Here is a 57671-nt window from a genome sequence, read left to right as displayed (position 1 = left end):
TGCGTAGTCCCAGTAGCAGGATTCGGCGCCGCGTTCGGAGATCCGGCGGCGGGCGTGGTGTTCGAGGTCTATCAGGTTGACGCCGACTGCGGCGACACCGCTCAGCTCGGCGAGCAGCTCGCCGACGAACTGGCCGGTCACCGCCATCCGGCCGATCTCCTCGGCGGACTTGAGCTCGATCACGACAGCCTCCCTCTCCAAATGCGGTATTTTTATACCACGCCAGGTCGGGGATGCTCCGGAGGGATATCCTGCTGGCATGGTTCGCCAACCACTCACCGCCGAACAGATCGCAGCGGGCCAGCGCCTCGGAGCCGCCCTCCGGGCCGCGCGGGCCGGCCGCAGCCTCGTCGAGGTGGCCCTGGCAGCCGGCATCTCCCCCGAGACGCTGCGCAAGATCGAGGCGGGTCGCCTTCCCGCACCGGCGTTCGGCACTGTGGTCTGTCTCAGCCAGGCCCTCGACGTCCCCCTCAGTGACCTGGCCGATGTCTGGCTGGCCGACATGCCCATCCGCCAGGCGTCCTAGAGACCAGCCACCCTAGTACTCCGGTAGGAGATCCGTTTCAGGGTTCCGTGCCGGCTTGCCGGGTGTCATGGCTGGTCTTGACGGCGGCTTGATGCCTGCGTCGGAAGAGGGACCAGGCGATGACGTCGGCGGCAGCCACCGCCGCATCTCGGGTCCATACAACCTTCGAGACTCGGCGGGCGGTGGCTACTCGCTGTCCACGGACAAAATCACACCGCCACAGCAGGTCAAAACGAATCTCCTGCTGGAGTACGAACACGAGCACCGAACGGACGACGAATATCCTGGCGATATTCACGTTGAACTAAGCCAGAGCAGGTGACGGACGTCGGGACACTTTTTGATCAGCACCCAGAAGGGCGCCTAGCCAGCGAAGCCGTTAAGTTAATGCCGCCGTCGAGTAATTACGCCAGGATCAGAAATCGAAGACCGCGTGCGTCTGCCGGTGCAGGACGCAGGAGTTCGAGTACGTGGCGCGGAAGTACTTCTCCTCCCCCTGCCACCAGCCCCGGAGGGTGACCGTCACGGGGTCGTACATCAGGATGCAGCTACCCGAACCTTCGGACAGGGCGGCCACCTCACCGGCCACCGAGGAAAGTTCGCCGCACGCCTGGGACGCTGCCGGATGCGTACCTCCGGCAGGAGCACAGGTGAGCACTGCGGTCCGATCGACGCGGTCGCCGTCCTCGCCTCGGGCGGCCGTCAGTAACAACGTGGTCCGAGCAGCGGAAAGAGTTGCAGCGGAAGGGGCCGTCACACCAACCGACCGTGCCGCGAACGCACCGGAAGGAACGCTTACCGCCGCGGCAGCCAATCCCGTGGTCGCCAATATCGAGATCGCGGTGACGCGCGTCGGTAGACGTCGCAGTGATGGCATGCTGAACCTCCTCGTGAAAGGTTTAATGGGTCGCGACGAGTTTCTCGTGGAGCTTGCCGTCGAACTGAACCCGCAAGCTGGACGCGCCAATCTGGACACTGGCCTGTGCGCCGTCATCGAAGCTAGCGAGTGGCAACCTTAGGGTCAAGCGGAGCATGCACGTGGAAATCATCACGACACAACGAGAGCGAACTATTTAAATTTCTAAACGATTGATTGGGAAAAAAATTGTACGGCTGGCGGCAGCATCCCGCACGGGCAACCGGCAGCCAGCCGCTGACGACAACGTGCGGACCACCAACGTGAGGGCCACCAACGGGGGACGACGAGGCAGGTCCAGGACGCAGCCGAGCGCCACGTTCGCGTACAAGATCGCCTTTAATCGGTCGTCACGGGCCTGACGGGCCCGGTAACCATGCGCCCGGAAAGCGATCTCCCGGACCGCAGCCTGCACAATTCAGCAATCGGTGCCGCGAAAACGGCCCATCCGGTCACGAGCCGGTACGCCGTAAGTGGGTGTTGATCGTCCGCACGACTCTCCCGGCCGGCATGCCCGATCGTGCGGCCCGCAGGTAGGTGCGGAAGGTGGGTGCACACCCGCACCCGCCCGCGCACAATGGAGTCGGCTTGCCCTCGGTCCGCGAAGAGCGCAGCTTCGAGCAGAGCCACAGCCGCACGCAGACGGCGTCGCCACGCAGCCGATTCACCCCTTGAGCACCGGTCCGCTGACCTTCAACTCCGCTGACTTTCACCAAGGAGCACGGTGGCATGGAGCACGGTGGCATGGACGGTCCCGCCGCAGGCAGCGAAGGGACGAGCAGCAGTGAAGGGACGAGCAGCACCGACGAGGCCTCGCTCGCACCTGCCGGGCCAGGACAGGCCCGGCTCCGGGTGCTTCGGCTGTGTTCGGTGTTCGAGCCCCCCGGTGACGGTCCGGCCGCCGACGCGGTCCGCTTCGACCCGGTCGGCGGCATGCAGACCCACACCGGTGAGCTGACCCGGGCCCTGGACGGGTTCGGCGTGGCCCAGACGGTGGTGACGACGCGTCCACCCGGCACGATGCCGGTCGCACGGCTGGCAAACGCCTCCCTGGTGGTGCGCCTGGGTCTGCCGGTCGCCCGGTTCCGGCAGTTCTACGCGGTACCCGCGGCTCGCCTCGTCCCACAGTTGGCCGCGCGCGCGGACCTGGTCCATGCGCATCTCGGTGAGGATCTGGCCGTCGTACCCGTCGCGCTGGCCGCGGCACGGCGAAACCGGATACCGCTGGTACTGACAGTGCACACCAGTGTGCGGTACACAATGTCGGTCACCGGTCCCCGGTCGGCGCTACTCAAGGCGCTCGGAGGGTGGTGGGAGCGACACGGCGAACGCCGCGCCGACCAGATCATCGCCCTGACGCCCCGGCTGGCCCGGATCCTGATCTCGCACGGTGTGCCAGCCCACCGCGTGCGGGTGATTCCCTCCGGTGTCCGCCCGGCGCTGTTCGCCCCGCCGCAAGCTCATGAGCCGGACGGTCACGATCCGCTGGCCGGACTGCCGCGGCCGCGGGTGGTGTTCCTGGGCAGGTTGCATCCGCAGAAGAACGTCGACCTGCTGCTGACGGCCGCGGCCCGGCTGACGTGCCCGGATGTCCACGTGGTGCTGGTGGGCGACGGCCCGCACCGGCGGCCGCTTGAAGAGTTGCGGGACCGGTTGGGGCTGAGGGCCCGCGTCACGTTTCTCGGCTTCGTCGGCCACGATCACGTGCCGGCAATTCTGCGCGGTACCGACGTAGTGGTGATGCCGTCACGGTACGAGGAACTCGGGACAGCGCTGGTGGAGGCCATGTACTCCGGGGTGCCGGTCGTGGCGGCGCGTACCGGCGGGATACCGGATCTGGTGACCGACGGGTTGAATGGACTCCTGTTCGCCCCGGACGATGTGGCCGGACTCGCGGAAGCGATCGACCGGCTGGTCGCCGACGCGGCGCTGTGCCGGCGGCTGGGCGACCAGGGGCGGCAGGTGGCCGCCGGTTACCGCTGGGACCGGCTCGCCCGACAGGTGCTGGAGGTCTACAGCGCCGCGCTCGGCCGGCCCGGACTTGCCGCCGCTGGACCGGAGTCCGGAGCGGGGTAAAGAACACCGACCACCGCAGGGCGAGGCCCACCCGCAGGGGAGAAATGATGGTCGGTCAGTTGCGGCTGGCGATGGTGGTGGACAGCGAAGCCTTCGGCGGTGCGGAGGTGTACGTCCGGCAACTGCTGCATCGTGCGCCCCCGTGGGTCGACCCCACGCTGCTGGTCGCCGCACCCATCGCGCCGTATTTCGGCTCGCCCGCCTTCAACTCGGGCGGCTTCAACTCGGGCGCCGTAGTGGAGGCCGTCCCGTTGACCCGACATGCCGAATCGGCGCCGGCGCTCGCGTCCGCGCTGGCCGCGGTCGACCCGGAGGTGGCGCACGTCAACCTCGTCGACCCGGCCAGCAACCGCGCGGCGCTGCTCGCGGCGCAGGCCTGCGCGCCGACGGTGGCGACGCTGCACCTGCACGGTGACCTAGGCCCTGACCCGGCGCAGCTACGCACGGTGTACGCGAACCTGGACGCCGTGGTGGCGACGTCGGCGGAGGTCGCCCGGCAGTTGCGCGACGACCTGGGCGTACCCGCCACCGCGATCCACCGGGTCCGCAACGGCGTCGACCTGCCGTCCCGGGTCGCGTACCCGCCCGGTCTCCAGCCACTCGTCGCCGGCGCGGTCGGCCGGCTGACCGACCAGAAGGGATTCGACCTGCTCATCGAGGCGGTGTCCCAGGTCGACCGGCACGGCCGGCAGCTGCGGGTCGTGATCGCCGGGCAGGGACGCGACCGGGAACGACTGGAACGGCAGGCCAAGGACCTACCGGTCACATTCATCGGGCAGTGCCCGGACATACCCGCGCTGCTGCGCGGACTCGACCTGTTCTGCCTGCCGTCACGGCGCGAGGGGTTGTCGTTGGCGCTGCTGGAGGCGATGGCGCACGGTCTGCCGTGCCTGACCACGGCGGTGGGCGACACCGCGGACGCGGTGGGACCGGACGCGATGGTGATTCCTCCGGAGGACGTGGACGAACTGATCCTCGCGTTCGACCGGCTCCTTGGGGATCCCGAGCTGCGTAGGGACCTGGGCCGGCGGGCACGGCTGCGGGCGCTGCGTGAGTTCGACGCCGACCGGATGGTCACCCAGACGGTACGGGTGCTGGCCGACGCGGCGACGTATCCCCCGGTAGCAAGGCGTCGACCTGCGTCAGCACCTCACCGACCGGCAACCGGGTAGCGCACCGGAAGTCGATCGGGCAGGTCAGGTGGGGGCACGGGTTGCACTCGACCGCGGTACGGGCGACCCGATGCCGCTGGCCCGCGTGCGCCCAGCGGACCGGGTCGCTGGCGAGGAACACCGTGACGCTGGGCGTACCGACTGCGGCGGCCAGGTGGGAGGTACCGGTGTCGTTGCACACCACGAGGGCCGCGTTGCGAAGCAGCAGCGCGTACCCGCCGAGGCTGGTGGCGCCGGTCAGGTCGAGCGGGCAGGAGCGGGCCTGCCGGACCACGGCCTCGGTCAGGTCGCGCTCGGCGGCCACGCCGGTGACGACCACCCGCAGACCGCGGCCGGCGAGGGCGTCGGCCACGGCGGCGAACCGCTCGGCCTGCCATCGCCGGCTGGGTGCGGTGGCCCCGGGGTGCACGACCGCGTACTCGCCGGGACCAAGCCCGTACCGTCCGCGCACGCGGGCGTCGTCGTCCCGGTCGGCGGGCCAGGTCGGGAATTCCAGAGCGGCCGTTTCGGCCCGCTCGGCGACCGGCACGCCAAGGTGGGCGAACAGCCGCAGATGCCGCCACGCCTCATGCAGGTGGCGCGGGTAGCGCAGATGCAAAGGTGGCGGATCAGCCGGCGGGTCGGCCGGTATGCCGGTGGGCCAGAAGCCGCCGACCAGCCGGGCACCGAGCGCGCGGCACACCTCATTGGCGGCGAGGTTGTCGCCGTACGACTGGATGGCGAGGTCGAAGCCGGTGGCGGCACGCAGGAACGGTTCCCAGCCTGCGGGGTCGACGGGCCGATCGGGGATGCCCGGAAAACCGGGGAACGGCAGCAGATGGTCCACATAGGCGCGCATGCGGTCGACGAACGGCGCCACCTCGTCCCAGGTGACCACCGTGACGTCGAGATCCGGACGGGCGGCCCGCAGGGCGCGTAACGCGGGTACCGAACACATCAGATCGCCCAGCCCGACCCGTAACCGGACGACAGCCACGCGGCGGACCGCGGGATCGGCGAGTGGACGGTACGGCATCAGCGGCCGATACCCGGCGCGAACGGGGTGTATGCGGGAGTGCGGGTCCCGGCGCCGCAGGTGAGCGGCGCCGGTCAGAACGGCACCGTCAAATCCGCGCGTGCGCGAGGATCGCCGCGTGCAGCGTGGCGATGCTGCGGCCGTCGGCCAGGTCGATGCCGAGCAGTTCCTCGATGACCTCGAGTCGCTGGTAGAAGACGGACCTCGACAGGTGACACGCCTTCGCCGCGTTGGTGCGGTTGGTCGGGTTGGCGACGTACGCGCGCAGGACGTTGAGCAGATCGCCGTCGTTGTCGGCGTCGTACTTCAGGATCCGGCCGAGGGTTGATTCGACGAAGCGCTGCACCGACGGGTCGAGGCTGGGGTCACCGATCAGTACGGCGAGCGCGGCGGCCGGCGGCCGGTGTACGCGAGTCCCGCTGCCGTCGGGTGTGCTCTGCTCGCGCGGGATCGTGGCGATCACGTCGGCGGCGTCCGCGAGGGACCGGGGCAAGTCGGCCAGGTCGGCCACCACCGGGCCGGCCGCGAAGACCGGCGCCGGCGTCGCTGAGTTGAGCACGGGGCCTGAGTTGAGCACGGGGCCTGAGTTGAGCACGGGGCCTGAGTTGAGCACGGGGCCTGTGTTGAGCACGAGGCCTGAGTTGACCACGGCGCCGCAGAGCAGGTCGATGGCCGCGTCGGCGTCGGCAAGCCGAGCCGGGGACAGCGGGGCCAGGTGCGGCAGGGACAGCATGGCCAGGACGGTCGGGTACGGCCGCTCACGCGGGGTAGAGCTGATCAGGTCGTACCCCGCGGCGTGGGCGCGCTCCCGCAACCGCTCGACAATCTCCGGTACAGGCTGGCCGGCGACGTGCCCGGGGACATGGCCGGGGACGTGCCCGGGGACGTGCCCGGGGACATGGCCGGGGACGTGCCCGGGGACATGGATGGCGAGCCCGGCGAACAGGCGGTCCCGGACCCGGAAGCCGCGGGCTTCGAGGATCGCCTCGAGGGCGGCGGTGGTCGTGTACCGGCCTTCGAGGACCGTGGCCATCATCCGGGTCTGGCTGAGCCGCAGCCAGTCGTCGGCGCCGCGTTCGGCGATCCGGCCGAGCGAGACGGTGACGGCGACCCGCTCGAGTACGGTCTCCGCCAGGCTGGTACGCGCGCTGCTCGCTCGTGTGACGGTGGTGGGCGCCGCGTCCAGGAGCGCGACGAGGTTTCCCCAGTACTGGCCCCTGGCCTCCACCCGGGTGATCAGCCAGTTCTCGGCGGGCCACCAGTGGGTACCGGCCGACGCACCGGGCGTCGCCTGCTGCGCGGCCGAGCGGGACCGTTTCTCCCACCCGGCGAGCAGCTCTCCCGGTTCCCAGGTCAGCGCCTCCCACGTCACGACGTGATGGTTGAGGTCTTCGAGTACCACCGGCGCCTTGAGCAGCCGCGCGGCCTGCGAGACGACGTAGTCCGGGCTCGCCCCGCGCCGGGTGAGATCGGTGAAAAGCTCGTGCATCTCGTTGCGCTCGCGTAGCTCGGCCATCTGGCTGGAGATGATCAGTGCGTGCACGACCTCGGTGACCGCCACGAACCTGACTTCGCGATGCAGCACGATGAACGGCAGGCCGAGCCGCGCGCACGCCCGGACGACCGCCTCGGGCGCCTCGGTGTACCGCTGCCCCAGCTCCAGGACGAGTGCGGAGATGCGGGCGTCGTTCAGCTCGGAGATGTACGCGAGGAGCTGGCCTTCCTCGGCCGGCCAGCCGATTCCGGTGGAGAGCAGCAGCTCCTCGCCGGCGAGCAGGCGACCCACGCCGGCAACAGGCGCGATGTGCACCCATCGGACACTGCTGTCCAGTTTGTCCGCGCCGGCGAGCACCTCGGGCCGGCCCTCGGCGAAGACCGGGAGCCGGATAACCTCAGCGACCGTGGGCAGCATGCGCAAACCTCCCCGAGTACCGGTCGGACAATCTGTCCGGTCACTCGCCGTTTTCGAGACGTCTCGTTCCTGGGGGTTGATCGCCCACTATGCCATGCTTCCACGGCTACGAAGCTGGTCGGGCCGTCTGTGGCGCGCGAATCCGGCACCTGCGTCGGTCAGAATGTCCGAGGGACACCGGAACCATGCCGGGAATGCGCCCGCTGAGCCGTAGCGAGGAGGTTGCACGCTACGGATCCGCAGCTGCGCCACCCTAGTAGCGCGAGGAGGCTTCTCATGAAGATCGCAGGCCTGCAGACGACCGGGACGCCCGGCAACGTCGACGCGAACCTCGCCGAACTCGAACTCACGGCGCGGCTGGCCCGCGAGTCCGGGGCGCAGCTCCTGATCACTCCGGAGCTGTTCATCACCGGATACGACATCGGCGCCGCGGTCCACGAGCTGGCCAGGCGCGACCTGCTCTCCCCCGTACGGGAGATCGCCCGGACACACGAGCTCGCGATCATCCTGGGCGCGCCCGAGTACGACAACGGCACGTACTACAACACGGCGTTCTTCCTCGACCACGAGGGCACCGTGCTTCGCCGGTACCGCAAGGCCCACCTGTTCGGCGCCGCCGAACGCGAGTACTTCGCCGCCGGCGACGAACTCTTCGGGCTCGTCGAGTACGGCGGCCTGACCATCGCGATGCTGATCTGCTACGACGTGGAGTTCCCCGAGGCGGTGCGCGGGGCGTCGCTCGCCGGTGCGCACCTGGTCGCCGTGCCCACGGCGCAGATGACGCCCTTCGACTTCGTCGCCGAGCAGGTCATCCGCTCGCGCGCGTGGGAGAACCAGGTCTACGTGGCCTACATCAACCACGACGGCACCGAGAACACGCTCACGTACGTGGGGCGCAGCAGCATCGTCGACCCGTACGCCACCGTGCTGGACTCCATCGAGCACGGCAACCGTCTGCTCGTCGCCTCCGTCGACCCGGAGGTCGTCGCGCGGGCCCAGAAAGAAAATCCCTACCTGGCGGACCGCCGCCCGGAGCTGTACCACCGCCCTGCTTAGTCACCGCTCCGCCCAATAACCGCAAGGATCGAGGATTCACCATGTCTGTGGGTACCGGCGCTTCCGCGCCTAATGGAGCGCCCGGTGGAGCTGAGGCTCCACGCAGGCTCTCCGGCCGGCTCGGCACCGGAAGCATCGTGTTCATGGTCATCGCGGCCGCGGCCCCGCTCACCGTCATCGGCGGTAACGTCCCGCTCTCCGTCGGCAACGGCAACGGCGCGGGCGCCCCGATCGGCTTCGTCATCGCCGCCGCCGTGCTGCTCATCTTCTCGGTCGGCTTCGTGACGATGACGCCGTACGTTAAGGAAGCGGGCGCGTTCTACTCGTACATCACCCAGGGCCTCGGTGGCCGGCTCGGCATGGGCAGCGCGTACGTCGCGCTGGTCGCGTACACCGCCGTCCAGGTCGGCATCTACGGGTACATGGGCTGGGCGCTCGGCGACCTGGTGACGTTCTACGGCGGCCCGCACATCCAGTGGTGGATCTACAGCCTCGCCACGGTCGCGCTCGTCGCGCTCCTCGGGTACCGGCACATCGAACTGAGCTCCAAGGTACTGGGCCTGGCGCTCGTCCTCGAGATCGCCATCATGGTCGCGCTCGACCTCGCCATCTTCGTCAAGGGCGGGCCGCAGGGCATCACCGGTGAGTCGTTCACCCCGTCCGCGATCTTCTCCGGCCACCTCGGCGTCCCGGTGCTCTTCGCGCTGACCGGCTTCATCGGGTTCGAAGCGACCGCCGTGTTCCGGGACGAAGCCCGGCAGCCCGAGCGGACCATCCCGCGCGCGACGTACCTCGCGGTGCTCATCATCGGCGTCTTCTACGCCATCTCGTGCTGGGCCCTCGTCGAGGCCGCCGGACCGGACCAGGTCATCGGGGTGGCCCAGAAGACCCTCAGCGGCGAGGGCAACATGATGCTCGACGCCGCCGACTCCTACCTCGGCACTCCGCTGCGCAACGTCATGCAGGTACTGCTGTGCACCAGCCTGTTCGCCTGCGTGCTGTCGTTCCACAACGTCGTGTCCCGCTACCAGTTCGTACTGGCGCAGCACGGCTCCTTCCCGAGCGCCCTCGGCCGCGTGCACCCGCGCCACCAGTCGCCGTCGGTGTCGTCGGGGGTCCAGACGCTGACCGCCCTGGTCCTGGTGGTCGTCTTCGCGGTGGCCGGGCTCGACCCGCTCGTGGGCGTCTTCGGCTCGATGGCCGGCGTGTCGACGGTCGGCATGGTGCTGTTGATGCTGCTCACCTCGGTGGCGGTGTTCACCTTCTTCGTCCGCAACGCCCACCTCAAGGGCGGCCGGTTCTGGAAGACGACGGCGGCGCCGCTGCTCGCCGCGATCGGCCTGATCGGCAGCCTGTGGCTCGTGATCTCCAACTTCACCATGGTGACCGGCGCCAGCGCCGGGGTCAGCACGATGCTCGGCCTCATCCCGGTCCTCGCGCTCGTCGCCGGCGTCATCGTGGGCCGGCGGGGTTCGGGCACGTCCGCCGGAGCCCCCGACGAGCAGGACCCATCGGGCGGCGCGCTCGCCGGCGAGCCGGAGCTCGCCGCGAACTGATCCGGCCGGTCAAAACTGAGCTGAGGCCCACCCGTCGTGACGGGTGGGCCTCAGTACGTTCTGGGCCCCGCGACGTTCTGGGCCCCGCGGTCACGGCAGCTCGCTCGGGTCTTCCTTGGCGCGCGGGTCTTCCGAGGGCTCTGACTCGTCCGCCGGGCGCTCGGCCGCCTGCACGTACGGCAGTGACGCCACCCGGTACCACGACACGAGCAGATCCGCGAGGGCATGCGTGGCCACCAGTGCCAGCGCAATGCCCAACCACGGCGAGACGGTGCGCCAGGCGTCGACCGCCGCGGCGACGCCCACGGCGATGAGCAGGCTGTAGCCGACCATGCCACGACGGGCCCCGAGGTAGGCCGCAACGGGTCTCGCGCGCAGCTTCGATCTGACGTCGGGCAGGTCGAGGTAGTCCGCATTCCGCGCGGAGCGTTCGATCATCTGCGCCTCCGGTGTGCCAACGCGCAATCCTGCTGGCCGCTAACGGCCGTCGGGACCATGATCGCTTGTATCGCCGCGGGGAACGTCCACCCCGTGGCCGACGGGGGTTCCACCGCGCGTGTTGGTGCGGCAACCGATTTGACAGGCACAAGCCCCGTGGCGCAACCTCACCCGAAAGCGTGCCACTTTCGTCCCTTATGGGATGTCTGACGTCGACAGCCGCCGGCGCAGTGGCCGTCGACAACCTACCTGACTTCGCATTGGTTACCGGCGTGCCGGCCCGCCGGAGCGGTCGGAGTCGGCCGGGCGGGCGGGCGAGCGATTGATCCCGAAGGGCGACCGCCGCTTCATGTGCCCCCAAACCGGGACGTCCTATCTGGATTCAGACGGGGTTCTCACCGAAGAGGTGTAGGGCAGCCAGCCTGTCGGACCAGATACGGCTACCCAGCCGTGTCGACAATCGGTCAGATCCGACGGTGTCGCTTCACCGGCGTCACGCCCAATATTGGGGGCGACCCCGCCCACCCACGAAAGGGCCCCCGTTCGTGTATGTCTCGTTGCGCGACCGGCCTGGTGGGGCGGGTAACCGGACGACTGCTCAACGGGTCGCAAAAACTGTCCTGCTGCTCGGCGTCGTCAGCCTGCTCACCGATGTCTCCTCGGAGATGGTCTCCTCCGTGCTGCCGCTGTACCTGACCGCGCAGGTGGGGCTCGGCTTCATCGCGTACGGGTTCATCGACGGCATGTACCAGGGAGTCAGCGCGCTCGTACGGATCGCCGGCGGGTACGCCGGCGACCGGGGCAACAACCCCAAGTGGGTCGCGGCCGCCGGCTACGGGTTGTCGGCGTTGAGCCGACTTGCGATGCTTCCCGCGCATGGCCTCACCGCGATCACCGCGGTCATCACCGCTGACCGGCTCGGCAAGGGGTTACGCACCGCCCCACGGGACGCCCTGATCGCCGGTGCCTCCGCGCCCGGAATGGTAGGGCGCTCCTTCGGAGTGCACCGCGCACTCGACACGGCCGGCGCCGCCATCGGACCACTCGTCGCCTTCGCGCTGCTCGCGGCCGTCCCGGGAAGCTACGGATCGGTCTTCACCGCATCTTTCGCGTTCGCGGTGGTCGGCGTGGCCGTGCTCATCCTGTTCGTACCCAACCAGCGGGTGACGACCGGGCCTCACCCACGCTTGTCCCACCTGGTCCGTGCGGTCGCCGGTCCCCGGCTGCGGCGCCCGCTCGTCGCCGCCGCGCTGCTCGGCGTGCTGACCGTCGGCGACGGATTCCTCTATCTGTCCCTGCAGAAGCGCGACCTGCTCGCCTCGGCGCTGTTTCCGCTGCTGTACGTAGGGACGAACGTCGCGTACCTGTGCCTGGCCGTACCGCTGGGCCGGCTCGCCGACCGCGTCGGCCGCGCCCGGGTGCTCATCGGTGGACACCTAGCGCTCATCGCCGTGTACCTGGCCGCGGCCACCCCATTCGCCGGTCCGGCGACGACCGTCGTCGTCCTGGTACTGCTCGGTACGTTCTACGCCGCGACGGATGGCGTGCTGGCGGCGATGGTGAGCCAGCTGGTCCCGGCCGAGGCCCGGGGCAGCGGGATCGCCGCCGCGCAGACCGTGGTAGCCGTCGCCAGGTTCGCCTCGTCGGTCGCCTTCGGCGGCCTCTGGGCTGTTGCCGGACCGCAGCAGGCGCTGCTGCTCATGGCCGTCCTCCTCGCCGTCGCGGTGCCGGTGGCCGCCTGGCTGCTACACGGCGCCGACGAGCCTGCATCCGGAGAAGTCGCGTGAGTTCGCGACTGCGCCTGGTGGCGCTCCTCGCCGTCATCGTCGTCGCGGTCGCCGGTGCAACCGTCTACATCCTGCGCGCACGTGGCCAGCAGGCAGCGGCGAAAGCTGCCCCCGGGCCGGCCCGGACGGATCTCGCCTCGGTGGTTGCCCAGCCGCACCTGGTCTTCCGCAACACCGCGCTGGGCCAGGGGTACGGCAAGGTCGCCGTCGTGCCGTTGGCCGCGCCGGACGGGCCGCGCGCGCTCACGCCCACGTCGTGCGAGCGGGTGTACGCGAGTACGCGGCAGGCGCTGTGCCTCGCGGCGAACCGGGGCCTGAAGACGACGTACACGGCACGGATACTCGGGCCGGAGTGGTCGCCGACGGCGGACCTGCCGCTGCCGGGGCTGCCCAGCCGGGCCAGGCTGTCGCGCGACGGTTCGCTCGCCGCGACCACCACGTTCGTCTACGGCGACTCGTACTCCACTCCCGGACAGTTCTCCACCCGTACGCTGATCACGCGGAGCACCGGCCAGCAGGTCGCCGAACTGGAGCAGTTCCGGTTCGCGGTGGACGGGCGCACGGTTGGCGCCGCCGACCGGAACTTCTGGGGCGTCACCTTCGCCGCCACCGGAGACGGTGACACGTTCTACGCCACCGGAGCATCGGGCGGCAAGACGTGGCTGGTCAAGGGCAGCGTGTCGAAGCGTACGCTCACCGCGCTGCGCGAGGACGTCGAATGCCCGTCGCTGTCACCCGACGGCACACGTATCGCGTTCAAGAAGCACGGCGACCTGCCGGCAGGACGCTGGCGGCTCGCCGTGTACGACCTTGCGACCGGCGAGGAGACCGTGCTCTCCGAGTCGCGCAGCGTCGACGACCAGGCCGAGTGGCTCGACGACAACACCGTCCTGTATGGACTTTCGCGTACCGGTGAATCAGGGGCGGCCACCTCTGATGTGTGGGCGGTCCCCGCCGACGGCACCGGCACCCCCCGCGTGTTCGTGCGTGACGCGTGGTCACCGGCCGTGGTGCGATCATGATCATGGAGCCAACGCCTGCAGCGAAAGGATTCGCGCCGTGAGCTTCAATCGAGTTCGATGGACCCGCCGGAGGGCGACCGCCCTGACCATCAGCGGGGCTGTTGTCGGCACCACGCTCGCCGTGTTCGGCATCGTCGCCTTCATCGCAGTCCACAAAACCGATCGGGCCGGGGTGATCCTGACCCGACCGCCGCTGGACGTTCCCGCCCAACCCACCGCCACCCCTTCGTCAACGGCATCCGCCGCGCTGCCGACCGCTTCCCCCGCCCAAAGCGCGTCCGCCAGCGCGAACCCTGGACGCTCGGGTACATCCTCTGCTGCCGGGGGCCCGGTGCGGTGGCCCAATGCGGGAAACACCGGCGTGCCCACGGGGAAGGCGTTGAAAAAGACCGGTGACGTCCGGGTCATCCGGAACGGCGCCCTCGTCGACGGTCTGGACGTACGCGGCATGATCATCGTGGAAGCGAACAACGTCACCATCAAGAACACCCGGCTGACCAATGCCGACACGTCGGTCTGGGGGATCGTCCAGCAAACCAGATTCAGCGGCCTGGTCGTCCAGGACAGCGAGATCCGTGGCAACGGCAGCCAACAGATGCAACAGGGCATTCTCAACCTCGGTGGCGGCCTGACCGTGCGACGCACGGACATCTCCCAGGTCGCCGACGGCGTCGCCACCAACCAAGGGCTGATCGAGGACTGTTACCTGCACGACCCGAAGGCCTTCGACGGCGACCACGTCGACATGATCCAGGCGACAAGTGGCCCGGACGACGGCAAATCACTGGTCATCAGACACAACACGGTCATCAACGACCTCGACCAGACCTCGGCGCTCGCGCTCTTTCAGGACTTCGGGGTGGCGCACGATGTACTCGTCGTAAACAACTACCTGGCCGGCGGCGGATACACCGTCTACGGCGGTGAGGGTGACAAGGGCACGTCCCGAAACATTCGGTTCGAGCACAACACCTTCGGCCGTGACGTCTACGCGAACGGTGGCAAGTGGGGCCCGGTTGCTCATTTCGATTCCAACGGCCCCGGTAACACCTGGATAGGCAACGTCTGGGCCGGGACCGGCGCGGCGGTCACGGCATGACGACTCAACCTCACTCAACAGGAACTGTGGCCCCGACCATGCGGAAACTGATGAGCCCGCCCTCCTCCGCTCTCGACGGAGCCCGCAGTGACCTGGTCGTCTACTTCTCAGGCAGTCGGTGGGACGGCCCGCCCGGGCACGACCGGCACATGGTCGAGGCGCTCAGCCGGTTTCGGCCGGTCCTCTTCGTCGAGCCGCCGGTATCCGCGCTGACCAGGCTGAAGCGTCCCGAACTCGGCGGCCTGCTGGATCAACCACGGCTACGGGTCCTCGGCCCACGGCTGGCCCACCTGGTCACACCGGTCGTGCCCGGGTACAGCCGGCCCGGGCTGCATCGTCTGGTGCCGCTCATCGTCCGCCGCGCCACCCGCCAGGCCGTCGATCGGCTGTACGGGTCCGCTTCGCGAGAGCCGGTCGCCGCGGTCATCTCCAGTCGATTCGAAGACTCGGGGTCCGCGCTCCCCGCACGGCGCCGGCTCTTCTACGCCACCGATGACCTGGTGGCCGGGGCCGAGATGCTCGGTCTACCGCGGAATCGGCTTCTCCGGGAAGAGGCCCGTTCGCTGCACCGGGCGGACACGGTCGCGGTCGTGTCCACCGCCATTCAGGAACGGTATGCACGGAACGGCGTCGTCGCGGAACTGATTCCCAACGGTTGCCGCCCGGACGTGTACGCCGACGTCGACGAAGCACCGGTCCCGGCCGGCGTAGCGCTCACGGGACCGGTCGTCGGACTGCTCGGACACATCAACGACCGCATCGACCTGTCGTTGCTGGAGGCGGTCGCCGACACCGGCTCGTCAATGTTGATCGTGGGACCGGTAGCGCCGGGCTACCACGCCGAGCGCTTCGCGGCGTTCACCGAACGCCCGAACGTGTGTTGGGTCGGACCGAAACCCTACGTGGAGATGCCCTCGTTCCTGCGGCTCATCGACGTCGGCCTCACCCCGTACGCGGACAACGCGTTCAACCGGGCCAGCTTCCCGCTCAAGACGCTCGAGTACCTGGCCGCCGGTCGAGGGGTCGTCGCCACCCCGCTACCGGCCATCACGTGGCTGGGTACCGACCTTGTCAGTACGGCCTCCACCCCGGCGGAGTTCGCGGCGCGGGTACAGGCTGCGCTCGCCGTACCGCGTACCGAGGAGCTGGCCGCCCGTCGCCGGGCCTTCGCCCGCGAACACGGCTGGGACCGGCGCGCCGAGCGACTCGCCGAGCTACTGGAAGTCGGTGCCGCATGAAGGTCCTCGTATTCGCACACCGGCTCGAGGTCGGGGGCACCCAGGTGAACGCGATCGAGCTCGCGGCCGCGCTCCGGGACGCGCACGGGCACGAGCCGGTGTTGTTCGCCACGCCTGGCCCGATGGTCGAACTGGCCACGGACAAGGGACTTCGGTTCATTCCGGCGCCGGACGCCGGCCGGCATCCGTCACCCGCCCGGATGCGGGCACTGCGTGCGGCCGTCCGCCGCGAGAGCCCCGATCTCGTGCACGCGTGGGACTGGCCGCAGTGCCTCGACGCGTACTACGGGGTACACCTGACCCGTGCCGTCCCGTTGCTCGTCACGGTGATGTCGATGGTGGTGCCGCGGCTGATCCCGCGTGCGGTCCCGACCACCTTCGGGACCCCCGAACTGCTCGACCGGGCCCGCTCGGCCGGTCGGCATCGCCTCGGGTTGCTCCTTCCCCCGGTCGACGTGCACCAGAACGCTCCGGGCGCCGTGGACGGCAAGGAGTTCCGGGCTGCGTACGGCTTCGATGCCGACGACATCCTGCTGGTGACCGTCTCCCGCCTCGTGGAGTTCCTGAAGCTGGAAGGGCTGCGCCGTACCGTGCGTGCCATGGCGGTACTCGGCCGAGAGATACCGCCGTTGCGGTTCGCCATCGTGGGAGACGGCCCCGCACGGCGGGACCTCGAACGCCTTGCCTCGGAGACCAACGACGCACTCGGCCGACCGGCGGTGGTGCTGACCGGTGCGCTGGTGGACCCCCGTCCGGTATACGCGGCCGCCGATGTCGTCGTCGGCATGGGCGGGTCCTCCCTGCGCGCCCTGGCCTTCGCAAAACCGACCGTCGTGGTGGGTGAGCAGGGCTTCGCGTCGGCGTTCACCCCGGAGACGGCCGATCACTTCCGGTACTTCGGCATGTACGGCCTCGGGGACGGAGATGAGGACAACGCACCCCTCATCGCCGAACTGCGACGGATCGTGAGCCAGCCGGAGCGGTTCGCCCCGCTGGGCGAATTCTCGCGCGATTTCATTCTGCGCCATTACTCGCTCGAGTCCGTCACCGAGCAGTTGGACATGCTTTGCCGCGAGGCGGTCGCTGGTCGGTCGCCATTGCGGGTACGGGTCGCGGATGGCGTGCGTACCGCTACGGTCCAGGTCGCGGGCGGTGTGCTGCCGCAGGGGCTGCGCCGTCAGCTCACCCGCCTGATGACCGCGGGTCCGCCGGAGACTCCGACACGAGCCTGAGTATCGGCCGCGCGACCACGGCGAACACCGCCGCACCCGCCAGTCCGCCCACCACCAGCGTAGCCAGGTCGTCGGCGATGAGCCACTGCACGCCGACAGCGACCAGTGCGGCGGCCGCACCGGCTGCTACCGGCCGCCCGGCCGACCGCAGTACGTCCAGCGGCGAGATTCGCAGCGTGGCGAGCGCGGCCAGATGGGCTGGTACCGCGACACACAGCGCCACGGCGACGTGCGCGATGCCCGCGCCGCGGATTCCGGCGTGCGTCACGCCGATGACCAGGGCCGGCAGCAGGGCGATGATCCAGCCGCCCTGGATGACCAGGGTGAGTCGTGCCTTGCCGGCTGCGGTCAGCAGGTCGGCGGCGAACTGCATGGCCACCCGCAGCGCCCCGAGTACCGCCAGGAAGGACAACGCGGCCGCGGCGGCCGACCAGCGCGGCCCGTAGACGACGCGGGTGGCCGGGAGCGCATAGACGGCGAGCATCACGGCGACCAGCACCGTCGGCGCCATGATGAGCGTGAGCGAACGCCGGAACGCCGCTCGCAGCGCGGTCAGGTCGTGTTGCAGGCGGGCGAACGCGGGCACGGAAATGCGGGCGACAGCAACCGAGAGGATGCTCACCGGCCAGCTCGACAGGTTGAAGGCCAGCAGGTAGAGACCCAGTTCCGCGGGGTCCAGCAGCCGACCGACGACAACGTAGTCGACGTTCATGAGGCCGACCGCGAGCAGAAGAGTCCCCGCTATCGGCAGCCCGCCGGCCAAGACGTGCCGGGCCGCCGCACGAGACCACCCCGGCCGGTACCGCGCTGGCGCGAACCACCAGAGCAGAACGCTGTTGACGCCGTTGCCGGCGAAGCGCCCCCACGCCAAGCTCCAGGCGCCGAAGCCCATGACCGCCAGGACGACCGACAGGCCCAGCGTCACCACCATGCCCGTCAGATCGGCGGTGGCCCGCCTTCCCTGCATGAAGGACCTGGTCAGGATCGCCGACGGGACGGCGAACAGGCCGTTGACGACGACGGACACGGCCATCAGACGTACGATGCCGGCGGCGTCAGGCGCGTTCAACGCCGCCGCGATCGCGGGCGCACCGACGAAAACCCCGCCGGCGAGCAGGCAACTCGCGCTGAAGATGATCGTGGTCGCGGTCGGGGCAATCTCGTCGATCGCACCCGGCCAGCGCACCAGGGTCGCCTCCAGGCCAAGATCATTGATGTTCGCGAGGACGAGCAACACGACCAAGGCAACGGTGAACTGGCCGTAGTCGGCGGGCGACAACAGCCGCGCGAGCACGATGCCGCTGAGCACCGTGCCGACACGCGTAGCGATGCTGCTGATGAAGCTCCAGCCGAGTCCCCGACGGACGGACTGGGCCAACGGTTCTTCCACAGCTCCCGCTGGCGACGATGTGTCGTCCCCGACGGAGGACATCCCCGAGGTGATCACTGGCGAGGCGCGACCCGCCGCTTGCGGGAACGAAGCTGCGCCCGGAGCTTTCGCGCACCCTGCCACGCGCGGTGGTTGGCGGTGAGCCGGATCCGCTGCGGCAGCGGGGCGAACGAGTAGTCCGGGTAGCCACGGTTGAACGGCTGAAGATGCCAGTTGTCGTCAGGATCGGCCGCGGCGAGCTTGCGGAACGCCGCCGCCCGGTGGTCGGCGACCTCGATCAGCTCCCAGTCGGGCGAGCCCTGCATGAATCCGTACACGACCGCCACCGCCGGCATCGGTATGTCGTCGAGGACCAGCACCCCGCCCACCGACAGTCTCTGCTCGACATAGTGGAAGTCGATGACCGGGTGCGGGAACGAGTGCTTACCGTCGATGAACGCCACGTCCACCGGCCGATCGAGCGCCAGCGCCGGCAGCGCGACATCGCTCGTGTCAGCGATGAAGGACAGCCGGCTCGTGTCCAGACCGATCGACTCGCAGTAGGCCCGGATGCGCTTGTGCTCATCGGGGCTCGGACTGATCGTCGTGTGCTCAGCCCCCGCCGCGGTGAAGATCACCGTAGACGCACCGGCACCCGTCTCCAACGTACGATCGCCCGGCCTGACGCTGGCAGTCAGTAGCCGCAGCGTGTCTGGCAGCGCGTTCCACACCCGCGTCCCACCGGCGTGAAACACCGGTTCGTCCGCCATCAGCCGGTCGACGATCGAGGTCGTCGCGCCGTCGGTCATCTGTCCTCCTCGCTGTCGAATCAGGTGCGTCAGTCAGGATCGCCGAACGACGACCACTCGTGTTCGCCAACTGTGGTCGATGGCGTAGGTGGGAAGCTACTTTCCGGTCCAGCGTGGTGTCCGTCGTAGAGGCGGCACGCAATCGGGAAATCCGCGCCGCGCAAGCAGCTCCAGTTGGCAAGATACCGAGCCCCGTCGCGGGGCATCTTCAGTCGTTCAGCCCTTGTTTCAATCATCTGGGTCCTAAGTGAACAGCTGATAGGGCAATGTGACTCCGGGCAGGCTCTTCCACTACGGCTCGAACCACCTGGGGGTGGAGGTTCGAACCTCTCGGGACGAATGCGTGAACCGCCAGACCGCACCGCAAAGCCCGACCATCATCCCGAGCGTGAGCGAATACGTCGTGTACGTGAGCGAGTCGAACGTGTACGCGATGAAGAGCGCCACCACCTGAGTCGAGACCAGCACCAGGCACAGGTGCCGGTCCGCGGTGTCACTCACCCGGCGGAACGAGATGACCGCCAGGGCGATCGCGGTCAGGTGCACCGCGGCGAGAGCGGCCACCCCGACGTTCCCCGACTCGAGCGCCGTCCGCAACCACTGGTTGTCCAGGAACTGGTACATCGGCCACTCCCACGTGCCGGTGCCCCTACCCCACCACGGCCGCTGGCTGTAGTAGTAACCCACCATGGCGTATCGCTCCGTGCGCACCACGATGCTCGAGTCATTACTCGCGCCGGCGAAAATGTCATAGAAGGTCCGTACCGTGGACGGCTTGATCGCTGACATCCCCGCGACCGCGAGCAGTCCGAGCGCGAAGACGTTGTACCGGGCGCGCCACGTCCACAGAGGCATCAGGATCAGCAGCGCGATGAGGACGGAGATGATGCCGGTACGGGAGATGGTGACAAGGACGCCCGCCACGATGAGGAACGCGGCTATTCCGAAGCACCGTCGGCTGCGTTGGGCACTGGCGAACTTGGCGAAGTGGAGCGCGACCGGCAGCGCGAGCGACAGGGTCGCGGCGAGCTCAAGATAGTGCGTCGTCGTTCCCGCTACCCGAACGCCGCTTCCGCGCTGCTGATATCCGGGCACGCCGAGGTTCGTCAGCCCCGGCACCGTCATGTATTCCGCGATGTTGAACGGCAGTGTCTGCTGGAGCAGGCCGATGACCGACATGTAGACCGAGCACCAGACGAAAAATTGCAGGACGAAACGCATCCGGTCCCAGTTGGAGATGCCGTCCGCGGCGACCAGGATCGCACCGATGAATGCCGCGCCACCGGCCATGAGCGCCCGGTCGGCCGCGTTCGCCTCCAGCGGAGTCAATCCCCGCTGGAACCCGATCGCATAGGAGATCAGCAACGACAGGAAGTACAGGAGGACCGCCCAGCGCACCGGTTGCGGGCCGGGCATGGCCAGCTTGGGATTGCAGCGCGTCGCGACCCACCAACAGAACATCAGCATGCACATGACCGTCCCGGGGCGGCCCACATCGGCCGACGTGCCGGGCAGGATCAGCCGCGAAGGGATCAGCGTGAGCAGACAGATGGCCAATCCGAAGGCCAACGCGGCGTCCATTCGAACCGGCCTGCGCCGAGTCGCATAGGTCTGGTCCGCGAACAGCGCCGGTTCGAGATCCGTCGTATGGATCGCCGTCGTACTCAATTTCGCCTACCGCGCTGGTTGGTCCCCCCCTCACCTGCTCGGGGCATCCGCGGCAGGACGATTGTGGCGTCCGGGGGAAGCCTCGGGGCCGCCGCAGGTTTCGCGTCCCGGTCAGCTTTCCTCGCGCCGTCCAGGGCGTACTGCCCCAAGGGCCTCGTCCGCTCCGAATCTTCCGAGTACGGGGGGTCCGCGCTGACCCGCTGACGCACCACGGGGGCACCGTTGGTTGCGCCCGACGGTGCGGCCACGAAGTCCGGACCGTCCGAGGCGGAAGCGGTGGTCGTTGCGTCGCGGCGGTGCCGGCGGCGTAGCAGGGCATCGATCAGGATCGTCAAACCACCGGTCATCAGGAGGCCGATGGCGAAGACCGCGATCACCGCACGCTTGACCTTGCCGCCCGGTCGCTTGATGTTCTCACCCTTGTCGAGTCGGAAGACGGTGATCATCTCTGCGGGCTTGACGCCGTACTGCGCCTGCAGCGACCTGACCGACTCATCGTAATGACTGGTGACCAAAGCCGTGGCGGACTCCACCTCCTGCTGTGTAGGCGCGACGACCGCGATCGTGGCGACCGGGTTGCGTTCTCCGATGGTGATTTCGAAGCTCGCGCTGTCGTCCTTCTTTTTCAGCGCATCGAGGAACGTCTGGTCCTGGGTGGCCACCATGGCGGCATTGTTCAAGGAAGTCATGCCGAGAGCGAGCCAGGGATTCTGTATCCGCGTCGCCTGGTCGGGATCCGATGACGCTGCTGGTGGTATCAACTGGACATACGCTGTGATCGCATAATCGGGTTCGACCGCGATAGCGGTGTATCCCGTGCCCGCGAACGTCGCAAGCAGGAGCGGCACTGAGATGTACCAGCGGCGGACCATCAGCTTGGTGAGGTCCCAGAAATCCATGCGGTTCCCCTCTGCCGGTTGCATGCTTCGGAAGCACCGGCATATTGCGCGATTCCGGACGCGCTCGACCGACAACCTCCCCCAGGTTTCACCGGCGACGGTAGCTCCGAGCGGTGAACCCAGCCATCGGTCAATTGGCTCATTTCGATTTGATTACTACCATCCGGTTTCGTCGGACTTGACGCACACCTCCCAATTAGGACGCGTTGGGGGTGAACACCGCGTCGACCCAGAAGTTGTGGTTGGTGGTCGCCGCCGGAAATCCGGACCCGTACTTGTAGAGCCCGCCGCCGGGCGGGATGTGCAAGGGCGCGTTGTTCGCGCCGGCGGACAGCCCGTTCAGGTCCACCGCGTAGCGCCCGGCGACACTGGAGTACGACACCACGTACGTCGCGCCGGGCGTGACGGTGACCGGCGACGAGAACAACATCGTCTGCCATCCGGATTGCGTCTCCCCGACGAACGTCCCGGTCGCGAGCAACGTACCCGTCGACGACCACAGCGAGCCGGTGTGCGTACCGCCGTTGGCCGCGCCCTTGTAGAAGCGCACACCGTTGACCACGCCGGCCACGTCAGTGGTGAACTTCGCCCCGACCTCGATGGCGGCCGGGTCGTTCCAGTTCGCGTTGACAGGCGTCGCCGTGCTCGGAAACACCGTCACCGAACCCTCCGGCACCTCCGGCTGCGGCGCGGCTGGTGCGGTGATGAACAGCGGATCCACCCAGTAGTTGGAGCTTCCGAACGAACTGGTGGGGAAGGTGTCCGACCCGTACTGGTACACGCCGTTGGCGCCGGAGGCTGCGACGAGCGGGCCGTTGGTCCAGGTGCTGGCGAAGAAGCCGCCGCTCGCGGCGTAGTGCCCGCGCGGCGCGTAATACGACGCGACGTACTGGGTCCCGCCGGTCACCGAGACCGCCTGCGCGAAGTACACCGTCTGCCAGCCGGTGCTCGATTCGTCGCTGAACGTCGCGGTCGCCAGCCGGGTGCCGGTCGACGACCAGAGGCTTCCGGTGTGGATGCCACCGTTACCGGCGCCCTTGTAGTACCGGATGCCGATCACCGAGCCGTCTGCGCTGGGAGTGAACTTCACGCCGAGCGACACGGCGTCCGAGTCGTTGACAGCCGCGACCGCCGGCACCGCGTCCACCTCGAACAGCCGGTTGATGGTCGTGTTGCCCGGGTCGGTGGTGAACGTCCACGTCTTCGGCGCCTTCATCGGGTTGCCGTACGTGTCTGTGGCCTGAACGGTGGCGGTGAAGGCCCGCCCGGCCGCCAGCGCCGAGGACGGAGTGAAGGTGGCCGTCCGGGTGCTGCTGTCGTAGGACACCGAGCCGCCGACCGACGCGTTCCCGGCATCGGACAGGGTGAACTGGATCGTCGACCCGTCGACCGGCTTGTTGAACGTCACCGTCGGGCGGGTCGATACCAGTACGTACAACGCACCCGGCGTCGGAGTCACCGTGCTGACCTGCGGCGGACTCGACGTGGCCGAGTCGAACAGCACGTCGACGTAGTAGTTGGCAGCCTGGAACGTACGCGACGGGAACTGGCCCGGGTTGCCGAAGACGCCGTTGCCACCAGCCTCGTGGTTGCGCGGCGCGCTCAGCGGGGCGGCCACATGGCCGGCGTAGCTGAAGAACCACGGGTCGGCCGCGTAGTGGCCGTTGGGCGCGGTGTAGGACGCGAGATACGCGGTGCCGGCGATGACCGGTACCGGCGGCGAGAAGATCAAGGTCTGCCAGCCGGTGGCCGTCTCGCCGGTGAACGTGCCGGTGGCGAGCAGGTCGCCGTCCACCGACCACAGGCTGCCGTTGTGCGTGCCCGTGTTGCCGGCGTCCTTGTAGAACCGCACACCCTTGATGAACCCGTCGGTCTGGGGGACCACCTTCACGCCCAGTTCGACGGCGCTCGCGTCGTTGGCGGCGGGGTTGGCCGGGACCCGGTCGCCGAACAGCGAGGTCGATCCGGTCAGGGCGACCTGCCGGCTAGCCGTCGCGCCGACGTTGGCGCTGTCGTCGGTCGCGCGGGCGTTGACCGTCGAGGAGCCGTCGCCCGTGGCGTAGTAGCTGTACGACCACGATTCGGTGCCGGTAGCGGGGTGCCAGGTGGCGCCCCCGTCGGTGGAGACCTCGATGCCGGCGACGCGGCCGCCGCTGTCGGTCGCGGTACCCTGCACGGTCACCTTCGTCCCGTTGGCGAACGAGGCGCCGGCCGCGGGCGAGGTGATGGTCACGGTCGGCCCGGCAGTGTCGGTGGACTTCGTGGCGGCCACCGTCCCGCTCATCCGGGTGGCCGGCTGAACACCCATGTCGGCGAGCAGGTTGATGGTGGCCTGTTGCATGGCGGGGTCGGCCGGCGCGATCGGGTCGTACCCGCTGTCGTGGTTGTCGTCCAACCCCCACGCCCACTGGATGGTGCCCGCACCGAAGACGAGCGCCCCACTCGGCGCCCGGTAGAGGGTGAGGTGGTGGGTAGTGGTGCCCGGCGTCACCTCGCTGCCGAAGTCACGCAGGTACTCAGGGGTATCACCGGTGGTGGTGGACAGGCGGATCAGGCCGGCGGGCCGGAACCCGTTGTCCACGTCCTCGTCGGACTCGTAGCCGATCGTGTGCGGTGCGAGCGTGGCCGTCTGGCCGGCCGCCAGGTTGGCGACGCCGGTGTTACGCCAGAACCGGTACTTACCCTCGGCTGCCGGCACCTGCAGGGCCAGGTCGTCGCTGTTGCTCATGAACATGACGCCGGTCAGCGCGTTCTCCGGCCGGCCACCGTTGGACGGCGGACTGAAGCGCGGGTCCCGGTAGGTGCCGGTCCACTCCGGCGACGGGTCCGACTTGGCGTTCGCCCAGGTCTCCTTGTAGCAGACCAGGGTCCGGTGGTCGGTGTTGTGGCCGTCCTGGCTGTTCTCCCAGCGGGTCTTCCAGTACACCTCGTTGCCGCTGAAGAAAGCCAGGCTGGTGCCGGCGTCCCGGGCGGCCTCGACCGCGGCGCGCTGGGGCCCGGACCAGTACTCGTCATGGCCGACGGAGAGGAACACGTTGTGGTTTCGGATCTGGTCACCGCGCCGGTCGGCGTCCACGTCGGTGATGTAGCTGACGTCGTACCCGTTGCGCTCGAGGAAGCGGATCATCGGGTACTCGTTGCTGAACAGGTAGTCGCGGCCGTCGAACAGGTCGCGGGTGGCGAACGGCCGGTTGTAGCTGAGCTTGGTTGCCCTGCCGTTGGGGCCCGAGTAGAAGTTGGCGCCGCCGTAGGTGTTGTACGCCTGCCAGGTGGCGTCCGAGGTCTTGAAGACGACCTGGGAGGTGCTGGCGTCGTCACGGACCACGAACGGGATGTGGCTGGCGTTGCCGTTGTCCGTACGGGTCAGCACGGCGAGATACACGCCGGACACCGCGGTCGCCGGCACCGCCCAGGTGGCGGACACCGCCCAGGTGCCGCAGTCGAAGATCTGCGTCGCGTTGTCGGTCACGCACTCCGTGGTCTGGTTCTGCGCCGGGAACGTGCCGGGCAACCGCGTGATCTTTCGGGCGCCGTTCCCGCCGTACCAGCCGAGGCGGTAGATGTCGATGGTGTACGCCTGCTGCGCCTGGATCTTGAAGCTGATCGAGCCGCCGACGTTGACGCTCATGTCAGCGGCGAATCCCTGCAGCGTCTCGTCCCCCGCGCCGCTGATGTCCCACTCGCTGGCCGGCGTCCCGGGCTGACTGTTCTCACAGACGACGAGGTTCGGCGAGCAGGTGGCCGCCGAGGCGGGCGCAGCGCCGGCGACGAGCCCGGCGGCCGCCATCGCGACGGCGGCGGTCAGGGCGGCGACGGCGCGACCGGCCCGGCGCCGGATGCACCACCCGCGATTTGCCGCGCGCACCACATTCATCGCCGCCATCCTCCCTACTGAGAGCCATCCAACTCTCTCGCGAGAGCAGCCAGGGTCCGGATCGACCCAGCGCGAAACCTACCAGTGCCGCGGACGTTACCAACCCGCCTCCGAATTGGATTCAGACCACTGAGCGGACGGTACGCCCTAGCCGTTTAGGCAAAATCCATATGGGACACAGGTCAGCTGAGAACAAATACGCGATGTCCGCGCTTTCCACAATTGGGAACTCAGCTTCCCGACACCGTAGCGTCATTGTTTCGTAGCGTCACAAATGGCAAATCCGGTCATATCGCGATTGATCATGGCCTGTCACGTCTACTTGCGACAGTACGGAGGCATTGACGGCGCCCTTGCTCCGCCATTCGTTCATCGACGCCTCACCCGACCGCTGCGGAGTGTGCCGGATTGTTGACCGCAGCACCGGTGCATCACCGGTAAATTTCCCAACGGACGCGCACCTGAGGTAGCGATGAATGTCCAGAATCCACGGTAGGTGCCGTCGCCGCGTAGCGAACGCAGCAGGCAGACACCCCTTCGGCGTAAGGATTTCAACCGATGACGGCGCCCCGACGCGCACGACTTACGGCAACTGATCCGGTCTCTGGTGAACTCGTCTCGCGCCTTCTCGACGTAGCAGTACGTGGCCTGCCGACGATGTACCGTCCGGAAACCGACGAATTCGCCTTCACCCGCGCGGCGGCCAGCACGGACCGCGACGGCACGATCACCGAGCTGCGCGGGGTCAGCATTCGTTACGCAGCCATCGTCGCCCTCGGTGCACAGTGGTTGGACAACGCAACACAGCGACAGGTCCTTTCAGGACGGAACGCCGCTGATTTCACCGCAATGCTGATCGGGCGGCTACCTGGCGTCACCAACCTCGGCGACGCCGCCCTGATCTGCTGGGCGGCCGCGCAGGGCCGCCACCCGCTGCTGCCCCAGGCCCTGGCCCGGCTGCGCGCGCTCGACGAGAACCCCGGTCCCCGGTACGTCGTCGAGGCGGCCTGGGTGGTGGCGGCGCTGGCAGCGGGCCGGTCCCAGGCGGACGTCGAGGACATCCTCAAGCGTTTCCGGGACACCTTGCTGACCAGCCGCCACCGTGGCAGCCCCCTGTTCCCGCACGCGACGGGCACCGGCCTGTTGCCGTGGTACCGCACACACGTCGCCTGCTTCGCCGATCAGGTCTATCCGATCCAGGCGCTGGCCCGGCTGCACCACTCCGGTGACGACGCGGCGGCGCTGGCCGCCGCCGAGGAGTGCGCGGGGCGCATCTGCGAACTGCAGGGTGAGGGCGGCCAGTGGTGGTGGCACCACGACGCGCGTACCGGGGCCCTCGTGGAGGGCTACCCGGTGTACAGCGTGCACCAGCACGCGATGGCGCCGATGGCACTGCTCGACCTGGCCGAGGCCGGTGGGTCCGATCGCCTGCCCGAGATCGTCCGAGGTCTGGAGTGGATGACCGGACCGGTGGAGCTGGGTGACGACGGCCCGTCGATGATCCTCGACGATGCCGGGCTGACGTGGCGAAAGGTCTACCGGGGCGATCCGCGCAAGCTGGTCCGGGCCGCACACGGGCTGACCACCAGAGCGGTGCCCGGCGCCCGGGTCCGCCCGCTCGAACGGATCTTCCGGCCGGCCGCCGTCGACCGCGAGTGCCGCCCGTATGAGTTCGGCTGGCTGCTGTTCACCTGGCTCGGCGGACTCGGCCTTCCGTCCGACACGCCCGGGTCGGCCGGGTGAGCGGCGCGATGGACGCGATGGACGCGATGGACGCGATGGACGCCAAGCCCGAGTTCGCCCTGCCCCGCCCGCGGCGCCCGCTCGACGACCAGCCGCAGCTCAACCTGCCCCGCCCGCGGCGCCCCCTCGACGACGAGCTGCCCGATCGGCGCCGCACGCTGTTCGGCATCGGGATAGACGCGCTGACTCTCGACGAGACCGTGCAGCGCTGCGTCGCGGCGGTGGACTCCGGTGACCAGCTGGAGATCGGCGTCGTCAACGCCGCCAAGGTCGTGAAGATGCGCCGCGACCCCCAACTGCACGCAGCCGTCACCGGCTGCGATCTCGTGGTGGCCGACGGCCAGTCGGTGGTGTGGGCCAGCCGAGTCCTGCGTACCCGGCTTCCCGAACGGGTCACCGGCATCGACCTGTTCATCCGGCTGCTGGGGGAAGCCGAGCAGCGCCGGCTGTCGGTTTACTTCCTGGGCGCCAGGCCGGCCGTACTCGCCACCATGATCGAGCGGGTCCGCGAGCGGTTCCCCGCCCTGATCGTCGCCGGCAGCCACGACGGGTACTTCGCCGACGCCGATGCGCCGGCCATCGCCGATGCGATCGCCGGTAGCGGCGCCCACCTGCTCTTCCTCGGCATGACCTCGCCGAAGAAGGAGAACTTCGTGGCCGAGTACGGCGAGCGCACCGGCGCCGCCGTGGTGCACGGCGTCGGCGGCTCGTTCGACGTCTTGGCCGGCGTGGTGAAGCGGGCGCCCCGGGCGTGGCAGCGACTGGGCATGGAGTGGCTCTACCGGGCACTGCAGGAGCCGCGGCGGCTCGGCGGTCGCTATCTCACCACCAACGCCGCATTCGTCGCGCTCGTCGCGCGGGAGCTGGTGCGACCGAAGGAAACGATCATCTCGAAGCAGGGGGAACGCTGATGCGCGTCGTCGTCGTCGGCCAGGGGTACGTCGGACTGCCGCTCGCGGTGCGCGCCGCCGAGGTCGGCCATCAGGTGATCGGGTACGACGTCGACACCCGCCGGGTGGAGCGCCTCGCCGCTGGCGAGTCCTATGTAGAGGACATACCGGCTGCGCGGCTCCGGGTGGCGCTCGACTCCGGGCACTACCGGCCATCCGCGGTCGCCAAGCACTGCGCCGGCTTCGACATCGCGATCGTCACCGTGCCCACCCCGCTGCGCGACGGCGTACCGGACGTGTCGTACATCGAGGAGGCCGCGCGCACGCTAGCCCGCTACCTCACTCCCGGCTCGACCGTGGTCCTCGAGTCGACCACCTACCCGGGCACCACGGAGGAGCTGTTCGGCCCGATCCTCGAGGAGGGCTCGGGGCTGACCGTCGGCAGCGACTTCCACCTCGGTTTCAGCCCCGAACGGATCGACCCTGGCAACCAGACCTGGACCTTCGAGACGACGCCGAAGATCGTCTCGGGCGTCGACGAGGTGTCCCTGAAGGTCGTCAAGGAGTTCTACGACGGGATCGTGGAGACCACCGTGCCGGTCACCTCGCCGAAGGAGGCGGAGCTGGCGAAGCTGATCGAGAACACGTTCCGGCACGTCAACATCGCCCTTGTCAACGAGGTCGCGATGCTCGCACACGACCTCGACATCGACGTCTGGCAGGCGATCGACGCGGCCGGCAGCAAGCCCTTCGGCTTCATGCGGTTCACCCCCGGCCCGGGAGTCGGCGGCCACTGCCTGCCGATCGACCCCTCGTACCTGTCGTGGCGGGTGCAGCGGGCGCTGGGACAGAGCTTCCGCTTCGTGGAGCTGGCCAACGACATCAACAACCACATGCCCGACTACGTGGTCCGGCGGTTGACCGACGCGCTCAACCAGAAGCGCCGCGCGGTCAATGGATCGAAGATCCTCCTCCTCGGGCTGGCGTACAAGAAGAACACCGGCGACGCCCGGGAGTCTCCGGCGGTTCGCGTCGCGCAGCTCCTCGTCCAGCTCGGCGCCGAGGTGAGCGCGGTCGATCCGCACGTGGTCGAGGAGATCCACGGGTTGGACGAGCGGGTACGCCGGGTCGCCCTCAGCGCGGACGAGGTCGCCGCGGCGGACGCCGTCGTGCTGCTGTCCGACCACGACGAGTTCGACTACGAGCTGGTGCGCACGAACGCCACGTACGTCCTGGACACCCGCCGCCGGCTGGGGGGAGCCAATGTCGACATCATCTGACCTGCCCACGGTCATCTGCGTGGCCGGTGCCCGGCCCAACTACATGAAGATCAAGCCGGTCCTCGACGGCCTGGAGGAGCGCGGCGCGCGGACCGTGCTGGTACACACCGGCCAGCACTACGACGAGTCGATGAACGACGTCTTCTTCCGCGACCTGGGCCTGCGCCAGCCGGATCACCGCCTGGGCGCCGGCTCGGGCAGTCACGCCGTCCAGACCGCGCGGGTGATGACCGCCTTCGAGCCGCTGGTCGAGACGGTGGCGCCGCACGCCGTGGTGGTCGTCGGCGACGTCAACTCGACGCTCGCCTGCGCCCTCGTCGGCGCGAAGGCCGGGTGTGTGGTCGCGCACGTCGAGGCGGGACTGCGCAGCCGCGACTGGTCGATGCCGGAGGAGATCAACCGGGTCGTGACGGACCGTGTCAGCGACCTGCTCTTCGCGCCGTCGTCGGACGCGGTCACCAACCTCACGGCGGAGGGGTACCGCGACGACCAGATCCACCTCGTCGGCAACGTCATGATCGACACCTTGTACGCCAACCTGGACCGCGCCCTGAGCTCGGACGCACTGGACCGGTACGGCGTCACCGCCGGCGGGTTCGGTCTCGTCACCCTGCACCGGCCGGCCAACGTCGACTCCCCTGACACGCTCGCGGCCCTGCTCGACGCGCTGCGCCAGGTGGCCACCCGGATACCGCTCATCCTGCCGGTGCATCCGCGCACGGCCTCCCGGCTGGAGAGCGCCGGCGTGCCGGCCGGGCTCCGGCTCGTACCGCCGGCCGGATATCTCGACTTCCTCGCGCTGCAGGCGTCGGCGCGGCTGGTCCTCACCGACTCCGGGGGCGTACAGGAGGAGACCACCGCCCTCGGTACGCCGTGCCTGACGCTGCGGGACAACACCGAGCGGCCCGTCACCGTCGACGAGGGCACCAACCAGGTGGTGGGCCGGGACCCGGCCCGGATCGTCGCCGCGGCCACCACGGTGCTGCGTGACCCACCCGCCAAGCGTCGCCCCGCTCTGTGGGACGGCAAGGCGGGTGCGCGCATCGCGGACGTGCTGCTCGACCGGCTGCGGACGCAGGGAGCGGCCCGGCCAACCGATCTGGCTCCGGCGAATCGGTTGCACTAGCGAATCGGTTGCACCCGAATCGGTTGCACTGACGCCGGGCCGGCGGCGCGACGCGCCGCCGGCCCGGCCCCGTCTACGCCGCCAGTGCGCTCGCCAGCGCCTCGACCACGCGCTCCTGCTGGTCGGCGGTGATGTGAGGGTGCAGCGGCAACGACAGGATCTCCCCCGCCGTGGCTTCGGCGTGCGGGAAGGACCCGCGCCCGTAGCGCAGGTACGCGAAGGCCTGCGTCAGGTGCACCGGCACCGGGTAGTGGATGCCCGCCCCGATGCCCTCCGCGTTCAAGCGGGCGAGCACCTCGTCCCGGCGGCCGCCCGGCACCCGGATCACGTACAGATGCCACACGTGCTCGTTGCCGGCCAGCGTCACCGGGCGCACGACATCCAGTCCGGCCAGCAGGTCGTCATAGCGCGCCGCGGCCACCCGGCGCGCGGAGTTCCACGCCGCGAGCCGGGCGAGCTTGGTCCGCAGCACCGCCGCCTGCAATCCGTCGAGACGGCTGTTGAACCCGACCACCTCGTGCTCGTACTTGCGCACACCGCCGTGGTTGGCGAGCATCCGCACCGCGGCGGCCACCTCCCGGTCGACCGTCACGACCGCGCCGGCGTCCCCATACGCACCGAGGTTCTTACCCGGGTAGAAGCTGGTCGCGGCGATACCGTGCGATCCCGCCTGCACGCCGTACCTGGTGGCGCCCTGGCACTGGGCCGCGTCCTCGACGATGCGCACGCTGGCGCCGTCGACCCCCGCCACCAGCAGCTCCACCGGAGCGAGTTGGCCGTACAGGTGCACCGGGACGATGGCCGACGTGGTGGGCGTCATCGCCGCGAGCGCGGCGTCGGTGTCGATGAGGTAGGTATCCGGATCGCAGTCGACGAGCACTGGGCGAGCACCGGCGCGGGCCACCGCCTCCGCCGTCGCGATGAACGTGTTGGCCGGCAGGATGACCTCACTGCCGGGGCCCACCCCGGCCGCCCGCAGCGCCAGTTCGAGCGCGTCGGTGCCGTTGGCGACCCCGACGCAGTGCGGCACGCCGGTGAACGCCGCGTACTCTTCCTCGAACGCGGCGACCTCCGCTCCCCCGACGAACGCGGTGTCGGCGATGACGCGCTTGAAGCCGGTCTCGACCTCCTCGGCGACCTCGGCATGTGCGGCCTTGAGGTCGACGAGCGGAATTGTGGTCATCGGTTGTTGCTCCCCAGTGGTAGATCGGAAGATGTCGCCGGGCGCAGGTACCGGGCCGGGTTGCCCGCCCACACCTGCCCGGCCGGTACGTCCCGCAGGACGACGGTGCCGAGGCCGATCTGCGACCACGCCCCGATCGTCACGCTCTCGCGGACGAGGGCGCCGGCGCCGAGGTACGCGCCGCGCGCGACCCGGACCGCCCCGCCCAGCCGCACCCCCGACGCGACCGTCGCGTACTCCTCGACGACGTCGTTGTGGGTCAGCACCACCTGCGGCATGACCGACACGTGCGCCCCGACGCGCACCTGCGCGGTGAGGACGACCTGCGCCAGCAGCACCGAGCCGTGACCGACGACGCAGCCGGCCGGCACGTGGGCGGACGGGTGGACGATGGTCGCGTACCGGTCGGGCGGCAGCGCGAGCCGTCGCACGATGCGCATCCGGGCGGCGTAGTCGTGCGGGTTGCCGACGCAGACGACCACCTCGGCCTGCATCTCACCCGCTGCCTCCACGCAGTCCAGTACGGGCACGTCCAGGTACGGGCATCGGCCGTGCAGCGCCTCGTTGTCGTCGAGGAACCCGCGCAGCCGCCAGGTCGGGGTGACCTCGTTGATCGCCGCGACCGCCGCGGCGGTCTCCCGGGCGAACCCACCGGCCCCCACGATGACGAGATCCCTCATGCGCACGCCGCCCGGAGCACGTCGACCACGTACTCCTGTTCGCTGTCGGTCATGTCGTGGTACAGCGGCAGGATCAGCGAGTCCCGGGTGAGCCGTTCGGTGTTCGGCAGGCGTGTCGACGCGACGCCGCGGTACGCCGGCTCCAGATGCGCGGCCATGATGCCGCGGCGCGCCGAGATCCTCGCCGAGGCGAGCGCGGCGAGGGCTTCGTCGCGATTGGCACGCTCCAGCAGAACCCAGAACGACTGGAAGTTGCTCGTGCCGTAGGACGGGTCCCGGACCGGATGCACGCCCGGCAGATCGGCGAGCAGCCGGTGGTAGTTGGCCGCGAGTTCGCGACGCCGGGCCACCAACGCAGCCAGCTTGCGCAGCTGCACGAGGCCGACGGCGGCCTGGATGTCCGTCATCCGGTAGTTGAAGCCGGTCTCCAGGTAGCTCTCCAGTACCGGCTGGGCGCTGGCGTGCCGTTCGGCGGCTGACACGCTCATCCCGTGCTCGCGCAGCCGGCGCAGCCGGGTGGCGAAGTCCGGGTCGTCGGTGGTGACCATGCCGCCCTCGCCGGTCGTGATGACCTTCCGGGGATGGAACGACCAGGCGGCCAGCAGCGCGCCGGCCGACGCGGGCCGGCCGCGTACCGTCGATCCGGCCGCGCAGGCCGCATCCTCGACGAGCGCCATGCCCCACCCGGCGCACACCGCGCGTAGCGCGTCCACGTCCGCGGGCACTCCGCCCTGGTGCACGGCGATGACCGCCTTCGTGCGCCGGGTGCGGACCACGTCGATCGTCTCCGGCGTCAGGTTGCCGCTCAGCAGGTCGACGTCGGCGAAGACCGGCGTCGCTCCCACGTACCGCACGGCGTTGGCGGTGGCGATGAACGACAGCGAGGGTACGACCACCTCGTCGCCGGGCCCGACGCCGAGGACGACGAGCGCCAGGTGGAGCGCTGTTGTACAGGAAGTGACCGCCACTCCGTGCCCGGCCCCCGCGTCCGCCGCGAAGGCGCGTTCGAACTCCGCGACCCGCGGCCCCTGCGCGACCCAGCCGGAGCGGACCGCGGCCGCCGCCGCCTGGGCCTCCTCCTCGCCGAGCGCCGGCACGATGACCGGAATACTGCGTCCGGCCACGGCCGTCATCGGGTCGCCTCCTGCTTCTCCGACCGCCACCACTCCACCAGGCCGCGCAGGCCTTCGTGCAGGTCGATCTCGGTCTTGAAGCCCAGTCGCGACGCCGCGGCGCCGGTGTCGGCCAGCCGCCGGGTGACGCCGTTCACGGCCCGCGCCGGCCCGTGCTCCGGCCGAAGGCTCGAGCCCATCACCTCGAGCAGCGCCACCGCCAGTTCGTTCAGACTGGTCTCCGTACCGCTGGCGACATTGAACACCTCGTCGGTGACGTCGGCCTCGGCCGCCAGGATGTTCGCGCGTGCGATGTCAGCGACGTGCACGAAGTCCATCGTCTGGGTGCCGTCGCCGAGGATCAGCGGCGGCGTGCCCGACGCGATGCGCTCCATCCAGCGGATCAGCACCTCGGTGTAGACGCCGTGGACGTCCATCCGGGGCCCGTACACGTTGAAGTAGCGCAGGGCCACGTAGTCCAGCCCGTACATCGCGTGGAAGCTGCGCAGCATGCCCTCGTTAAACGCCTTCGCCGCCCCGTAGAACGTGTCGTTGTTGTACGGGTGGTGCCGCTCGGTCGTGGGGAACTCCTCGGCCAGCCCGTAGACCGACGCCGACGAGGAAGCCACCACCTTGCGCACGCCGGCCTCGACGGCCGCCTCCAACACGTTGAACGTGCCGTCGACGAGCACCTCGTTGGCGAGCCTCGGCTGTTCGGCGCACTGCGTGATCCGCAGCGCCGCCAGGTGGAACACCAGGTCGGCACCTGCGGTCACCTCGCGTACGGTCGCCACGTCGCAGATGTCGCCGTCGACGACCCGCACGTTGCCGTGCGCATGAGCCCAGGCGAGGTTCGCCCGCCGGCCCCGAACGAAGTTGTCCAGCACCACAACTTCGGCGGCGCCGTGCCGCACCAGCTGGTCCACGACGTGGGAGCCGATGGTGCCGGCTCCGCCGGTCACCAGCGCGCGCTTGCCCCGGATCACCGCGCCACCTCCACGATCTCGCCACGGTTGGCGAGGCTGCGCGAGGCGGCCTCGAGCATGCCGAGGACCCGCAGGCCGGACCGGCCGTCGGTCAGCGGCGCCCGGCGACCGCGGATCGCGCTGGCGTACTCGTCGACCATCGCGCGCAGCGCCTCCCGCTCCCCCAGCGCCGGCGCGACCATGTCGCCCGACCGGTACGAGATGAGCGCTTCCCGCCGCTCGTCGTCGCCCAACTCCTCGGGCATGGTCAGGTCCACCCCGCGGTCGAAGATCGAGACGCGCTGGGTGGGGTTGAGGTCGTCCCAGACGAGGGTGCGCTTGGAGCCGCCGACCATGGTGGTGCGCACCTTCGTCGGCGATAGCCAGTTGACGTGGATGTGCGCGATCGCGCCGGTGCTGAGCTCGATGGTCAGGTAGGCCACGCAGGAGCGGCCGGCGCCGATCGGGTCCGCGCCGTGCGCCGCGACCGCCACCGCCGTCACGTCGTCGGGCAGCACGAAGTCCAGAATGGATAGGTCGTGCGGCGCCAGGTCCCACATCACGTCGATGTCGCGCTGCACCAGGCCGAGGTTGATGCGTACGGAGTCGACGTAGTGCAGCTCCCCCAGCTCGCCGGAGCGCACGATCTCCCGGATCCGGGCGACCGCGGGGGTGTAGCAGTACGTGTGGTCGCACATGAGCACCAGCCCGCGCCGGTCCGCCTCCTCCACCAGGCGCCGGCCGTCGTCGAACGTCGCCGCGAGGGGCTTCTCGACGAGGACGTGCTTGCCGGCCCGCAGCGCCGCCATGGCGACGTCCAGATGGGTACCGGCCGGGGTCGCGATCGCGACCGCCTGCACCTCGTCGTCGTCCAGGATCGCGGAGTAGTCGTCGGTGGCGGTGATCGTCGAGTACCCCCCGAGAACCCTGCGGGCACGGTCCAGGTCGAGGTCGCACAACCAGCGGACCCGGAACGACGGCGTGGCCTGGAAATTGCGCACCAGGTTGGGCCCCCAGTAACCGGCCCCGATGACAGCGACCCCGATCGGGTCGGGCTGATCGCCGGCGAGCGAATACGTCACAGCTCCTCGTTTCGGATCGTGGTTTGGCTACGACTGTTCTGACTACGACTGTTCTGACTACGACTGTTCTGACTACGGCTCAGTACGCCCCGGTCCCCTTGAGGACGGCGCTGACGGTGCGCAGCAGGATCCGGGCGTCCAACGCCGGGGACCAGTTGTCGACATAGCTGAGGTCGAGGCGCACCGAGTCGGCCCAGGACAGCTCGGATCTGCCGCTGACCTGCCACAGCCCGGTGAGCCCCGGCTTGACCCGCATCCGCCGCCACACCGTGTCGTCGTAGCGGGCCACTTCGTGCGGGAGCGGCGGGCGCGGCCCGACCAACGACATGTCCCCGGTCAGGACGTTGATGAGCTGGGGCAGCTCGTCCAGCGAGTACTTGCGCAGGAATCTCCCGACCCGCGTGATCCGCGGGTCGGCGCGCATCTTGAACAGCAGGCCGTCGGCTCGCTCGTTGCGAGAAAGGAGTCCGCCGAGGCGGGTCTCCGCGTCCACGCTCATCGTGCGGAACTTGTAAAGGGTGAACTCCCTGCCGTCCCGCCCGACCCGCCGCTGCCGGAAAAGCGCCGCACCGTTGCTGGTGGCCCGGATGAGTACCGCGATCACGAGCATCGCCGGCCACAGGCACAGGAGGAGTGCGAAAGCTCCAACCCGGTCCAACAGTCCTTTCAAGACACGTTGGGGACCGTTGAACACGGGTGCACGCACGTGCAACAGCGGCAGCTCACCCGCGGGACGGACCGCGATTCGCTCTTTGGCCACGTCCGACAGCGCCGGGGCGACGAGCAGTTCGACACCGGCGTCGTGGAGTGCCCAGCCGATCTGGCGCAGCCGCGGGGCATCCAGCTCGGGACAGGGCGCGACGATCACGCAGTCGCAGCCGGCGGCGAGGGCGGTGGAGCAGATCCCGTTGAGGTCTCCGAGGACCGGCACGGTCAGCGCCACGGCCTGGTGTTCGCCTGCCCGGTCAGCGACGCACGCCGCCACGACTCGCACATTGTGGTCACGGCCTCGGCTCAACGTCGCCAGCAGTCCGTCGAGCTGCGCGGCGTGACCGACGACCAGAGTCCGCCGCAGATAGGTGTCGGCGTCGCGGCGGCGCAGCCACCAAGCGGCCGCCAGTCGCATCAGGACGGTCAGCGCCGCCATGAGCGGAATCCCGACGAGAATGAGGTCCAGCAGGGTGGTGTAGCGCAGCGCGAGGCAGACCGCGGACATTGCTCCGATCAGCGTGAGGGCGGCCTGGACGACCAGGCGCCACATCTTCGCCACGCTGTGGACCGACCACCGGTCGTACGCCCGGTGCAGGGCCAGCGCGACCACCCACACCAGCGGCATCGCGACGGTCAGCACGTTGCGGATGATCGACGAGTTTCGGGCGATCGCGATGCCTTCCTGCCGCACCGCATAGATCACGATCGCCGCCATGGAGGCGGCCAGAATGTCGACAATGACCAAATTGAACCGGCCACGATCTCCTATGCGTGGCCTGCGACTGCCGGCCGTCACATTGGCGTCGGTCGCGCCGGTCACCGCTTCGAGGACGACCACGTCAGTTTTCACCAGCACTCATCACGGATCTGCCTCCCCTAACAGACCGAATGCGAACGAACGAGTCCCCGTAAACGATGCATGCCGCCAAACGTGCATCCGCACCAAGACTGAAACGGAAGCTACCGGCGGAGTGTGCGCAGCGCCTAGGTGAGTGTCGAACTTTCGACCGGACAGTCAGCAGGGTCAGGAAAACGGCCACCCCGAGACGCCAATCGAATACCACAAATATTATCAGGTCAGCGGCGTGCTCGTAACTTGATCTCTACTCAGCGCAGGGCGTTTGTTGACTCTCCGTGTCAAGCCGATTGGACAATTTCACGCGCGAATTAGTCCGAATTCTTCCGCTCGCCCCAAAAGATTCGGTAAACCCCAGTGGACATATCCACCCCCGGCTCGATACTTGGTCCGTGATTAGCGTCGTAATTCCCGCCCACAATGAAGCCTCGGTCATTGGTCGACTGCTGACCGGGCTTTTGGCCGATGCCCGCTCCGACGAATTACACGTAGTTGTCGTAGCGAATGGCTGTTCGGATGAGACAGCCGAGATAGCTGCGTCCTTCGGGGGGCGGGTTTTGGTGGTTTCAACCGCGATTGCGGCGAAATCCAATGCCCTTCAGTTAGGTGATCAACACGCACGAGGTTTCCCGCGCCTGTACGTGGACGCTGACGTTGAGTTGCGAACACGGGACGTGCGCGCGCTCGCCGACGCGCTCGGCGAGCCCGGCGAGCCCGGCGTTCTGGCGGCGGCACCGGCGCGAGTGCTCACAATGGATAGTCGGCCGCTCACTGTGCGCTGGTACTACGACATCTGGCAGCGGCTCCCCGGCGTGCGGAACGGGCTCTACGGCCGCGGGGTGATCGGCGTGAGCGAGGCCGGCCACCGACGGCTCGCCGCGCTGCCGCAGGTGATGAACGACGACCTCGCGGCGTCGGTGGCGTTCGGACCGCACGAGCGCCGGATCGTCAGGCAGGCCCGGGTGGTGGTGCACCCGCCACGTACGGCCACCGACCTGATGCGCCGACGGGTCCGGGCGCTCACCGGCATCGCGCAGTTGGAAAACACGATGGACGGCATCGGCGGAGCGCGCACGACCCGAGCCGACCTCCTGCGCATCCTGCGCGCCGAGCCCGCGATGGCGCCCCGCCTGGCCGTCTTCCTCGGGGTCACCGCGGTGGCTCGCTGGAAGGCGCGCCGGCCCATCCGGTCGCGGGACTACACGACCTGGCTGCGCGACGACAGCAGCCGGGCGGTCGCCACGAAGGAGAGCCGGTGAACAGTCCACGGATCGCCGTCGTCATCGTCACCTGGAACAGCGCGGCCGTGCTGCCGGGCCTGCTCGCGTCCCTCGACGCCGGGCTGGGCCGCCTCGACCGGCAGGTGATCGTCGCCGACAACGCCTCGGCCGACGACACGGTCGCGATCGCCGAACGGTCCGCCATCGGTTGCACGATTGTGCAAACCGGCCGGAACGCCGGGTACGCGGCCGCCATCAACGCCGGTCTCGCCGCCGCTGACCCGTACGACGCCGCGCTGATCCTCAACCCCGACATCCGGCTCGAACCGGGCTGCGTGGAAGCCCTGTACGCGAGCCTGCGCGACGGCGTGGGCATCGCCGTGCCGCGGCTGTACCTGGGCGACGGCAGCCTGGCCTGGTCGCTGCGGCGGGAGCCGACCCTGCTCCGCGCGCTCGGCGAAGCGGCCCTGGGCCGGCGCGCCGGCCGGCATCCACGCCTCGGCGAGACCGTGCTGGACGAGGCGGCCTACGAGCGGCCGACCACCGCGGACTGGGCCACCGGCGCCGTCATGCTCGTGTCGACCCCCTGCCTGGACGCCTGCGGCCCCTGGGACGAGTCGTTCTTCCTGTACTCCGAGGAGACCGAGTTCGCCCTGCGAGCCCGCGACCGCGGCTTCCTGACCCGGCTCACCCCGCAGGCGCGGGCCACCCACCTGGAAGGCGAGTCGAAGGTGTCGCCGCGGCTGTGGGCTCTGCTGGCGGTCAACCGCGTCAAGCTGTACCGGCAGCGCCACTCCAGCGCCGTCACCGCGCTGTATTGGCTCATCGTCCTGGCGCGGGAGGTGTCACGGGCCGTGCTCGGCCACCCGCGCAGCAGGCGGGCGACCGTCGCGCTGGTACGCCCGTCGGCACTGCGCAACTCGTTCTGACCGGTCAGCGGCTAGCCTCCTGCAGCGCCCGCCAGACGACCTCCGGGGTCAGCGGCATCGTGTGAAGCTCCACGCCGAAGTCGGCGAGGGCATCGCAGATGCCGTTGGCGATCGCGGCGGCCGGCGGGATCGTGCCCACCTCGCCGACCCCGCGTACGCCGAACGTCGTCACGGGTGACGGCACCTCGGTGTGCAGCAGTTCGATCGGCGGGACGTCCGGGGCGGCCGGGGCGAAGTAGTCCATCATCGTCCCGTTGACGAGCTGGCCGGTCTCGGCGTCGTAGCGGAGCTCCTCGCCGAGCGCGGCGCCGAGTCCCTGCACCAGCGCGCCCCGTACCTGGCCCTCGACGATCTTCGGGTTCACCGCGACCCCGCAGTCGTGCACCATGACGAAGCGCTCGACGTCGAAGTCGCCGGTCTCCGGGTCGACCGAGACCAGCGCCGCGGCGGTGCCGAACGAGTAGGCCGCGTCGGTCGGCTCGAAGTGCGACGTGGACTCCAGGCCGGGCTCCTCCTCCGGCGGGATGCCCTGACCGGTGATCGCCCGGGAGAAGACCTCGGCCAAGGTGACCGAAGCACCGGTGTCACGGCGCCGCACCACGGCCCCGGCGATCTCCACGTCCTCAGCAGGAGCCTCCAGGCAGTACGCGGCGAGCCGCAAGGTCTTGTCCCGCAGCTTCTCGCTCGCCTCCTTGAGCGCGCCGGACGCGGCGATCAGCGTCCGCGATGCGAACGCCCCGGTGTTGAGCGGCGAGGCGGCGGTGTCGCCAGCGTGGACCTTCACCGCGTCGTAGTCACAGCCGAAGACGTCGGCCACGATCTGGGCGAAGGCGGTCTCGCTGCTCTGGCCCATGGTCGAGACCCCGGTGTACAGGTCGATGCCGCCGGACCGGTTGGCGCGCAGCGTGACGCTCTCGTGCGCGCCGTACTGGGAGCCGCGGTTGGCCAGGAAGCGGGCGCTGGCGTAGCCGGTGCGCTCGACGAACGACGACAGCCCGATGCCGACATAGCGGCCGTCGGCGCGGGGGCCACGGCCGGCGGCGCGGTGCGCGTCGTACCCGATGGCCTCCGCCGCCATCCGCAGGCAGCGCTCGTAGTCCCCGCTGTCGTAGACGGCGCCGGCCGGGTTGCGCCACGGCAGATCCTCCGGCCGGAGCATGTTCGCGGCGCGCACGTCCAGGGGGTCGAGGCCGAGCTTGCGGGCAAGCTGGTCGATCAGCCGCTCGCAGGCGAAGTTGACCTCGGGCTGGCCGTACCCGCGGTACGCGCCGATCGGTGTCTTGTTGGTGAGCACGACGCGCCGCTCGACGTAGCCGTCGGAGACCTTGTACGGGCCGGTGAAGACCACGCTGGACAGCTGCGCGGAGCCGAAGCCGGAGTTCCAGCCACCCATGTCGGTGGCGTACGTGTTGGTGATCGCGACGATCCGCCCGTCCGAGCGGGCCGCGATCCGGTAGTCGTGGGTCGCCTCGCGGGCGTGCGTGGTGGCCCGGAAGAACTCCATGCGGTCCTCGACCCACTTCACCGGCCGCCGCAGCGCCATGGCGTGCAGGCAGGCGAGGACGTCTTCGGGGTAGATGCCAAGCTTGAGACCGTACGCGCCGCCGAGGTCGGAGGCGACGGCGCGGATGTCGCTCTCGGCCAGGCCGAGCACCTCGGCGAGCTGCTTACGTACCAGGTGCGGCACCTGGGTCGAGCTGTGCACGGTGAGCTCCCGCGCGCCCGGCCGCCACTCGGCGACGATGGCCCGGGTCTCCATCGGCAGGCCGGTGACCCGGTTGATGCGGAAGCGGCCGGAGACGACCACGTCGGCGGAGCGGATGCGCGCCTCGGGGTCCCCGGTGCCCTCCGGGTTGACCACCATGAGGTTGCCCTCGACGAGGTCGGGGTGGATCTGGGGAGCTTCCGGGTCCTGCGCGTCGATGACGTCGGAGACGTGCGGGATCGGCTCGTACTCGATGTCGATGAGTTCCAGCGCGTCCTCGGCGATGGCCCGGCTGGTCGCGACGACGCTGACGACCGGCTCGCCCTCGTAGCGCACCACGTCCTGCGCGAGCGCGTAGTACGGCAGCTTCGGCGCGCCGGGCACCGGCCGGAGCACGGTCAGCGGCGCCGACATCCGCCGGACGTCGGCGCCGACCAGGATCTGGCGCACGCCCTCGAACTCCAGGGCCGCGCTGACGTCGATGCTGACGATCCGGGCGTGCGGGTACGGGGACCGCCCGACCGCCATCTCCAGGACGTGCAACGGGTCCACGTCGTCGGTGAACCGGCCGTCGCCGCGCAGCAGCCGGTCGTCCTCCTTGCGCGCGGCGCTCGTACCGATCAACGAGGTCCGCTCCTGCCCGCCGCGCTCCTCGCCCACGGTGGGCCTGCGCTCCAGTGTCTCCGTCACCCGTTCCTCATCTCAATGCTGTGCGCGACATGCTGTGCACGACCAGGACTCGCTGGGGCGGTGTCGGCGCACCGCCCCAGCGTCACACCGCGGTCTCGTCCAAATGTCGGGCGATCGCCTTGACGATGCCGTCGTAACCGGTGCAGCGGCACAGCACGCCGGCGATCTCCTCGCGGATCTCCGCGGCGCAGAGCCGCTGTCCGCGCCGCGCCAACGCGGTGGCGGTCATCAGGAAGCCCGGCGTACAGAACCCGCACTGCAGGCCGTGCTCGTCCTTGAACGCCTGCTGCAACGGATTGAGCTGGTCACCCGTTGCGAGGGACTCGACGGTCTCCACCGCGCAGCCGTCCAGCTGCGCGGCGAACATCAGGCACGACTTCACCGCCTCACCGTTGACGAGCACGGTGCACATGCCGCACACGCCCTGTTCGCAGCCGACATGGGTGCCGGTGAGCCCCAGCCGGTGCCGCAGGAAGTCCGCGGCGTGCATCCGGGCCGGTACCCGGTCGGTCACGGTCTCGCCGTTGATCGTGACCGTGACAGCGACCTCGTCCGCCATCGCAATCCCTCCAGTTCGTACGAAACAGGCTCAGCCCTTGCGGCGCGCCGTCGGCCACATCTCCTTGATGACGACGTCGCCGTCCACGACGACGGGCTCGTCGTCGAGGAAGAGGCTGCAGCCACGCATCGGGATGTCGAAGTGGCACGGGGTGTTGTTGGGGCCGCCCAGTTCGTTGTTGGGGCCGATGGAGAACATGACGTTGCCGAAGAAGGACCGCAGCTCCATGCCCATACCGCCGGGGAACTGGGTAAGGCCGTGCCACTGGGCACGCTCGTCCAGGCCCCAGCCGACGTGCGACATGCCGTACCCGCGCGGGTCGTTGAACGACTGGATGTACGACGTGAGCAGGTCGGCGTCGAGCTCGCCCCGGATGTCGGTGATGAAGCCCTTCTCGATGGTCAGGGTCACCGGGGTCTGCACGTACGTGTTGAACGGCAGCAGCACGTCGCCGGGGGCGAGGACGATCTGGCCGTCCACGCCGTCGTCGGCGCCGCCGGTGAACACGAACGCGGCCGGCCAGTGGTCCCAACGGCCGGGCTGGTCGGTGTAGCCGTACTCGCTCATCGTCGGGTACACGCCGAGGGAGTACGTGACGTCGGTGCCGTGCGGGCTGGTGATCCGCATCGATTTCGCCTTGGCCAGCAGGTCGGCGCCGAACTCGACCCGCTCCCGCAGCTCCTTGGTCGGGAAGAGCTTGGCCAGCAGCGGGGCCGGCTCGACGGCGGTCAGGATGCGGGTACCGGCGGCCTGCACCGCGAACTGCTCGTCGCTGAACAGCAGGAAGATCAGGTCGACGACCATGTCGGCCTTCTTGAGCGCCTCGACCGCCTCGGTGTTGCCCGCGAGCTCGGAGACGCCGACCGCCCAGGCGCCCGACGAGGGGCGCGGCTCCTGCAGCCGCATGTGGTAGGTCTTCGCGCCGAGGCTGCGCGCTCCGAACAGGAACGCGTCGGCGTAGTCCATGCGCTCGTTGCCCTGGGACAACACGACCACGGTCTCGCCTTCGTGCACGCCGCTCAACTCGAGTTGGCGCCGGCACATGTCGTTGAGGATGCTCTGGTCCACTGTGGCCTCCTTAAGCCAGACGACTAACGGGTGACGGCTGATGACAGATAGGGGCGTACGGCGTCGAGGAAGCCGGGCAGGTTGTCCCACGGCACCATGTGACCGGCGTCGGGAACCGTCACGATCTCGACGCCCGGGTTCGCAGCAGCCAGGTCGTCGGCTGCCGCGGCGGGTACCACGGGACTGTCGCCGCCCCGCAGGAGCACCGCCGGCTGGGTGAGAATGCGCCAGTACCCGAAGATGTCCTCGGACTCGAAGCCGGCGTGCGTCTCCAGGATCGCGGTCTCGTCGCAGGTGGCGAGCACCTCGGCGCGCAGGCGCAGCTCACGCTCGGGCCACTTCGGGTAGAAGCGGCGGACCTCCTCGGCGGTGGTGCCGCGGTAGGCCTCGTGCAGCTGGGCGAGGAACGCTTCGCGGGTGGTCGGGTACGTGCCCCGGCCGGGGCCGCAGACCGGCGGGTCGACCAGGATCAGCAGACCGTGGTCCTTGGGCGCGTGCAGGACGGCGTAGGCGATCGCGATCCGGGCGCCCATCGAGTGCCCGAGGATGACCGGGCGCCGCAGGCCGAGCTCGGTGACCAGGCCGGCGACGTCGGCGGCGTAGTCGGTCAACCGGTACTGGCCCGCAGCGGCCCGGTCGCTTCGCCCCCGCCCGCGGATGTCGGGCACGTGGACCCGGTAGCCCAGGTCCGCCAGCAGCGTGGCGAAGAAGTCCGCGGTCACGGCGGGGCTGGTGATGCCCGGCAGGATCAGCAGGTCCGGCTGCCCCTCCGCGCCGTACTGCAGGACGTGGTGGCGCAGACCGTTGGCCTCGACCTGGACGCTGCGCCCGGTGGTCTCGACGGTCATGAGGCCACCGCGGGAACTGTGGCCGACAGGGCCGCGCCCGCGTCCCGGACCACCGGCTCCAGGCCGAGCGCGAGCAGGATCTCCCGGGTGGTCGCGGTCGCGGCGGTGACGACCGGCAGGCCGAGGGCGTCCTCGACCCGCTGCACCGCCGGCAGCGACGGCATCTGTACGCAGGCCGACAGCACGATGCCGTCCACGCCGCTGGTGTCGAGCCGCTTGACGTGCTCGGGCAGGCCGGTCGGGTCGAGGCGGCCCACCGCGCAGTTGTCGGACACCGACAGGCTCACGCTGTCGGCGACGCTGACTCCGCCGTCCTCGATGTAACCGACCACGAGCTCGGTCAGGGCCGGCATGTACGGCGCGACCACGGCGACCCGGCGCAGGCCGAGCGCGTTCAGGGTGCGGACGAGCGCGCCGGCGCTGCTGGTCATCGGGGCGTTGGCCGACCGGCTGGCCGTCAGGACCGACTGCAGCCGCTCCTCGATCCCGACGTGCGCGCCGTTGCCCTGCGCCATCACGGCGACCAGGCAGGCGTACCCGACGACGTCGACCTCAGCGTCGCCCAGCTCGTCGGCGCACCGGTCGCTGTCGGCGACCATCTTCGCCAGGGACTCGGCGTCCACGGTGTGCAGTCGCGCTCGGCTGCTGTGGAAGGTGAACGACGTGCGGTACTGCTCGCCGTGGCGGCGCAGCAGCTCGGGGATCTCGGTCTCCATCGTCGTGTTGGAGCTGGGGACGATGAGCCCGACCCGGTAGGGGGCGCCAGTGGTCATGAGCGAGTCACTTCCTCTTCTTTAATCTGGTCGAGCCCTTCCAAGGCCGCCTCCAGGAGCTCGGCGGCCGGCTTCATGGCAGCCGGGATCCGGATCCGGTCGGCCATGTACTGCAGCTTCTCGGCGCCCTTCGTCTTGCTGCACACGCCGCTGCGCACCCAGTTCCGGGTCAGCTCGGCGAGCGTCTCCAAAAAGGACAGTGAGTCGCCGGCCTGTACCTCATCGGCGCCGCGCAGGCCGCCGAGCTCGTGCAGCGCGACGAGCCGGCGGACCTCGTACTCGTCGACGCCGGCGGCGGCCTCGCCTTGCCCGGTGAGCCAGACGCTGACGGACTCGGCCGAGCGCAGCGAGTGGGCGAACAGGTAGTACGGGTCGTCCCAGGCTTGCGTGGCCATGTTCATCTTGGGGCTGCCGGGGAACATCCGCTCGATGTCGTGGACCATCGCCGCGAGCCGCATCTCCAGGCTCGCGTCCGGCGCGATGTGCACCAGCCAGTCCCGCGCCCGCATCAGGTGCCAGGCCTGGTCGTACGGGCGGATCCACGCCGCGGCGGCCCGCTCCAGGTCGGTGTCGAGCGCCACCTCGGGCGCGACCGGCAGCACGATCCCGCTCACCGGGCACCTCCCAGGACGACGATCAGGACGGCGATGCTGACCAGCGCCGAGACGAGGCTCAGCGCGGCGGCGGCGCGCGACCATGGGTCGGCCGGCGCCGGCACGTACTGCGCGACCGGCTGCGGCGCCACTGACGGCACGGCCGCCGGGATCGGCTCCGTCACCACGGCGGCGCGCTGCCGCGGTTTCGCCGCTGCGTCCTTCGCCGCCACGTCGTCGAGCCGGCCGCCGTTGAGCATGATGTCCAGGTTGCGGGCGAACTCAGCGGTCACCTTGCCGGCCTGCTTCGAGACGACCTTCTGCCCGACGCTGCCGAGCGCGCCGGCGAGGACGACGTCGCCCTCGACGACGACCCCGGTGGCGCTGCCGTTGACCGGGGCAAGCTGGACGCTGACCCCGGCGCGCACGTTGCCGAGCGCGCCCTTCACGGTGCGGCCGGTCGCGGTGAAGGCGATCAGTTCACCGGGTACCCGCTCATTGATCTTGATCTTGGCGTCGAACGTGGCCTTCATCGGGCCGAGGCTCTGGGTGGCCCGCACGTTGACGTTGTCGGGGTCGACCACCGTCACGTTCTCGACGCCGGGCAGGCACGCCGCGACCCGCTCGGGCTGCTCGAAAAAGCTCCACACGTCGCCGACCGGCTTGGCGACCTGGAACTCCTCGCGAAGCTTCATGCAGTTTCTCCTTGCAGCGGGGCGTCACGCAGCTGCGTGAGCACCCGGCGAACGTGTACGGGAACGAGGTGGCGGCGGTACTCCGCCGAGGCCCGGATGTCCGACGGCGGGTCGATGACGTCGACGGCCAACTCCGCGGCGGCGCGGATGGCGTCGTCGGCCAGGTCGGTGCCCGCCAGCGCCGCACCGGCGGCTGATGCGAGCACCGGCGTATCGGCGACGCCGCCGAGCCCGATCCGCACGTCGCGCCAGCGCCCGTCGGCGCCCCGGTTCCCGGTGGCGAGGACGCTGACCACGGCGAAGTCGTTGTGCCTGCGGGTGACCTCGGTGAACGCGAAGTGCTGCGGCGAGGCCGGGAAGACGATCTCGGTCAGCAGCTCCTCGGGCTCCAGGGCGGCGGCGTAGGAGCCCTCGTACAGCTCCGACAGCGGGATCTCCCGTACGCCCTCCGGCCCGACCACCCGTACCATGGCCCCGAGCACGAGGCACGCCAGCGGCATCTCCCCGGTGGGGTCGGCCTGCACCAGGCTGCCGCCGATGGTGCCGCGGTTGCGGACCTGCCGGTCGCCGATGTACCGGACGATGTGGGCCAGTACCGGCAGCCGCTCGGCGACGACCGGGTCCCGCTCGATCGTCGAGTAGCGCACCAGCGCGCCGAGCGCGGTGGCGCTGCCGTCGGCCCGGATGTGCGTGAGCTCGTCGATGCCGTTGATGTCGACCAGGGCGAGCGGGCGCCAGAGCCGCATGTTCATCATCGGCACGAGGCTCTGGCCGCCCGCGATCACCCGGGCGCCGCCGCCGTACTCGTCGAGGTAGGTCACGGCCTCCTCGACGGACGCCGGCCGGTGGTAGGAGAAGTAAGCGGCCTTCACGACGCAGCCTTCACGATCCCGCCTTCGTGGCGAGCTTGCCGCCGGAGAAGCGCATCAGGACGTGGTCGACGGCCGACTTCTTCTCCAGGATTGGCGCCTCGGGCTTGCGCTGGCTCCAGACCGTCTCCGGCCGTACCTGCAGGACGTGGACGTCGCCGGACTCGGCGACCGCCCACTCGATGTCCTGCGGGGCGCCCCGGTGCTGTTCGATCCGCTTGGCGAGCTTCGCGAGCTCGTTGATGTGCGAGTCGTCCAGGCAGGGGGCGTCCTGCCGGTCGGCGTCGACCGGCAGCAGCCCAACCACCTTGGTGGTGGGGTCGAAGCGGTACTGCACCTCCTGCCGGCTCAGCGCGCGGGTGACGATCTCGAACGTCACCTTGTCCACTGTGTACCGGCTGGGGGTGATGTCGCCCTTGACGACGCCCTCCCCCAGTCCCCAGCAGCCCTCGATGACAATCTTCGACCGGTCGCCGGTCACGGGGTCGAGGGTGAACATGACCCCGGCCGACCGGGCCTCGACCATCTGCTGCACGCCGACGCAGATGCCGTGGTCGCCCGCGACGACCTCGTGCCCGTCGGGTCGGTAGGTCAGCACCGCCGTGCCGAACATGCCGGCCCAGCACTTGCGCAGATAGGTCAGCACCTCGTCGGCGCCCCGGACCCACAGGTAGGTGTCGTACTGGCCGGCGAAGCTCGCACCCGCCAGGTCCTCGGACTCGCCACTGGAGCGCACGGCGACCGGGACCAACGAGGTGCCGGTGCGCCGCTCCAGCTCCGCGTACGCGTCGCGGACCGCCTGCTCGAGGTCGGCCGGTAGCGGCGCGGCCTCGATCTCGGCGGTGAATTCGGCGCTCAGCGCGGTGACCGCGGCGAGGTCGGCAGTGGCTGCCTGGGCGCGCACCTGCCGCGCCCGCTCGGCCAGCCCGGCGGCCTCCAGGAAGTGCCGGTACGCGGTGGTGGTGATGCCGAAGCCGGGCGGTACGGCGAAGCCGGCCTTGGTCATCTCCGCCAGACTGCCGAACTTGCCGCCCAGCACCCGGTTGCCGGGCGCGGCCGGGTCGTCGATCCAGAGGATGTGGGGAGAAGTCACTTGCTGTCCTCCTCGAGGACGCGCACGATGCCCTGGTTGCCGTCGACCTCGACGAGCTGGCCGGTCTTGATGGTGGTGGTGGCGAAGCCGGTGCCGACGACGGCCGGCAGGCCGTACTCGCGGGACACGATGGCGGTGTGCGCCATGATGCCGCCGACGTCGGAGACCGCGGCGCCGAGCTTGGAGAACACCGGCGCCCAGCTCGGGGCGGTGATGCGGCAAATGAGGATGTCGCCGTCGGCTACCTCGTGGATCTGCTCCGGATCGGTGATGACGCGGGCCCGTCCGGTGACCTTGCCGGGCGAGGCGGCCACGCCGCGCAGGACGCCGTTGCCACCCTCGCCACCGGCGCCGACGCCGAGCCACTCCTGCACGCTCTCCGGCGTGATGCCCCAGAGCATGACCGTCAGCGGCTCGGTGATCTGCTCCGGCGGGACGCCCAGCGCCGGCGGCGGCGACCAGGTCGACAGGGTCTCGCGGATGGCCCGGCGCTTCGCGACGATCGGGCGCCAGTACGTGACGCCGCGCGCCTCGGTGCCGGTGGCCCAGCCGATCATCAGGTCGTACAGCGCGCTGTACACCTCGTTGCGGTGCAGGAAGAAGATGTCCTCGTGGTCGTCGAAGAAGTTGTGGGCGACGAACACCTCGCCGAGTTCGCGCACCTTCGACCAGAACAGCGAGTGGTGCCAGTGCTCGATGTAGAAGTTGTGGTTCTCGACGAACGGGAACACCTTGCGGGCGATCTCCACGAGGCCGTCGAACGCCTCGCGGTCCTCGTCGGTGGGCAGGTAGGAGCGGTACTCGTCGGTGACGCGGGTGCGCTCGGCGAGGATCGCGTCGAGCGGACGGCGGATGTCCTCACCGCGCTGGAGCGCCTCGATGTAGCCGCGCATGGCGGTGAACGGCAGGCGCAGGTCGTCGATCCAGGCCCGGTCGCTGTGGGTGTAGCCGGCGCCGGTGGAGAACCAGAACCACGGCTCCTTGGACTCCTCGAACGCGGCCAGCCACTGTGCACCGTTGGCGTGCCCGCCGATCGCCGCGAGCGCGGCGTGCGGGTCGTCGTTGGCCAGGACCAGGTCGGCGACGCCCAGTTCGACCGCGAGCTTGGCGAGCTTGCGCACCTCGTCGTCGGGGCGGAACAGCAGGATGTCGATGCCGGAGACCATGCTGGCCACGGTCTGGTCGGTGATGCCCGGGAACGCCTGCTGGCAGAACTCGCGGAACGTCAGGTACGCCCCGTACCCGAGGTTGAGCATCTCGAAGTGGTAGGAGCCCATCTCGAACAGGTTGTGGATCAGCTCGCCGTAGCTGGTCAGCAGCCGGTACGACGAGTACGTGCCGGTGTGGCCGAAGACGCTGCTCTCCGGCTCCATGTCCGGCAGCGGGGCGAAGGTGATGGCCTTGAGCCGCTCGATGCAGTCGTTGGCCTTGACCTCCCACTCGGCGTAGATCGAGTCCCAGTTGCCGTAGTAGTGGCCGGCGCGTACGCCGAACACCTCGGCGCGGCGGCCGATCTCCTCGGGGTCACTGACCGCGTTGGGGCTGACGTACAGGTAGCCGTTGATGATGCGGTGGTCGATGCCGAGGGCCGGCGGCACCGGCCACACCCGGGTCGACATCTGGCTCGCCGCGACCCACCAGTTCTCGGTCATGATGGTGTCGAACGGGTACAGCGGCTCGGGGTTATGCATGCCGTCGAAGAACCAGAACTTGCCCTCGTCCAGCGCGCGCTGGTCCTCGCTCAGCAGCGCGTAGTACGGGTACATGCTCTCCCAGCCCTCAGCCCCCGCCGGCGTGGCGATGTCGAAGGGGCTGGTGAACTTCGCCTGTGCCGTCTCTAAGGGAATCTCGTTCGTCGCCGTCATGCCAGCACCTCCGCGTCTGAGGGGGTCGAGGTTGGTAGGCCCCGCACGTACGCCAGGGCCTCGTCGACGTCGATGACGTCGGCGTACTTCTCGTTCATGTCGAACAGGCTCGCGTCGTGCGGGCCCTGTGCTCTGTCCGCTACGCACTGCCGGGGCACGAGCGTCGGGTAACCGCTCTGCACGGCGTCCACGACGCTGGCCCGTACACATCCGCTCGTCGTCGCGCCCGTGACGATCAGCGTGTCGACCTGCAGACCGGCCAGCACCGAGGCCAGCGGTGTCCCGAAGAACGCCGAGGCACCGGTTTTGACAATGATCGACTCGTCGTCCCGTGGCGACAAGCGTTCGTCGATCTCGACCAGGCGGCTGCCGGCTTCGAGAGCCGCCATGCCCCGGGCCTTCTGCAGCCACGCGATCGAGGTCAGCTGGCCCCGGTCGTACGCGATCGTCGTGAAGATGACCGGAACTCCCTTGGACCGCGCAGCTTCGAGCAGCACGCGCGTCGCCTCGATCTGTGCCGTCATGTCGGCCGCGGTCGGATAGGTCGGATCGGTGAAGCCGTACGTGAAGTCGACGACCAGGACGGCCGGCCGCACCCCACGCCGCACCGACGCGCCGAACCCGGCGCGGTCATAGGTAGCAAGCGTTTCCGGATCCACCACGAGGTGCTCCTGCGAGTTAATCGATCGAAGGTATTGCGACCTGATGGCATGCATGTATACCGTCCGCCCACAACGTTGTCCAGGGATTCCGGCGAGTCGCGGTCTCGCCGTAACCCGGTCGAGAAGGGGGTCCAGGACGGCACAGAGCACAAAGGCACCCAGGCGCAGAGCGCCGACGCATCACCTTCGCGAGTTCGGTAACCGCGGCCAACCCCCTGTAGTCCACCTCGCCCGCTCGATGCGGGCGCCGCCTCGTTGAGGGAGAAAAATGGAGTCGTTCCCGGAGCAGGTATCCACTGAGATGCTGCTCTTAGCCTTCCTGTACACATTCGCCGCATTCGCCGTCATCCTCGTCATCCTGGGACTGGGCCTCATCGACATGGGGCTGGTCCGCCGGCGCAACGTGCTGGACACCTGGGCTCAGAAGTTCACCGCCGCCATGATCGGCGGCGTGGGGACGCTGCTGGGCGGGTACGCGATCTGGCAGTGGTCGTTCAACCAGGCCTTCGGGGTGCCGAACCCACTGTGGACGGCGATCAAGGACTGGTGGATCGCGGGCCGCCTCGCGTCCACCCCGGCCATGCACGTCGACACCACGATCACGCCCGAGGCCGATGTCCTGCAGGTCTTCCTGGTCTTCTTCGTGACGTTCTCGATGGCCGCGATGGCGCTCATCCACACCGGCGTGGTGGAGCGGGCGAAGGCCAAGCCGCTGTACATCATGTCGTTCCTGATCGGCCTGGTGCTGTCGCCGCTCGTGGGCTACCTGTGCTGGGGCTCGGTGTCGCCGCTGACCAACCGAGGCGTGCACGACTTCGACGGCGTCTTCCCGCTGTACATCTTCGCGGGCACGTGGGTACTGGTCATGGCGTGGCGGGTCGGCCCCCGCCTCGGCACGTTCACGCCGCACCCGAGCGGCGCGAAGCCGGTGCCGCACAATGTCGGCTTCGTGGCGGCCGGCGTCCTGCTCATCACGTTCGCCGCCCCGTTCGTCGCGCTGGGCTCCGGGTACGCCGTGCCGGGCAAGGGCTTCTTCGGCATCTCCTACACCGAGAGCGGCTTCGGTCTCGTCGTCATGAACGTGATCGCCGGCCTCATCGGCGGCGGGCTCATGGGCGCGGCCATCGCGTACCGGCGGCGGGAGCCGAGCTGGACCTTCCTGGGCCCCATCGCCGGCATGGTCATCTGCGGCACCCTGTTCGACGTCGGCACGCCGCTGAGCTGCCTGCTCGTCGGCGCGCTCGGCCCGATCGTCGGCGTCGGCACCACGGCGCTGCTGCGCCGCCTGCGCATCGACGAGCCGAAGGTCCTCCCGCTCGCGTTCGGCCCGGGCGTCGTCGGCGCCATCCTCACCGGGTTCATCGCGTGGGGCACCAAGACGGGCGGTTTCCCAGGGCTGGAGGGCGAGTACGCCGTCGGCCACGCCACCATCACCCCGTGGTGGCAGCTGGTCGGCGTGCTGACCACGATGGCCGTGGCCGGTATCCCGTGCCTGATCCTGTGCCTGATCTTCGAGCGCTTCGGGGGCTTGCGGGTCAGCGAGGAGACCGAGGTCATCGGCCTCGACGCCGCCCACTGGGGTATGACCAACTTCGGCGACGACCTGGACCCGCCGATCATCGCCGTCCCCGGCGACGGCGCCACGGCCTACGGTGCGCCGCAGCGGGCCGCCGCGCCGAACTGACGCGGTAACTCGGCTCCGGGCTCCGGAGGGCCGGCAGTACTACCCGCTGCCGGCCCGCCGGGGATCCGACACAAGGCAAAGCTGCCCCACCCGTCTGCGGGCCACTCCGTATCCTGGTCAGCAGACGGGGAGGTAACGACGAGCTCGTTTCGCCCCGAGCCGATACGGATGGAGAGCAGCAACCCTATGGAGTTGTCGGCGGACACCCCGCCCCTGGCCCAGCGAACGAGCGAGGGCGTTGCGCGGATCCTGCGCGATTCGATCCTCGCCGGGCAGCTCAAGCCCGGTCAGCCGCTGCGGGAGCGGGTTCTCGCGGAGGAGCTCGGCATCAGCCGTACCCCGATCCGGGAAGCGCTCTTCATCCTCCAGGGCGAAGGCCTGGTCGACCTCATCCCCAACCGGGGCGCCACGGTACGTGAGATCACGGCGCGTGACATCGCCCAGATCTACGCCCTACGCGGGGTCCTCGAGTCGCACGCCGCGCGGGTGGCCGCGGAGAGCCGCACGGAGCGCCACCTCACGCAGTTGGAGGACGCGTACGCCCGGCTGCGCCGGCTCGGCGCCCGGGCCACCGCCGCCGAGCAGGCACACGCCGACCTCCTCTTCCACAGCTGCATCAGCGTGGCCACCGGCAGCGACCTGCTGCAGACCATCACGCGGCAGGTGCTCGCCGTGACGGCCAGCTACCGTTCGCACTACACGTACCGGGCGGAGCAGATCAAAACCGCCAACCAGCAGCACCGCGCGATTCTCGACGCGCTCCGCGATCGGGACGGCGACCTGGCCGCCAAGCTCGCCGCGGAGCACATCACCTGGTCCAGCCACGTCGCCCTGGAGCACTTCGAAGCCGGGGAGTAGCCGGCCCGGGGCCCGGTAGCGCGCCCGCGACTCCGACAACCCAGCCGGCCCCTCAGCCGGCGCCGTCGAGAAGGTCCCGCGCCTTCAGGGCGACCGCCAGATCGAGCAGCCCGTCGAGGCCGTCCCGGCCGTCGCCGACCAGTTCCCGGGCCCGACCGAGCCGGTAGGCGACCGTGTTCTGGTGCACGCCGAGCGCCTCCGCGGTCCGGCGTACGGACTGGCCGTTGGCGAGGTACGCGCGCAGCGTCACCAGGAACTGCGGCCGCGCCGCCAGCGGGCCGAGCCGGGTGTCGACCAGCCGGCGGGCGACCGTACGGTTGCGCAGCAGCAGCACCTCCACGAGGACGTCGGCGTACCGCACCGCGCGGCGGTACGCCCCCGTGCGCAGGCCCACGTCGAACGCGGCGTCAGCCTGGCCGCAGGACGTGCCCACCCCGGCGAGGTCCGGCTGCGGCTCGCCGACGCCGGCCAGCACGGTGGCGGCCACCTCCTGCCGGTCGAGCGCCCGCTGGAGCATCCCGGCGAGGGCCCGCTCGTCGGCGATGGGCACGAGCAGCATGACGTGCCCACGGTGGGTGCCGGACAGGATCCGCCCCGAGGCCTGCGGGGCGATGCTCGCGACGGCGTGCCGGTACATCTGCCGGACGGCGAGCCCGGCCGCCGGGGGCGCACCCAGCGCCACGGCCACGAACGGCTGGTCCGGGTCGACCTCGACGGCGCGGGCGACGGACGCCACCTCCTGCGGGTCCACCCGCTCGGTGCCGGCCAGCCGGGACACCAGGTCGCTCGCGGTCCACTCGAACCGCTCGGTCACCTCGACCCGGGTGCGGTGGTAGGTCTCGGTGGTCGCGCGTACGAGGTCGTCGAAGGCTGCGGCGAGGGTGGCGGTGGCGCGGCGCAGCACCGCCGGCGGAAGCCGGTCGGCGTACATGAGCAGCGCGTCGACGACGGTCCGCTCCGCGGTCCGCCACGACGCGTCGACGGCTTCCAGCGGTACGCCCTGCAGCGCCCGCTGTTCGCCGAGTCGCGCGGCGGTGCGCAGTTCGTCCGGACGGGGCCTGCGCTCCTCTGCCAGGGCGGCCAGGGCCGCGCGCAGGTTGGGCCGGACGGTCTGGTCGAGGTCGGCGCGGCGCATCACCGTGTCCTCGTAGCCGGGCAACTGCCGCCACACCGCGTCGCGGACCCGGGTGGACAGCCGGTCGAAGTCGGCCAGGATCGCGGCGGCGACCGCGGGCAGGTCCAGCCGCGGCGGGCTCTTTTGTGGCAGATCCACAAAACACCTCCCCGGCGATTCGGTGTCCTGACCGTAGCTGATCGTCGGCGCACCGCCCACTATGTCCGGTACGGAGAACCATCCTGACCGGCTGTCACAACCTTTCATCCCGGGTACCGGCATGGACCCGGCGAGCAGCGGAGTGAGTCGCATGGGCAGTAGCGCGCAAGACAGCGAAGTTGTGGCGGTGCCCCGAACGGGGGCGTTATCCGACGATCATGCAATCGAACCCGTACCGATGGCCGAGCGCCGCGGCCTGTGGCAGATGATTCTGGTACAGGTCGGCTGGCACATCAGCGTGAGCGCGTTCCTGCTCGGCTCCACCGTCGGCTCCGGCACCAACTTCCGCACCGGCATCACCGCGATCCTCATCGGCAACCTCGTGCTGTCCGGCCTCGCGGTGCTGATCGGCATCGTGGGCTTCCGGGCCGGGCTCACCTCGTACCTGATCTCGCGGGTGGTGTTCGGGGTGCGCGGGTCGGTCCTGGTGTCGGTGGTGCTCGGCATCATCGCGATGGGCTTCATCGGCGTGCTGATGGACGCCTGGAGCGCCGCGATCCACCGCCTCGTGCCGGCCGTACCGGCCTGGACCATCATCGTCGGCCTCGCCATCGCCATCACGACCACGGCCATCACCGGCTTCAAGGGCCTGGCCCGCTTCAAGAGCGTCGCGGTACCCGTCGAGATCCTCATCGCGCTCATCGCGCTGGTCATCATCATGACCCGCGACGGCGGCTTCGCGAAGGTGCTGGCGCACAACCCGGCTGCGCCGATCACGCTCACCGCGGCCCTCGGCGCGGCGGTGTCCACCTGGATCAGCGGCGTCGCGCTGGTCTCCGACGTGTCCCGCTACGCCCGCAGCATCCGCGACGTCGTCATCTCCAGCATCGCCGGGTTCGTCGGCGGCGCCGGCATCTTCGAGGCCATCGCCTCCATCAGCGCGATGAAGGTCGGCAACGGCAACTTCGTGCTCGTCCTCGAAGGGCTCGGTCTGCTGCTGCCCGGCGTCATCATGCTGATCCTGGCGCTGTGGAACACCGCCGACAACAACCTGTACTCGTCGTCGCTGGCCTTCACCAACGCCAGCCGGATTCTCGGCGCCGCCGTCCCGCGCGCGGCCTGGGTCGTGGTCGCGGTCCTCATCGCCGTGGTCACCGCGTTCGCCGGCTTCGCCGCCGAGTTCCTCAAGTTCCTGACCATCATCGGCGTGCTGGCCCCGCCGTTCGTCGGCATCGTCGTCAGCCACTTCTGGCTGCTCGGCCGGGTACGCGAGGCCAGCGACCGGCTGCTGTCGACCGCGCCGCTGGTGCGCTGGGAGGCGCTGATCGCCTGGGTCGCGGGCTCGCTGGTCGGCTACCACACGACCTTCTTCGTCAAGGCTCTCAACGGGCTCATCGCCGGCGCCATCGTGTACGCGGTGCTGGTGCTCATCCGGGAGAAGGTGTTCGGCCGGCAGGCCGCCGCCGACCCCGTCACCACGGAAGGGACAGCATGATGCGGTTCGGGCTGGGCGTACCCACCGGTACGGAAGGGCTGATGTATCCGGTGCCGTACGCCGACCCCGCCGACGCGGTGCGGCTCGCCGTCGCCGCCGAGGAGTTCGGGTTCGACTCGGTGTGGGGCAACGACCACGTCAGCACGCAGGCCTACGTACGGGCGGAGTTCGCCGACCCGCCGCGCTACTACGACCCGATGCTGTACCTGTCGTACGTCGCGGCGAAGACCACCCGGATCCGGCTGGCGACCTGCATCCTCGTGCTGCCGTTCCGCAACCCGGTGCTGGTGGCCAAGATGGCGGCCACCCTCGACCAGCTCTCCGGTGGCCGGTTCGTGCTCGGCGTCGGCATCGGCGCGTACCGGGAGGAACTGTCCGCGATGGAGCCCGGTCGCCCGATAAACCGCGGCGAACATGCCCGCGAGGCCATCGAGGGGCTGCACCTGCTGTGGGGCGAACGGCGCGCCAGCTATGCGGGCCGCTGGGTGACCTTCCGCGACGTGGAGAGCTACCCCAAGCCCGTACGTGGCCGGGTGCCGATCCTGTCCGGCGGCAACGCGCCGGGCTCCAAGGAGCGCGCGGCGGTGCTCGGCGACGGCTGGATGCCCGCGTGCCTCACCGCCGACGAGGTCGGGGCGGGCGTGGCGCAGATCCGGGCGGCGGCCGCGAAAGCCGGCCGGGAACTGCCGGCCGACTTCGAGGTGGCGCTGCAGGTCGGGGTGTCCGTGGCGCCCACCCGCGAGGAGGCGCTGCGCCGCTTCGAGCGCTCGCAGGTGTACAAGCACCTGCAGTCGCTGTCGAAGACGACGCTGAAGGACCAGGACCCGACCGACATCCTCAACCGCAACCTCATCGGGACGCCGGACGACATCCTGGAGCAGGTCGACCGGTACCGGCAGGCGGGTGTGAACACCCTCGCCGGGCTGCTGTTCGCCGCCAACACCGTGCCGGAGACGCTCGAGCAGATGGACGAGTTCGCGACGGGGGTCATCAAAAATGCCTGACGCCCTGGCGGTTGCCCGCCTCGCCCGCCTGCGGGAGGCCCTCGCCGCCGCGCCGTTCGACGCGTACCTGGCCACGGCGAGCGACAACGTGCACTACGCCACCGGGTACCGATCGGTCGGCGCGTCCGTCTGGCCCACCCACCGGATGGCCGCGCTGATCACCGGCGACGACCTGTGGCTGGTCTGCCCGGTCGCCGACAGCGCGCCGGCCGTCGACGCCGGCGTGCCGGCCGACCGCATCATCGGCTTCGGCACCTTCTACTTCGAGGGCGCCGAGGGCACGCCGCTCGACGGCATGGCGGGCCGGTACCCGCGCTTCGACGAGGCCCTTGCGGTGGCGCTGAGCAGGCTGCCGGCCGGTGCCCGGGTGGGGCGCGACGACGCGGACGCCTTGATGGTCGGCGTCCGGTCGGTCAAGCTGCCCGGCGAGGTCGAACTGCTGCGGTACGCCGCCCGCGCCACCGAGACTGCCATCCACACCGCCATCGACTCGGCG

General features: G+C 69.7%; 50 protein-coding genes (2 of these 50 running past the window's edge). 22 read left to right on the top strand and 28 right to left on the bottom strand.

The window, feature by feature from the left end:
- Positions 1-183: the beginning of a type I methionyl aminopeptidase gene (gene map / locus HC028_RS15060; protein WP_168077745.1), read on the bottom strand. It extends 636 nt beyond the left edge of the window; only the first 183 of its 819 coding nucleotides appear in the window; its start codon is at positions 181-183; the stop codon falls past the left edge of the window.
- Positions 184-259: 76 nt separating this feature from the next.
- On the opposite strand from map, the gene HC028_RS15055 reads away from it, so the two are divergent.
- Complete coding sequence (locus tag HC028_RS15055; RefSeq protein WP_089011556.1) at positions 260-526, top strand: helix-turn-helix domain-containing protein; 267 nt, start codon at positions 260-262, stop codon at positions 524-526.
- A gap of 415 nt (positions 527-941) precedes the next feature.
- On the opposite strand, the gene HC028_RS28485 is transcribed toward HC028_RS15055, so the two are convergent.
- Positions 942-1184, bottom strand: a complete 243-nt coding sequence (locus HC028_RS28485; RefSeq protein ID WP_239075426.1) for an SSI family serine proteinase inhibitor — start codon at positions 1182-1184, stop codon at positions 942-944.
- On the opposite strand from HC028_RS28485, the gene HC028_RS28480 reads away from it, so the two are divergent.
- The 3 genes from HC028_RS28480 (at position 1177) to HC028_RS15035 (ending at position 4690) form a co-directional block, all read left to right on the top strand.
- Complete coding sequence (locus HC028_RS28480) at positions 1177-1545, top strand: hypothetical protein (RefSeq protein ID WP_168077480.1); 369 nt, start codon at positions 1177-1179, stop codon at positions 1543-1545. The two genes, HC028_RS28485 and HC028_RS28480, sit on opposite strands and share 8 nt — an antisense overlap.
- A gap of 626 nt (positions 1546-2171) precedes the next feature.
- Positions 2172-3518, top strand: coding sequence for a glycosyltransferase family 4 protein (locus HC028_RS15040; RefSeq protein WP_203981293.1), 1347 nt, complete (start codon positions 2172-2174; stop codon positions 3516-3518).
- Between the two features lie 47 nt (positions 3519-3565).
- Positions 3566-4690 (top strand): glycosyltransferase family 4 protein, encoded by a 1125-nt coding sequence (locus tag HC028_RS15035; protein ID WP_168077741.1) that lies wholly within the window; start codon positions 3566-3568, stop codon positions 4688-4690.
- Here HC028_RS15035 and HC028_RS15030 read toward each other — a convergent pair.
- On the bottom strand, positions 4593-5705 hold the full coding sequence (locus HC028_RS15030; protein ID WP_168077739.1) for a glycosyltransferase family 9 protein: 1113 nt from the start codon (positions 5703-5705) through the stop codon (positions 4593-4595). The two genes, HC028_RS15035 and HC028_RS15030, sit on opposite strands and share 98 nt — an antisense overlap.
- An 88-nt stretch (positions 5706-5793) precedes the next feature.
- Complete coding sequence (locus HC028_RS15025) at positions 5794-7617, bottom strand: PucR family transcriptional regulator (RefSeq protein ID WP_168077737.1); 1824 nt, start codon at positions 7615-7617, stop codon at positions 5794-5796.
- Positions 7618-7893: 276 nt separating this feature from the next.
- On the opposite strand from HC028_RS15025, the gene HC028_RS15020 reads away from it, so the two are divergent.
- Both HC028_RS15020 and HC028_RS15015 read left to right on the top strand, forming a co-directional pair.
- On the top strand, positions 7894-8673 hold the full coding sequence (locus HC028_RS15020) for a carbon-nitrogen hydrolase family protein (protein WP_168077735.1): 780 nt from the start codon (positions 7894-7896) through the stop codon (positions 8671-8673).
- 41 nt (positions 8674-8714) lie between these two features.
- Positions 8715-10229 (top strand): APC family permease, encoded by a 1515-nt coding sequence (locus HC028_RS15015; protein WP_168077733.1) that lies wholly within the window; start codon positions 8715-8717, stop codon positions 10227-10229.
- A gap of 90 nt (positions 10230-10319) precedes the next feature.
- On the opposite strand, the gene HC028_RS15010 is transcribed toward HC028_RS15015, so the two are convergent.
- Positions 10320-10667, bottom strand: a complete 348-nt coding sequence (locus HC028_RS15010; protein WP_168077731.1) for a hypothetical protein — start codon at positions 10665-10667, stop codon at positions 10320-10322.
- Positions 10668-11212: 545 nt separating this feature from the next.
- Here HC028_RS15010 and HC028_RS15005 point away from each other — a divergent pair.
- Genes HC028_RS15005 through HC028_RS14985 form a run of 5 tightly spaced genes read left to right on the top strand, consistent with a single transcriptional unit; the run spans position 11213 to position 17045 of the window.
- Positions 11213-12454 (top strand): MFS transporter, encoded by a 1242-nt coding sequence (locus HC028_RS15005; RefSeq protein WP_203981292.1) that lies wholly within the window; start codon positions 11213-11215, stop codon positions 12452-12454.
- Entirely contained in the window at positions 12451-13476 is a 1026-nt protein-coding gene (locus HC028_RS15000; RefSeq protein WP_203981291.1) for a TolB family protein, read from the top strand. Before HC028_RS15005 ends, HC028_RS15000 begins: the two co-directional genes overlap by 4 nt.
- Before the next feature lie 37 nt (positions 13477-13513).
- On the top strand, positions 13514-14575 hold the full coding sequence (locus tag HC028_RS14995; RefSeq protein ID WP_168077729.1) for a right-handed parallel beta-helix repeat-containing protein: 1062 nt from the start codon (positions 13514-13516) through the stop codon (positions 14573-14575).
- 50 nt (positions 14576-14625) lie between these two features.
- Positions 14626-15813 carry a glycosyltransferase family protein gene (locus HC028_RS14990; RefSeq protein ID WP_168077727.1) on the top strand — a complete coding sequence of 396 codons (1188 nt, stop codon included), beginning with the start codon at positions 14626-14628 and terminating at the stop codon, positions 15811-15813.
- Positions 15810-17045 carry a glycosyltransferase family 4 protein gene (locus HC028_RS14985; RefSeq protein WP_168077725.1) on the top strand — a complete coding sequence of 412 codons (1236 nt, stop codon included), beginning with the start codon at positions 15810-15812 and terminating at the stop codon, positions 17043-17045. The genes HC028_RS14990 and HC028_RS14985 overlap by 4 nt, the downstream gene beginning before the upstream one ends.
- Here the strand turns inward: HC028_RS14985 and HC028_RS14980 are convergent.
- The 5 genes from HC028_RS14980 to HC028_RS14960 form a co-directional block, all read right to left on the bottom strand.
- A complete protein-coding gene (locus tag HC028_RS14980; protein ID WP_168077723.1) occupies positions 16996-18423 on the bottom strand; it encodes an oligosaccharide flippase family protein in 1428 nt (475 codons plus the stop codon). The two genes, HC028_RS14985 and HC028_RS14980, sit on opposite strands and share 50 nt — an antisense overlap.
- 65 nt (positions 18424-18488) lie before the next feature.
- The gene (locus HC028_RS14975) at positions 18489-19223 is read right to left on the bottom strand and encodes a class I SAM-dependent methyltransferase (RefSeq protein ID WP_168077720.1); all 735 of its coding nucleotides are present in this window, start codon (positions 19221-19223) and stop codon (positions 18489-18491) included.
- A gap of 291 nt (positions 19224-19514) precedes the next feature.
- Positions 19515-20804: an O-antigen ligase family protein gene (locus tag HC028_RS14970; RefSeq protein WP_168077717.1), complete on the bottom strand. Its 1290-nt coding sequence runs from the start codon at positions 20802-20804 to the stop codon at positions 19515-19517.
- An 83-nt stretch (positions 20805-20887) separates the two neighbouring features.
- Positions 20888-21790, bottom strand: a complete 903-nt coding sequence (locus HC028_RS14965; RefSeq protein WP_168077714.1) for a hypothetical protein — start codon at positions 21788-21790, stop codon at positions 20888-20890.
- A 196-nt stretch (positions 21791-21986) separates the two neighbouring features.
- Positions 21987-25664 (bottom strand): DUF4082 domain-containing protein, encoded by a 3678-nt coding sequence (locus tag HC028_RS14960; RefSeq protein WP_168077713.1) that lies wholly within the window; start codon positions 25662-25664, stop codon positions 21987-21989.
- A 657-nt stretch (positions 25665-26321) separates the two neighbouring features.
- Here HC028_RS14960 and HC028_RS14955 point away from each other — a divergent pair.
- Genes HC028_RS14955 through wecB form a run of 4 tightly spaced genes read left to right on the top strand, consistent with a single transcriptional unit; the run spans position 26322 to position 30703 of the window.
- The gene (locus HC028_RS14955) at positions 26322-27407 is read left to right on the top strand and encodes a hypothetical protein (RefSeq protein WP_203981290.1); all 1086 of its coding nucleotides are present in this window, start codon (positions 26322-26324) and stop codon (positions 27405-27407) included.
- Positions 27404-28318, top strand: coding sequence for a WecB/TagA/CpsF family glycosyltransferase (locus HC028_RS14950; RefSeq protein ID WP_203981289.1), 915 nt, complete (start codon positions 27404-27406; stop codon positions 28316-28318). The genes HC028_RS14955 and HC028_RS14950 overlap by 4 nt, the downstream gene beginning before the upstream one ends.
- The gene (locus HC028_RS14945) at positions 28318-29577 is read left to right on the top strand and encodes a nucleotide sugar dehydrogenase (protein WP_168077695.1); all 1260 of its coding nucleotides are present in this window, start codon (positions 28318-28320) and stop codon (positions 29575-29577) included. Before HC028_RS14950 ends, HC028_RS14945 begins: the two co-directional genes overlap by 1 nt.
- Positions 29561-30703 (top strand): non-hydrolyzing UDP-N-acetylglucosamine 2-epimerase, encoded by a 1143-nt coding sequence (wecB, locus tag HC028_RS14940; RefSeq protein ID WP_168077687.1) that lies wholly within the window; start codon positions 29561-29563, stop codon positions 30701-30703. The genes HC028_RS14945 and wecB overlap by 17 nt, the downstream gene beginning before the upstream one ends.
- Before the next feature lie 73 nt (positions 30704-30776).
- Here wecB and HC028_RS14935 read toward each other — a convergent pair whose 3' ends face one another.
- The 6 genes from HC028_RS14935 to HC028_RS14910 form a co-directional block, all read right to left on the bottom strand.
- Positions 30777-31886, bottom strand: a complete 1110-nt coding sequence (locus HC028_RS14935; RefSeq protein ID WP_168077686.1) for a DegT/DnrJ/EryC1/StrS family aminotransferase — start codon at positions 31884-31886, stop codon at positions 30777-30779.
- Positions 31883-32566: a NeuD/PglB/VioB family sugar acetyltransferase gene (locus HC028_RS14930; protein WP_168077685.1), complete on the bottom strand. Its 684-nt coding sequence runs from the start codon at positions 32564-32566 to the stop codon at positions 31883-31885. Before HC028_RS14930 ends, HC028_RS14935 begins: the two co-directional genes overlap by 4 nt.
- Complete coding sequence (locus HC028_RS14925) at positions 32563-33699, bottom strand: DegT/DnrJ/EryC1/StrS family aminotransferase (RefSeq protein WP_168077684.1); 1137 nt, start codon at positions 33697-33699, stop codon at positions 32563-32565. The genes HC028_RS14930 and HC028_RS14925 overlap by 4 nt, the downstream gene beginning before the upstream one ends.
- A complete protein-coding gene (locus HC028_RS14920; RefSeq protein WP_203981288.1) occupies positions 33696-34664 on the bottom strand; it encodes an NAD-dependent epimerase/dehydratase family protein in 969 nt (322 codons plus the stop codon). The genes HC028_RS14925 and HC028_RS14920 overlap by 4 nt, the downstream gene beginning before the upstream one ends.
- The gene (locus HC028_RS14915) at positions 34661-35725 is read right to left on the bottom strand and encodes a Gfo/Idh/MocA family protein (RefSeq protein ID WP_168077683.1); all 1065 of its coding nucleotides are present in this window, start codon (positions 35723-35725) and stop codon (positions 34661-34663) included. Before HC028_RS14915 ends, HC028_RS14920 begins: the two co-directional genes overlap by 4 nt.
- A gap of 79 nt (positions 35726-35804) precedes the next feature.
- Positions 35805-37286, bottom strand: a complete 1482-nt coding sequence (locus tag HC028_RS14910; RefSeq protein WP_168077682.1) for a sugar transferase — start codon at positions 37284-37286, stop codon at positions 35805-35807.
- A 284-nt stretch (positions 37287-37570) separates the two neighbouring features.
- On the opposite strand from HC028_RS14910, the gene HC028_RS14905 reads away from it, so the two are divergent.
- Positions 37571-38551 carry a glycosyltransferase gene (locus tag HC028_RS14905; RefSeq protein WP_203981287.1) on the top strand — a complete coding sequence of 327 codons (981 nt, stop codon included), beginning with the start codon at positions 37571-37573 and terminating at the stop codon, positions 38549-38551.
- Positions 38548-39441 carry a glycosyltransferase gene (locus HC028_RS14900; protein WP_168077681.1) on the top strand — a complete coding sequence of 298 codons (894 nt, stop codon included), beginning with the start codon at positions 38548-38550 and terminating at the stop codon, positions 39439-39441. The genes HC028_RS14905 and HC028_RS14900 overlap by 4 nt, the downstream gene beginning before the upstream one ends.
- A gap of 4 nt (positions 39442-39445) precedes the next feature.
- Here HC028_RS14900 and HC028_RS14895 read toward each other — a convergent pair whose 3' ends face one another.
- The 11 genes from HC028_RS14895 to HC028_RS14845 form a co-directional block, all read right to left on the bottom strand.
- On the bottom strand, positions 39446-41836 hold the full coding sequence (locus HC028_RS14895) for a xanthine dehydrogenase family protein molybdopterin-binding subunit (protein ID WP_203981286.1): 2391 nt from the start codon (positions 41834-41836) through the stop codon (positions 39446-39448).
- A gap of 82 nt (positions 41837-41918) precedes the next feature.
- Positions 41919-42395: a (2Fe-2S)-binding protein gene (locus tag HC028_RS14890; protein ID WP_168077680.1), complete on the bottom strand. Its 477-nt coding sequence runs from the start codon at positions 42393-42395 to the stop codon at positions 41919-41921.
- Positions 42396-42425: 30 nt separating this feature from the next.
- Entirely contained in the window at positions 42426-43463 is a 1038-nt protein-coding gene (locus tag HC028_RS14885) for a 2,5-dihydroxypyridine 5,6-dioxygenase NicX family protein (RefSeq protein WP_168077679.1), read from the bottom strand.
- 23 nt (positions 43464-43486) lie between these two features.
- Complete coding sequence (locus tag HC028_RS14880; protein ID WP_168077677.1) at positions 43487-44311, bottom strand: alpha/beta fold hydrolase; 825 nt, start codon at positions 44309-44311, stop codon at positions 43487-43489.
- A complete protein-coding gene (locus tag HC028_RS14875) occupies positions 44308-45084 on the bottom strand; it encodes a maleate cis-trans isomerase family protein (protein ID WP_168077675.1) in 777 nt (258 codons plus the stop codon). The genes HC028_RS14880 and HC028_RS14875 overlap by 4 nt, the downstream gene beginning before the upstream one ends.
- On the bottom strand, positions 45081-45698 hold the full coding sequence (locus HC028_RS14870) for a hypothetical protein (RefSeq protein ID WP_168077673.1): 618 nt from the start codon (positions 45696-45698) through the stop codon (positions 45081-45083). Before HC028_RS14870 ends, HC028_RS14875 begins: the two co-directional genes overlap by 4 nt.
- On the bottom strand, positions 45695-46372 hold the full coding sequence (locus HC028_RS14865) for an SRPBCC family protein (RefSeq protein ID WP_168077671.1): 678 nt from the start codon (positions 46370-46372) through the stop codon (positions 45695-45697). The genes HC028_RS14870 and HC028_RS14865 overlap by 4 nt, the downstream gene beginning before the upstream one ends.
- Positions 46369-47244, bottom strand: coding sequence for an FAD binding domain-containing protein (locus tag HC028_RS28475; protein ID WP_168077669.1), 876 nt, complete (start codon positions 47242-47244; stop codon positions 46369-46371). The genes HC028_RS14865 and HC028_RS28475 overlap by 4 nt, the downstream gene beginning before the upstream one ends.
- A gap of 10 nt (positions 47245-47254) precedes the next feature.
- Positions 47255-48334 (bottom strand): PEP/pyruvate-binding domain-containing protein, encoded by a 1080-nt coding sequence (locus HC028_RS14855; protein ID WP_203981285.1) that lies wholly within the window; start codon positions 48332-48334, stop codon positions 47255-47257.
- Positions 48331-50199, bottom strand: a complete 1869-nt coding sequence (locus HC028_RS14850; RefSeq protein WP_168077667.1) for a PEP-utilizing enzyme — start codon at positions 50197-50199, stop codon at positions 48331-48333. Before HC028_RS14850 ends, HC028_RS14855 begins: the two co-directional genes overlap by 4 nt.
- Complete coding sequence (locus tag HC028_RS14845; RefSeq protein WP_275408240.1) at positions 50196-50861, bottom strand: isochorismatase family protein; 666 nt, start codon at positions 50859-50861, stop codon at positions 50196-50198. Before HC028_RS14845 ends, HC028_RS14850 begins: the two co-directional genes overlap by 4 nt.
- Before the next feature lie 268 nt (positions 50862-51129).
- Here HC028_RS14845 and HC028_RS14840 point away from each other — a divergent pair, with 268 nt between their 5' ends.
- Positions 51130-52545: an ammonium transporter family protein gene (locus HC028_RS14840; RefSeq protein ID WP_168077663.1), complete on the top strand. Its 1416-nt coding sequence runs from the start codon at positions 51130-51132 to the stop codon at positions 52543-52545.
- 186 nt (positions 52546-52731) lie between these two features.
- On the top strand, positions 52732-53403 hold the full coding sequence (locus HC028_RS14835) for a GntR family transcriptional regulator (RefSeq protein WP_168077662.1): 672 nt from the start codon (positions 52732-52734) through the stop codon (positions 53401-53403).
- Positions 53404-53455: 52 nt separating this feature from the next.
- Here the strand turns inward: HC028_RS14835 and HC028_RS14830 are convergent, their stop codons facing one another.
- Complete coding sequence (locus tag HC028_RS14830) at positions 53456-54676, bottom strand: PucR family transcriptional regulator (RefSeq protein ID WP_168077661.1); 1221 nt, start codon at positions 54674-54676, stop codon at positions 53456-53458.
- Positions 54677-54914: 238 nt separating this feature from the next.
- Here HC028_RS14830 and HC028_RS14825 point away from each other — a divergent pair, with 238 nt between their 5' ends.
- The 3 genes in view from HC028_RS14825 to HC028_RS14815 are tightly spaced (each overlapping or abutting the next) and all read left to right on the top strand, a layout consistent with a single transcriptional unit that may run on beyond the window.
- Positions 54915-56171: a cytosine permease gene (locus HC028_RS14825; protein ID WP_168077660.1), complete on the top strand. Its 1257-nt coding sequence runs from the start codon at positions 54915-54917 to the stop codon at positions 56169-56171.
- Positions 56168-57175, top strand: coding sequence for a TIGR03619 family F420-dependent LLM class oxidoreductase (locus HC028_RS14820; RefSeq protein ID WP_168077659.1), 1008 nt, complete (start codon positions 56168-56170; stop codon positions 57173-57175). Before HC028_RS14825 ends, HC028_RS14820 begins: the two co-directional genes overlap by 4 nt.
- Positions 57168-57671, top strand: partial view of a M24 family metallopeptidase gene (locus tag HC028_RS14815; protein ID WP_168077658.1) — the beginning only. The gene runs 597 nt beyond the window's last position; 504 of the gene's 1101 nt are visible here — the first part of the coding sequence; it begins with the start codon at positions 57168-57170; its stop codon lies off the right edge, out of view. The genes HC028_RS14820 and HC028_RS14815 overlap by 8 nt, the downstream gene beginning before the upstream one ends.

The organism is Planosporangium flavigriseum, from assembly GCF_011947225.1.
Classification (GTDB): domain Bacteria; phylum Actinomycetota; class Actinomycetes; order Mycobacteriales; family Micromonosporaceae; genus Planosporangium; species Planosporangium flavigriseum.
This window is presented reverse-complemented; position numbering and strand designations above follow the sequence as displayed.

Coding starts and splice junctions, on each gene's coding strand:
- HC028_RS15010 (WP_168077731.1), bottom strand. CDS start 10,667: ATGATCGAACGCTCCGCGCGGAATGCGGACTACCTCGACCTGCCCGAC.
- HC028_RS14945 (WP_168077695.1), top strand. CDS start 28,318: ATGCGCGTCGTCGTCGTCGGCCAGGGGTACGTCGGACTGCCGCTCGCG.
- HC028_RS15030 (WP_168077739.1), bottom strand. CDS start 5,705: ATGCCGTACCGTCCACTCGCCGATCCCGCGGTCCGCCGCGTGGCTGTC.
- HC028_RS14955 (WP_203981290.1), top strand. CDS start 26,322: ATGTACCGTCCGGAAACCGACGAATTCGCCTTCACCCGCGCGGCGGCC.
- HC028_RS14820 (WP_168077659.1), top strand. CDS start 56,168: ATGATGCGGTTCGGGCTGGGCGTACCCACCGGTACGGAAGGGCTGATG.
- HC028_RS14970 (WP_168077717.1), bottom strand. CDS start 20,804: ATGGACGCCGCGTTGGCCTTCGGATTGGCCATCTGTCTGCTCACGCTG.
- HC028_RS14840 (WP_168077663.1), top strand. CDS start 51,130: ATGGAGTCGTTCCCGGAGCAGGTATCCACTGAGATGCTGCTCTTAGCC.
- HC028_RS14960 (WP_168077713.1), bottom strand. CDS start 25,664: ATGAATGTGGTGCGCGCGGCAAATCGCGGGTGGTGCATCCGGCGCCGG.
- HC028_RS14875 (WP_168077675.1), bottom strand. CDS start 45,084: ATGACCACTGGCGCCCCCTACCGGGTCGGGCTCATCGTCCCCAGCTCC.
- HC028_RS14975 (WP_168077720.1), bottom strand. CDS start 19,223: ATGACCGACGGCGCGACGACCTCGATCGTCGACCGGCTGATGGCGGAC.
- HC028_RS15040 (WP_203981293.1), top strand. CDS start 2,172: ATGGAGCACGGTGGCATGGACGGTCCCGCCGCAGGCAGCGAAGGGACG.
- HC028_RS14890 (WP_168077680.1), bottom strand. CDS start 42,395: ATGGCGGACGAGGTCGCTGTCACGGTCACGATCAACGGCGAGACCGTG.
- HC028_RS15015 (WP_168077733.1), top strand. CDS start 8,715: ATGTCTGTGGGTACCGGCGCTTCCGCGCCTAATGGAGCGCCCGGTGGA.
- HC028_RS14835 (WP_168077662.1), top strand. CDS start 52,732: ATGGAGTTGTCGGCGGACACCCCGCCCCTGGCCCAGCGAACGAGCGAG.
- HC028_RS14880 (WP_168077677.1), bottom strand. CDS start 44,311: ATGACCGTCGAGACCACCGGGCGCAGCGTCCAGGTCGAGGCCAACGGT.
- HC028_RS14935 (WP_168077686.1), bottom strand. CDS start 31,886: ATGACCACAATTCCGCTCGTCGACCTCAAGGCCGCACATGCCGAGGTC.
- wecB (WP_168077687.1), top strand. CDS start 29,561: ATGTCGACATCATCTGACCTGCCCACGGTCATCTGCGTGGCCGGTGCC.
- HC028_RS14865 (WP_168077671.1), bottom strand. CDS start 46,372: ATGAAGCTTCGCGAGGAGTTCCAGGTCGCCAAGCCGGTCGGCGACGTG.
- HC028_RS15035 (WP_168077741.1), top strand. CDS start 3,566: ATGGTCGGTCAGTTGCGGCTGGCGATGGTGGTGGACAGCGAAGCCTTC.
- HC028_RS14825 (WP_168077660.1), top strand. CDS start 54,915: ATGGCCGAGCGCCGCGGCCTGTGGCAGATGATTCTGGTACAGGTCGGC.
- HC028_RS15055 (WP_089011556.1), top strand. CDS start 260: ATGGTTCGCCAACCACTCACCGCCGAACAGATCGCAGCGGGCCAGCGC.
- HC028_RS14990 (WP_168077727.1), top strand. CDS start 14,626: ATGAGCCCGCCCTCCTCCGCTCTCGACGGAGCCCGCAGTGACCTGGTC.
- HC028_RS14965 (WP_168077714.1), bottom strand. CDS start 21,790: ATGGATTTCTGGGACCTCACCAAGCTGATGGTCCGCCGCTGGTACATC.
- HC028_RS14925 (WP_168077684.1), bottom strand. CDS start 33,699: ATGACGGCCGTGGCCGGACGCAGTATTCCGGTCATCGTGCCGGCGCTC.
- HC028_RS15020 (WP_168077735.1), top strand. CDS start 7,894: ATGAAGATCGCAGGCCTGCAGACGACCGGGACGCCCGGCAACGTCGAC.
- HC028_RS14930 (WP_168077685.1), bottom strand. CDS start 32,566: ATGAGGGATCTCGTCATCGTGGGGGCCGGTGGGTTCGCCCGGGAGACC.
- HC028_RS14985 (WP_168077725.1), top strand. CDS start 15,810: ATGAAGGTCCTCGTATTCGCACACCGGCTCGAGGTCGGGGGCACCCAG.
- HC028_RS15025 (WP_168077737.1), bottom strand. CDS start 7,617: ATGCTGCCCACGGTCGCTGAGGTTATCCGGCTCCCGGTCTTCGCCGAG.
- HC028_RS14850 (WP_168077667.1), bottom strand. CDS start 50,199: ATGACGGCGACGAACGAGATTCCCTTAGAGACGGCACAGGCGAAGTTC.